The 47,707-nt window shown below is 64.0% G+C and carries 44 protein-coding genes; 23 read left to right on the top strand and 21 right to left on the bottom strand.

Going from position 1 to position 47,707, the window contains the following annotated elements; translation table 11 throughout:
• From VNW74_RS16235 to VNW74_RS16255, 5 genes are all read left to right on the top strand, one after another.
• The coding region (locus tag VNW74_RS16235) for an SDR family NAD(P)-dependent oxidoreductase (protein WP_325678552.1) at positions 1-2,923 on the top strand (2,923 nt) is incomplete at its 5' end.
• A gap of 24 nt (positions 2,924-2,947) precedes the next feature.
• Positions 2,948-5,593, top strand: a complete 2,646-nt coding sequence (locus VNW74_RS16240) for a PEP-utilizing enzyme (protein ID WP_325678554.1) — start codon at positions 2,948-2,950, stop codon at positions 5,591-5,593.
• A 69-nt stretch (positions 5,594-5,662) separates the two neighbouring features.
• The gene (locus VNW74_RS16245; RefSeq protein WP_325678556.1) at positions 5,663-7,168 is read left to right on the top strand and encodes a carboxylesterase/lipase family protein; all 1,506 of its coding nucleotides are present in this window, start codon (positions 5,663-5,665) and stop codon (positions 7,166-7,168) included.
• Between the two features lie 27 nt (positions 7,169-7,195).
• Positions 7,196-9,199: a DUF7065 domain-containing protein gene (locus VNW74_RS16250; protein WP_325678557.1), complete on the top strand. Its 2,004-nt coding sequence runs from the start codon at positions 7,196-7,198 to the stop codon at positions 9,197-9,199.
• 31 nt (positions 9,200-9,230) lie between these two features.
• Positions 9,231-9,701, top strand: coding sequence for a gluconokinase (locus tag VNW74_RS16255; protein ID WP_325678559.1), 471 nt, complete (start codon positions 9,231-9,233; stop codon positions 9,699-9,701).
• Here VNW74_RS16255 and VNW74_RS16260 read toward each other — a convergent pair.
• A complete protein-coding gene (locus VNW74_RS16260) occupies positions 9,691-10,188 on the bottom strand; it encodes an RDD family protein (RefSeq protein WP_325678561.1) in 498 nt (165 codons plus the stop codon). The genes VNW74_RS16255 and VNW74_RS16260 overlap by 11 nt on opposite strands.
• 347 nt (positions 10,189-10,535) lie before the next feature.
• On the opposite strand from VNW74_RS16260, the gene VNW74_RS16265 reads away from it, so the two are divergent.
• Positions 10,536-10,925: a DUF2784 domain-containing protein gene (locus tag VNW74_RS16265; RefSeq protein ID WP_325678563.1), complete on the top strand. Its 390-nt coding sequence runs from the start codon at positions 10,536-10,538 to the stop codon at positions 10,923-10,925.
• Here VNW74_RS16265 and VNW74_RS16270 read toward each other — a convergent pair.
• Genes VNW74_RS16270 through VNW74_RS16280 form a run of 3 tightly spaced genes read right to left on the bottom strand, consistent with a single transcriptional unit; the run spans position 10,903 to position 13,035 of the window.
• Positions 10,903-11,787, bottom strand: a complete 885-nt coding sequence (locus VNW74_RS16270; protein WP_325678565.1) for a DoxX family membrane protein — start codon at positions 11,785-11,787, stop codon at positions 10,903-10,905. The genes VNW74_RS16265 and VNW74_RS16270 overlap by 23 nt on opposite strands.
• Before the next feature lie 54 nt (positions 11,788-11,841).
• Positions 11,842-12,357, bottom strand: coding sequence for a DUF6328 family protein (locus tag VNW74_RS16275; protein ID WP_325678567.1), 516 nt, complete (start codon positions 12,355-12,357; stop codon positions 11,842-11,844).
• A 48-nt stretch (positions 12,358-12,405) separates the two neighbouring features.
• Positions 12,406-13,035, bottom strand: coding sequence for a TetR/AcrR family transcriptional regulator (locus VNW74_RS16280; protein WP_414686699.1), 630 nt, complete (start codon positions 13,033-13,035; stop codon positions 12,406-12,408).
• Between the two features lie 48 nt (positions 13,036-13,083).
• Here VNW74_RS16280 and VNW74_RS16285 point away from each other — a divergent pair, with 48 nt between their 5' ends.
• On the top strand, positions 13,084-13,791 hold the full coding sequence (locus VNW74_RS16285; RefSeq protein WP_325678628.1) for a class I SAM-dependent methyltransferase: 708 nt from the start codon (positions 13,084-13,086) through the stop codon (positions 13,789-13,791).
• 17 nt (positions 13,792-13,808) lie between these two features.
• Here the strand turns inward: VNW74_RS16285 and VNW74_RS16290 are convergent, their stop codons facing one another.
• From VNW74_RS16290 to VNW74_RS16300, 3 genes are read right to left on the bottom strand one after another with little or no spacing between them, the layout of a single operon-like run.
• Entirely contained in the window at positions 13,809-14,885 is a 1,077-nt protein-coding gene (locus VNW74_RS16290) for a prenyltransferase (protein ID WP_325678569.1), read from the bottom strand.
• Entirely contained in the window at positions 14,872-15,603 is a 732-nt protein-coding gene (locus tag VNW74_RS16295) for a class I SAM-dependent methyltransferase (protein ID WP_325678572.1), read from the bottom strand. The genes VNW74_RS16290 and VNW74_RS16295 overlap by 14 nt, the downstream gene beginning before the upstream one ends.
• A complete protein-coding gene (locus VNW74_RS16300) occupies positions 15,597-16,868 on the bottom strand; it encodes a glycosyltransferase family 4 protein (protein WP_325678630.1) in 1,272 nt (423 codons plus the stop codon). The genes VNW74_RS16295 and VNW74_RS16300 overlap by 7 nt, the downstream gene beginning before the upstream one ends.
• Before the next feature lie 296 nt (positions 16,869-17,164).
• On the opposite strand from VNW74_RS16300, the gene VNW74_RS16305 reads away from it, so the two are divergent.
• Genes VNW74_RS16305 through VNW74_RS16320 form a run of 4 tightly spaced genes read left to right on the top strand, consistent with a single transcriptional unit; the run spans position 17,165 to position 19,014 of the window.
• Complete coding sequence (locus VNW74_RS16305; protein ID WP_325678574.1) at positions 17,165-17,407, top strand: DUF6400 family protein; 243 nt, start codon at positions 17,165-17,167, stop codon at positions 17,405-17,407.
• Positions 17,394-17,627, top strand: coding sequence for a hypothetical protein (locus VNW74_RS16310; protein ID WP_325678575.1), 234 nt, complete (start codon positions 17,394-17,396; stop codon positions 17,625-17,627). Before VNW74_RS16305 ends, VNW74_RS16310 begins: the two co-directional genes overlap by 14 nt.
• Positions 17,628-17,659: 32 nt before the next feature.
• Complete coding sequence (locus VNW74_RS16315; RefSeq protein ID WP_325678577.1) at positions 17,660-18,220, top strand: nicotinamidase; 561 nt, start codon at positions 17,660-17,662, stop codon at positions 18,218-18,220.
• A complete protein-coding gene (locus VNW74_RS16320; RefSeq protein ID WP_325678579.1) occupies positions 18,217-19,014 on the top strand; it encodes a nuclear transport factor 2 family protein in 798 nt (265 codons plus the stop codon). Before VNW74_RS16315 ends, VNW74_RS16320 begins: the two co-directional genes overlap by 4 nt.
• A 10-nt stretch (positions 19,015-19,024) precedes the next feature.
• On the opposite strand, the gene VNW74_RS16325 is transcribed toward VNW74_RS16320, so the two are convergent.
• Together VNW74_RS16325 and VNW74_RS16330 are read right to left on the bottom strand one after the other, a co-directional pair.
• Positions 19,025-19,909: a cyclopropane mycolic acid synthase family methyltransferase gene (locus VNW74_RS16325; protein ID WP_325678581.1), complete on the bottom strand. Its 885-nt coding sequence runs from the start codon at positions 19,907-19,909 to the stop codon at positions 19,025-19,027.
• 136 nt (positions 19,910-20,045) lie between these two features.
• The gene (locus tag VNW74_RS16330; protein WP_325678583.1) at positions 20,046-20,390 is read right to left on the bottom strand and encodes a DoxX family protein; all 345 of its coding nucleotides are present in this window, start codon (positions 20,388-20,390) and stop codon (positions 20,046-20,048) included.
• An 80-nt stretch (positions 20,391-20,470) separates the two neighbouring features.
• Here VNW74_RS16330 and VNW74_RS16335 point away from each other — a divergent pair, with 80 nt between their 5' ends.
• The 6 genes from VNW74_RS16335 to VNW74_RS16360 all read left to right on the top strand — a co-directional run bounded on the left by VNW74_RS16335 (position 20,471) and on the right by VNW74_RS16360 (position 26,432).
• Entirely contained in the window at positions 20,471-21,352 is an 882-nt protein-coding gene (locus tag VNW74_RS16335) for a sigma-70 family RNA polymerase sigma factor (protein ID WP_325678585.1), read from the top strand.
• Positions 21,353-21,437: 85 nt separating this feature from the next.
• A complete protein-coding gene (locus tag VNW74_RS16340) occupies positions 21,438-22,742 on the top strand; it encodes a sugar ABC transporter substrate-binding protein (RefSeq protein ID WP_325678587.1) in 1,305 nt (434 codons plus the stop codon).
• Positions 22,743-22,768: 26 nt separating this feature from the next.
• Positions 22,769-23,680 carry a sugar ABC transporter permease gene (locus VNW74_RS16345; RefSeq protein ID WP_325678632.1) on the top strand — a complete coding sequence of 304 codons (912 nt, stop codon included), beginning with the start codon at positions 22,769-22,771 and terminating at the stop codon, positions 23,678-23,680.
• Complete coding sequence (locus VNW74_RS16350; protein WP_325678589.1) at positions 23,671-24,513, top strand: carbohydrate ABC transporter permease; 843 nt, start codon at positions 23,671-23,673, stop codon at positions 24,511-24,513. Before VNW74_RS16345 ends, VNW74_RS16350 begins: the two co-directional genes overlap by 10 nt.
• 7 nt (positions 24,514-24,520) lie before the next feature.
• The gene (locus tag VNW74_RS16355; RefSeq protein WP_325678590.1) at positions 24,521-25,591 is read left to right on the top strand and encodes a sn-glycerol-3-phosphate ABC transporter ATP-binding protein UgpC; all 1,071 of its coding nucleotides are present in this window, start codon (positions 24,521-24,523) and stop codon (positions 25,589-25,591) included.
• A 34-nt stretch (positions 25,592-25,625) separates the two neighbouring features.
• Complete coding sequence (locus VNW74_RS16360; protein WP_325678592.1) at positions 25,626-26,432, top strand: acyl-CoA thioesterase domain-containing protein; 807 nt, start codon at positions 25,626-25,628, stop codon at positions 26,430-26,432.
• Positions 26,433-26,435: 3 nt separating this feature from the next.
• Here the strand turns inward: VNW74_RS16360 and VNW74_RS16365 are convergent, their stop codons facing one another.
• Positions 26,436-27,701, bottom strand: coding sequence for a cytochrome P450 (locus VNW74_RS16365; protein WP_325678594.1), 1,266 nt, complete (start codon positions 27,699-27,701; stop codon positions 26,436-26,438).
• Between the two features lie 135 nt (positions 27,702-27,836).
• Here VNW74_RS16365 and VNW74_RS16370 point away from each other — a divergent pair, with 135 nt between their 5' ends.
• Positions 27,837-28,301 carry a VOC family protein gene (locus tag VNW74_RS16370; protein WP_325678596.1) on the top strand — a complete coding sequence of 155 codons (465 nt, stop codon included), beginning with the start codon at positions 27,837-27,839 and terminating at the stop codon, positions 28,299-28,301.
• Between the two features lie 33 nt (positions 28,302-28,334).
• On the top strand, positions 28,335-29,456 hold the full coding sequence (locus VNW74_RS16375) for a hypothetical protein (RefSeq protein WP_325678597.1): 1,122 nt from the start codon (positions 28,335-28,337) through the stop codon (positions 29,454-29,456).
• Here the strand turns inward: VNW74_RS16375 and VNW74_RS16380 are convergent, their stop codons facing one another.
• From VNW74_RS16380 to VNW74_RS16390, 3 genes are all read right to left on the bottom strand, one after another.
• The gene (locus VNW74_RS16380; protein WP_325678598.1) at positions 29,457-29,858 is read right to left on the bottom strand and encodes a DUF1801 domain-containing protein; all 402 of its coding nucleotides are present in this window, start codon (positions 29,856-29,858) and stop codon (positions 29,457-29,459) included.
• Positions 29,859-29,971: 113 nt separating this feature from the next.
• Positions 29,972-32,620: a helix-turn-helix transcriptional regulator gene (locus VNW74_RS16385; protein WP_325678599.1), complete on the bottom strand. Its 2,649-nt coding sequence runs from the start codon at positions 32,618-32,620 to the stop codon at positions 29,972-29,974.
• 60 nt (positions 32,621-32,680) lie between these two features.
• Positions 32,681-32,878: a hypothetical protein gene (locus tag VNW74_RS16390; RefSeq protein ID WP_325678601.1), complete on the bottom strand. Its 198-nt coding sequence runs from the start codon at positions 32,876-32,878 to the stop codon at positions 32,681-32,683.
• Positions 32,879-33,317: 439 nt separating this feature from the next.
• Between VNW74_RS16390 and VNW74_RS16395 the strand changes: the two genes are divergently transcribed.
• The gene (locus VNW74_RS16395) at positions 33,318-34,109 is read left to right on the top strand and encodes an IclR family transcriptional regulator (RefSeq protein WP_325678603.1); all 792 of its coding nucleotides are present in this window, start codon (positions 33,318-33,320) and stop codon (positions 34,107-34,109) included.
• A 114-nt stretch (positions 34,110-34,223) separates the two neighbouring features.
• Positions 34,224-35,075, top strand: coding sequence for a lipase family protein (locus VNW74_RS16400; RefSeq protein WP_325678605.1), 852 nt, complete (start codon positions 34,224-34,226; stop codon positions 35,073-35,075).
• Positions 35,076-35,489: 414 nt separating this feature from the next.
• Here VNW74_RS16400 and VNW74_RS16405 read toward each other — a convergent pair whose 3' ends face one another.
• From VNW74_RS16405 to VNW74_RS16425, 5 genes are all read right to left on the bottom strand, one after another.
• A complete protein-coding gene (locus VNW74_RS16405) occupies positions 35,490-36,980 on the bottom strand; it encodes an alkaline phosphatase family protein (protein ID WP_325678607.1) in 1,491 nt (496 codons plus the stop codon).
• 4 nt (positions 36,981-36,984) lie between these two features.
• Positions 36,985-37,581, bottom strand: a complete 597-nt coding sequence (locus VNW74_RS16410) for a hypothetical protein (protein ID WP_325678609.1) — start codon at positions 37,579-37,581, stop codon at positions 36,985-36,987.
• Between the two features lie 413 nt (positions 37,582-37,994).
• Entirely contained in the window at positions 37,995-39,317 is a 1,323-nt protein-coding gene (locus tag VNW74_RS16415) for a cytochrome P450 (RefSeq protein WP_325678610.1), read from the bottom strand.
• Between the two features lie 37 nt (positions 39,318-39,354).
• Positions 39,355-39,861: a hypothetical protein gene (locus VNW74_RS16420; RefSeq protein WP_325678612.1), complete on the bottom strand. Its 507-nt coding sequence runs from the start codon at positions 39,859-39,861 to the stop codon at positions 39,355-39,357.
• A 184-nt stretch (positions 39,862-40,045) separates the two neighbouring features.
• Positions 40,046-40,246: a hypothetical protein gene (locus VNW74_RS16425; RefSeq protein WP_325678614.1), complete on the bottom strand. Its 201-nt coding sequence runs from the start codon at positions 40,244-40,246 to the stop codon at positions 40,046-40,048.
• 261 nt (positions 40,247-40,507) lie between these two features.
• On the opposite strand from VNW74_RS16425, the gene VNW74_RS16430 reads away from it, so the two are divergent.
• On the top strand, positions 40,508-41,863 hold the full coding sequence (locus VNW74_RS16430) for a HAMP domain-containing sensor histidine kinase (RefSeq protein WP_325678616.1): 1,356 nt from the start codon (positions 40,508-40,510) through the stop codon (positions 41,861-41,863).
• A 907-nt stretch (positions 41,864-42,770) separates the two neighbouring features.
• Positions 42,771-44,456 carry a GMC family oxidoreductase gene (locus tag VNW74_RS16435; protein ID WP_325678618.1) on the top strand — a complete coding sequence of 562 codons (1,686 nt, stop codon included), beginning with the start codon at positions 42,771-42,773 and terminating at the stop codon, positions 44,454-44,456.
• A gap of 302 nt (positions 44,457-44,758) precedes the next feature.
• Here VNW74_RS16435 and VNW74_RS16440 read toward each other — a convergent pair whose 3' ends face one another.
• From VNW74_RS16440 to VNW74_RS16450, 3 genes are all read right to left on the bottom strand, one after another.
• Entirely contained in the window at positions 44,759-45,655 is an 897-nt protein-coding gene (locus tag VNW74_RS16440; protein ID WP_325678620.1) for a lytic transglycosylase domain-containing protein, read from the bottom strand.
• Between the two features lie 722 nt (positions 45,656-46,377).
• Positions 46,378-46,836, bottom strand: a complete 459-nt coding sequence (locus VNW74_RS16445) for a DUF5709 domain-containing protein (RefSeq protein ID WP_325678622.1) — start codon at positions 46,834-46,836, stop codon at positions 46,378-46,380.
• 453 nt (positions 46,837-47,289) lie between these two features.
• Complete coding sequence (locus tag VNW74_RS16450) at positions 47,290-47,661, bottom strand: EthD domain-containing protein (protein ID WP_325678624.1); 372 nt, start codon at positions 47,659-47,661, stop codon at positions 47,290-47,292.
• Positions 47,662-47,707 lie beyond the last annotated feature (46 nt).

Genomic DNA, 47,707 nt, shown 5'->3' on the forward strand with positions numbered 1-47,707 from the left:
CGTGTCGTTGCATGCGGCGGGGGCGTCGGCGGTGCGGGCGCGGATTGCGCCGTCGGGTCCGTCGTCGGTGTCGGTGGAGTTGGCCGACGGGTTGGGGTTGCCGGTGTTGTCGGTGGCGTCGATGGTGGCTCGTCCGGTGTCCCAGCAGCAGTTGATGGCGGCGGTGTCCGGCTCGGGGCCGGATCGGATCTTCGAGGTGATCTGGTCACCCGTTTCGCCGGTGTCCGATGCCGAAGCACCGTCGCACGACGTCTTCGAATCCGCGGCCGCCGAAGAGGATCCGCTGGCCGCGACATACCGGCGCACGCACGAAGCGCTGGCGGCGTTGCAGTCCTGGCTTGCTGAACACGACGCGGGAATGCTCATCGTGGCGACTGGCGGTGCGGTTGCGCTGCCGGGGGAGGCCGTCACCGATCTGGCGGGTGCCGCCGTGTGGGGGCTGGTACGTTCGGCGCAGACCGAGCACCCCGGCCGGATTGTTTTGGTGGATTCCGATGCGCCCCTTGATGATACGACGATCGCAGAAGTGTTGGCGGCCGGTGAGCCGCAGGTGCTGGTGCGGGGTGGAATAGTTCACAACGCCCGGGTGCACGGCAGTCGCGCGGTGGACGCACTCCTGGCGCCGCCGGGCGACAAGCCATGGCGGATTGGCATGTCCAGTAAGGGCACGTTCGAAAACCTGTTGCTGGAACCGATCCCGAACGCTGATGCGCCGTTGGAGCCCGGCCAGGTCAGGGTCGCAGTTCGCACGATGGCCGCCAACTTCCGCGACGTCATGATCGCTCTCGGGCTCTACCCCGACGACGACGCGGTGATGGGCGTGGAGGCCTCCGGGATCGTCATCGAAACCGCTTCGGGTGATTGCCGTTTCGCCGTCGGGGATCGGGTTACCGGCCTCTTCCCGGAAGGCACCGGCACCGTGGCAACCACCGACGCCCGCCTGCTGATGGAAGTCCCGACGGGATGGTCCTACGCCGATGCCGCAACGGCGCCGGTGGTCTTCGCGACGGCGTACTACGCGCTGTCGACGTTGGCGGATGTCCGGCCGGGGCAGCGGGTGTTGGTGCATGCTGCGGCCGGTGGGGTGGGGATGGCTGCGGTGCAGTTGGCCCGGCATTTGGGGTTGGAGGTGTTCGCCACTGCCAGTCGTGGGAAGTGGGACACGTTGCGGGCGACGGGCTTTGATGAGGATCATATTGCCGATTCGCGCAGTCTGGAGTTTGAGGACAAGTTCCGTACGGTGACCGGTGGTCGCGGCATGGATGTGGTGCTGGATTCGTTGGCCGGTGACTTCGTGGATGCCTCACTGCGTTTGGTCGCCCCCGGCGGGGTGTTTTTGGAGATGGGCAAGACCGACATCCGCGACCCGGGCGTGATCGCCCAAGAACACCCCGGTGTGCGCTACCGCGCCTTCGACCTCTTCGAAGCCGGGGGAGACCACATCGAGCGAATGCTCACCGACCTGGCCAAGTTGTTCGACGACGATGCGCTTCGGCCGTTGCCGGTGACGGCGTTTGATGTGCGGCGGGCGCCGGCGGCGTTGCGGTATCTGAGTCAGGCTCGCCACACCGGCAAGGTCGTCTTGACGATGCCCGATGCATGGGCTGCGGGCACCGTGGTCATCACCGGTGGTACCGGCATGGCAGGTTCGGCGTTGGCGCGCCATGTGGTGGTCAATCACGGTGTGCGCCAGTTGATGCTGTTGAGCCGACGCGGCGCCGAAGCGCCGGGGGCCGCGAAGCTGGTGGACGAGCTCAGTGCGGCTGGTGCGCAAGTGTCGGTGATCGGCTGTGATGCCGCTGATCGCGAGGCATTGGCCAAAGTGCTTGCCGATATTCCGGTGCACTACCCGGTGTCGGGGGTGATTCACGCCGCCGGTGTTCTCGATGACGCGGTGGTGACGTCGTTGACGCCGGAGCGGGTGGATGCGGTGTTGCGGGCCAAGGTGGATGCGGCGTGGAATCTGCATGAGCTGACCCGGGATCTGGGTGTGTCGGCGTTTGTGATGTTTTCGTCGATGGCCGGGTTGGTGGGGTCGTCGGGGCAGGCCAACTACGCGGCGGCCAACTCCTTCCTCGACGCACTCGCTGTGCATCGGCGTGGTCACGGCCTGCCGGCGATTTCGCTGGCCTGGGGCCTGTGGGATCAAGCCAGCAATATGACCGGCGGGCTGGAGTCTGTCGATTTCGCACGGTTTGCCCGTGACGGGATTGTGGCGATGTCCTCGGCCGAAGCGATGCAACTGCTTGACACCGCGATGGTGGTCGACGAGCCGTTCCTGCTGCCCGCCCGCATCGACACCACGGCGCTACGGGCCAAGTACGACGCCGGCACCCTGCCGCCGATGTTCGTCGAGCTGATCAACGCCCGGGCGAGGCGACAGGTCGATGATTCGCTGGCCGCCGCCAAGTCGAAGTCCGCGCTGCTGCAACGCCTGGAGGGGCTGCCCGAAGATGACCAGCAGGCGGTGCTGCTGGATCTGGTGCGTTCGCATATCGCGACCGTGTTGGGCAACACTACTGCCGAAGCCATCGACCCGGACAAGGCGTTCCAGGAGCTGGGCTTTGACTCGTTGACCGCGGTTGAGATGCGTAACCGGCTCAAAGCCGCCACCGGGCTGGCGCTTTCACCTACCCTCATCTTCGACTACCCGAACTCCGCAGCACTGGCCGGTTACTTCCGGCAAGAGCTTGTCGGCACTTCCACCGAGTCGACGCCGCAGCTTGCACCTGGGGAGGCGGAGATCCAGCGCGTCGTGGCGTCGATTCCGGTCAAGCGCCTTCGGCAGGCCGGAGTATTGGACGTGCTGCTGAGCCTGGCGAACGAGGGGGGAGCCGATGCGGCAGAGACCAGGGAAGAAGATATCGCAACAATGGATCTCGACGATCTGGTCAATGCTGCCTTCCTCGACGACGACGACTAGCCAGATGGGGTTTGAGGTTAGCCAGTGAGAATCGCCGTCACCGGGGCGAGCGGGGTGATCGGTCGCGGCGTGTTCGCCCGACTGCTCAGCCAGGGGCACGATGTCGTCGGTTTGGCCCGTCACCGACCCCAACGCTGGCCAAGTGCGGCCGGCTTCGTCCAGAGCGATATGTGCGATGTGGCCGGGCTAAGGCGCGCGGTCGCGGGCACCGACGTCGTCGTGCACTGTGCCTGGGCGGCCGATAGCCAGACGAATATCGGCGGGACCGCCAATCTGCTTGACGCCATGGCTGAAAGCGGAACCCGTCGAATCGTGTTCGCCTCCTCGGCGCATGTCTACGGAGTAGATCACGGCGACACACCGCCGCGGTCGGAATCCGACCGGCTGAACCCGGTTTCGGCAGAAGGACGCGACAAAGCCGGTGTCGAGGAGATGCTGGCCGCTTCAGGAGCGGAATGGGTGGCGATCCGGTCGGCGGCCATCCTCGGCCGAGGTGTCGACAACTGGGTGCGCACGGTGTTGGCTGCCGCGGTTTTTCCCGACATCGACGGGTCCGCCGGTCGCAGGATCCAGGTCGTGCACGAAGACGACGTGCACCGGGTTTTCCTCCGCGCGATCCTCGATAGCGGCATCGGCAGTGGGCCGGTGAACGTTGCTGCGCAAGGGAATCCGACTTTGGGTGAGATAGCCGGTGTACTCGGTAGACCGATGGTGCCTGCGGGCCGGCTGCTTCGACGGCTGGGCCCAGCCGAACTGTGTCGCTTACTGAACGTCCCATCGATGGATACTGCCCTGCTGCACAACAAATGGAACTTCACGCCGGCCTGGAACGCCCAGGAGTGTGTCGAAGACGTCGCGTTGGCGGTGCGTGGCCGGGTCAGCGTCGGCAAGTGGTCGACGTCGCTGCCCTGGCGGCTGACTCACGTTCACGACGTCCCAGCGGTCGACGCTCCGGCCGCTGACGGAGTTATGCCGGTCTTGGCTGGTCCGCACGGCGGCAACGGTGAGTTCGACACGCCGATCGACCCACGCTTCCCGACCTACCTCGCCACCAATTTGTCGGAGGCGCTGCCCGGACCGTTCTCGCCGTCATCGGCGTCGGTGACCGTGCTGGGGCTGCGGACAGCCGGCGCGATCATCGCCGCACGGCTGCGGCCCGGCGGTGTGATCCAACGCGAAATCGCAACCCGAATGATCGGTGTCTTCGCACACCGCCTGTACGGGGCCATCACCACCGCGCACTTCATGGCCGAAGCCGCGCCGTTCGTGAAGCCTGCGACGGTGATTCAGCAGAGTCAGTTCTTCGGCCCGAGTGTGGCCGCGATGCCGATCTACGGTGAGCAACCTCTGCCGCGCGAATCCGGCCTGGCGATGCGGCCATTGCGTACCATTCGCAACCTCGGGGTGTTCGCGGTCAATCTGGCGGGCCTGGCCACCGGCGCGGCCCGAGACACCCGCGACTTCGTCGACGACATCGACCGCTTGGAAGATCTTGCTGCTGAGGATCTTTCGCAGCTTGCCGACGGGCGACTGCACAGTCTGATCTTGCTGGCGCGGGATCACGTTGTCCACGGTTGGGTGCTGGCGTCGGGGTCGTTCATGTCGTTCGCCGCTCTCAGTGTGGTCCTGCGCGGCCTGAGCGGACGTGACATAGTGCTACCGCTCGGTCAGGAGCTGGCCAGCGCACACCCGCTGAACGCCGTGTACCGATTGGCGGAAGCGGCGCAACGCGACCCCAACGTGAGTCGGATTCTGACCGCCTCCGGCGATCATCTCGACGAGTTGTCCACCCAGGCCCCGGAATTCCACGCGGCGGTGCTTGGCGAGCTGAAAGTGATGGGGCACCGCGGCCCCGCCGAAGTCGAGATGCGCTCCGCCAGCTACGCCGACGACCCCGAGTTGCTGATCCGCATGGTGGCCAAATCGCTGAACATTCCGACCCGGCCGGAGACGCATCGTCCGGTCATCCCGCTACAGGCGCGGCCGGTGGCGCGCCTTGCGGCGCACCTGCTTCGCGACCGCGAAGTCCGTCGCGACCGAATGGTCCGGGCAATCTGGTTGCTGCGCAACCTGCTCCGTGAGCTGGGACGCCGACTGGTGAACTCGAGTGTTTTCGGCGCCGCCGACGACGTGTTCTATCTGTTGGTCGACGAGCTCGATGCGCTGCCCGCCGACGCTTCCGGACTGGTCGCGCGCCGTCGAGCAGAACAACGCAGGCTGGCCGGCTTGGTCCCACCCGCGGTCTTCAGTGGCAGTTGGCAAGCCGCTGCCGCCCTGGCGACCGTCCTCGCCCCGGGTGACACCCTGACCGGCGTCGGCGTCTGTTGCGGACGAGTCCGCGGCCGGGTGCGGATCATCAGGCCCGAAACCATCGACGACCTGCAACCCGGAGAGGTCTTGGTCGCTGAGGCCACCGATGTCGGCTATACCGCCGCCTTCTCCTACGCGGCCGCGGTGGTGACGGAGCTCGGCGGACCCATGTCGCATGCCGCCGTGGTAGCACGCGAATTCGGTATCCCGTGTGTCGTGGATGCTGAGGACGCCACGGGACGGCTCCCACCGGGTGCACTCGTCGAGGTCGACGGCGACAGCGGCGAGATCCGGGTGCTCGAACTCGCCCGTGGAGACGCCTCGGCGGCGCGGGCGATCGATCAGGGCCGAAACGTCTAACGGGAACGCTACGACGCGATTCTGTGCACCTGCCCAGCGTGATTCGCTCAGGTTCGCTACCGTCAGGTTATGCACGAGCACACCGTCCGGGTGACCACGGCCTCCGGCGTCGTCGAAGGCTTTACTCGCGACGGCGTGCACCGCTGGCGATCCATCCCGTACGGCCGGCCGCCCGTTGGTGCGCTGCGCTTTCGGGCGCCGCAGCCTGCTCAGCCGTGGCGGGGTGTGCGTTATTGCCACGGCTTCACCAAGTGCGCGCCGCAAGAACGGCGCTACACGATCGTCGGCGTCGGGAAGTACCAACCGATGGGCGAGGACTGCCTCACCCTCAACGTGGTCACCCCAGAAGCGCCGGAAAGTGAATCGTTGCCCGTCATGGTCTTCGTGCACGGTGGCGGATACATCCTGGGTAGCTCGGCCACTCCGATATACGACGGTGTGGGCCTGGCCCGCCGTGGGTGTGTCTACGTATCGGTCAACTACCGACTCGGCGCGCTGGGTTGTCTGGATTTGTCGTCGCTGTCGACGGCGGACGTCACCCTCGAAAGCAATCTGTTCTTGCGCGATCTGGTGTCGGCGTTGCGCTGGGTTCAGCAGAACATCGCGGCGTTCGGCGGTGATCCAGACAACGTCACGGTGTTCGGCGAAAGCGCCGGCGCGCACGCAGTCGCTACGTTGTTGGCGGTGCCGGAGGCAGAAGGCCTTTTTGCCCAGGCTATTTCGGAAAGCCCGGCGACTGGGATGATGCGTTCGCGCGAGGTCGCGGCAGAGTTCGCCGGACGATTCGCGACGTTGCTGGGCGTCCGTAAGCAGGATGCGGCCCACGCGTTGATGCAGGCTTCTCCCGCCGATTTGGTGGCGGCACAAAATCGCCTGATCGACCAGGGCGTGCGAGACATGCTGGGCGCCTTTCCGATCGGCCCGGTTTCCGGTGACGACGTTCTGCCATTGGACCCCGTTGAGGCGATGCGGCGCGGTAAGGCGCACCGGGTGCCGCTGATCGTAGGGACCAATGCCGACGAGGGACGCTTGTTCACCCGCTTTTTGCCGCTGTTGCCGACCACGGAGCCGATGGTCGAAGCGCTACTGGCTGAGGTGGAACCGGCTGCGCGGGAGCGCATTACCGCCGCTTACCCGGATTATCCCGAACGGTCTGCGTGCGTGCGGCTCGGCGGCGACTTCGCCTTCAGCTCGGCTGCTTGGGAGATCGGAGAAGCCCACGGCAGACACGCGCCCACCTACCTGTACCGATACGACTACGCACCGCGGGTGCTGCGCTGGTCAGGGCTGGGCGCCACGCACGCCACCGAACTGCTAGCGGTTTTCGGGATCTATCGCACCAGGTTGGGGGCGATGCTGAGCGCCGCCGCGGATCGCCGATCTGCCTTGCGGGTCACCAACGAAGTGCAAAGGCGTTGGCGGTTATTCAGCCGTGGCGGGGTGCCCGGTGACGACTGGCCGGCCTACACCGATACCGACCGCGCGGTGATGGTCTTCGACCGCAAGTCACATCTCGAATTCGATCCGCACCCGCAGCGCCGGATGGCGTGGGAGGGCTTCACTCTGGCGCGATGACGGCCAATGTGGTTTCGTGGACGAGCCATGACACCGCACACCGACAATGTCGTCGAGCGCCCCGCCGACCTCACCGCCGACTGGCTGACCGCGGCGATCGGCGCCGGGACTATCACCGAATTCCGCGTCGAACGTATCGGCACGGGCCAGATGAGCGAGTGCTACCGGGTTCAGCTGACCTACGCCGATCGCGGGTCCGGCAGCGGCGGACCGGACTCCGTGGTGCTGAAGGTCGCGGCCACCGACCCGATGAGCCGGCAAACCGGCGGGAGTCTGGGCCTTTACGAGCGTGAGGTTTCCTTCTACCGCGATATCGCCCCGCGCCTGCGTGGACCGGTTGCGCCCTGCTATCACGCCGCTTTCGACGCGGGGGCCGGCATCTTCGATGTCCTGCTAGGCGATGCGAATCCGGCGGTCGTCGGCGATGAAATCCGCGGTGCCACAGTCGCACAGGCCAGGCTGGCCGTCACCGAACTGGCCCGGCTGCAGGGACCGCTGCTCGGCGACACCACGCTCGCTGACGCGCCGTGGTTACACCGCGATACGCCGGTCAACCAGGGGCTGATCACGGCTCTGCACGCCGCCTTCGTCGATCGCTACGGCGACCGGATCGCACCGCAGCACCGCATGGTGTGCGAACGGTTGGTCGGCGGATTCGACGCCTACCTGGCCGAGGAGGCCGGCGAAGGTCGCATCCAGGGCCTGGTGCACGGCGACTATCGGTTGGACAACATGCTGTTCGGCGCCGTCGGTGCCGATCGCGCGCTGACGGTGGTCGATTGGCAGACGGTCACATGGGGCCCCGCGATGACCGACCTGGCCTACTTTCTCGGTTGCGCCCTCCCGGTGGCGGAGCGGCGTACGCATTACGACGAGCTGCTGCAGGCCTACCATGCAGCCCTTGGGCCGGACGCGATGATCAGCCTCGCCGATGTCCGCGAGGGCGTGCGCAGGCAGAGCTTCTTCGGGGTGATGATGGCCATCGTCTCGTCGATGCTGGTGGAGCGCACCGAACGGGGTGACGCGATGTTCATGACGATGCTGCAACGGCATTGTGAGCACGTGCTCGACGTTGACGCGCTGGCGACACTGACCGCCCCGACGGTCGCGGAGCCGTTGCGTCCGTCGCAAGACGACGAGTCGGCCCATAACGCGACCGACGAGCCGCTGTGGAGCGAGAGCTGGTACGCCGACTTCGCCGATACCGCAAAGGGATTCGGTGGCTGGGTCCGCATCGGCCTGATCCCTAACCAGCAGACGGCGTGGCTGCACGCCTTGCTGTGCGGCCCCGAGCTGCCCACCGTCGCAGTCGTCGACTTCGAGGTCCCGTTGCCCGCCGATCCGTGGGCGCTGCAAACGGGCGCCGTCGATTTCACGCACTCCGTCGGCGATCCACTGCAAAGCTATCGCATCGGCCTGCGCGGGCGCGGCGAGTCCTTCCTCGACCCGGCCGCGCTGTTGCGGGGAGAACAGGGAGCGCCGCTCGACGTGGCGATTGATCTGGTGTGGAGCACTGACGGCACGCCGTACCAGTATCGGCTGACCACGCGCTACGAGATACCGTGCACCGTCTCGGGAACCGTCACCGTCGATGGACGTCGATACACCATCGACTCGGTACCCGGCCAACGCGACCATTCGTGGGGGGTCCGGGATTGGTGGGGTATGGACTGGATTTGGAGCGCGCTGCACCTCGACGATGGGACACACGTGCACGCGGTGGACATCCGGATTCCAGGCGTCCCGGCGATCGGTATCGGCTATGTCCAAGACCGCGGCGGCACGGTCACTGAGCTGCAAACCATCACGGCCCGTCAAACATTCGACGCCGACGGATTACCAGCCACCGCAACGCTAGCGGTCGATCCCGGTGGCATCACCGCGACCGTCGACGTGCACGGACACGCACCGCTGCGCCTGGTCGCCGCCGACGGGCGGATAAGCGAATTTCCCCGGGTGTGGGCCACTGTCAGCACCGCCGACGGGCGCCGCGGCGTCGGCTGGCTGGAGTGGAACCGAAATCTGCGCTGAAAACCCTTGCCGGTCAGGCGCGATCGTGGTTATGGGCGTCTCAGGGTCGGGCAAATCGACGGTGGGTGCCGCATTAGCACAGCGCCTCGGAGTGCCATTTGCCGACGCCGACGACTTCCACCCGGAAGCCAACATTGCCAAGATGGCCGCGGGCAAGCCGCTCACCGACGACGACCGCTATCCGTGGCTGGAAGCGGTCGGGCGGTGGCTGGCGGACCATGAGGACGGCGGCGTGATGAGCTGCTCGGCGCTCAAGCGCAAATACCGCGACCGATTGCGCTCACATTGCCCCGGGATCGAGTTCTTGCATTTGACGGGTTCACCGGAACTGATCGCTCGCCGGCAGGCCGGCAGGCCAGGCCACTTCATGCCGGCGGCATTGGTGAAATCACAGTTCGACGCGTTGGAACCGCTGGCGCCCGACGAGCATGGCGTCGCTTGTGACGTCGGGCCGAGCGTCGACAGCATCGTCGAGAGATTGTTGGCATACCTCAGTTCTTGACGACCTGGGTGCCACCGGCCAGCTCGTCGTGCTTGCCCTGCTTGGTGGGGCTGCCGCTGATCGTCACCGCGATAATGATGTAGGCGATGAACGCCAGCAGACCGCCGAGGTAGGGCACCACCGCGAGCAAGGTGAACGAGTTGCGGATGGCGGACTGCTTCGCATCCGGCTTCGGCGCCCCGCCCGGGCCGTGCACCGCCAAGCCGAGGAGCTTTTTGCCCGGGCTGGTGCCCTGCGTGACTTCGAAGAGCACGAAGTACCCGAACATCAGCACGCCCGAGAAAAGCCCTGTCACCAGCCACCAGTAATCCTGGTCGAACAGGAACATCGACAGAAAAAAGGCCACGATGTTCACCAGGATGCCGTCGATGACCCGAGCGAAAAATCTCCGACCGAGCCCTCCGGGCTGGGCATGCGACCATTGCGGCGAACCGGCCGGCGGGTAGCCGTACTGGGGCGAGTTGGGATCGAAGTCAGCTGATGTCATGGGATTCGCTCCTGACCACGTCGGTGGTGCCAATCTACTCCGCCCCGAAGGCAAAGAGCCTGCGTCGCACCCAGGGATTTACCCGCGCCGCGCAGCCGGAGCTTTAGTGGTCGAACACGACGACCTGTCCCGTATCGTCCGAGGCATGTCAGATGTGGCTGGGCCCGGGTCGGTAAGCGAGAAAAGTCCGGTGCCAGGAACCGGTAATCCCTTTGGTAGCTAGGATAGTGGCGTACTCGGCTACGCCGAGCCACATCGGCACACGCCAGTTGGACGGTCATGAGCGACTCGAAAAGCGCTGTGTTCGTATCGCATTGTTGCGGTAGCTAGCGATGTATCACGTCGTTGTGGCGCTTGCGGTTGTCGCACACTTTGCTTTCCTTTGCTACCTGATCGTCGGCGGGTTCGTCGCGTTGCGTTGGCGCCGGACCATCTGGTTGCACGTACCGGCGGCGCTGTGGGGGATCGCGATCACCACCGCACACCTCGAGTGTCCGTTGACGTGGCTCGAGCGTTGGAGCCGGGCGAAAGGCAGGATGGCGCCGCTACCGCCGGACGGCTTCATCGCCCACTACATCGCTGGCGTGCTTTACCCTGCCGGCTGGGCCGGCATCGTGCCGGTTGCGGCGTTTGCGCTGATAGCAGTGTCCTGGGCGCTGTATCTGTGGCGTGGTTGGCGCCGCGGCGAAGCGACACATCCGGTCGAGCGACCAATCAGCGCCAGCGACGAGCTTTGACCCGTCCGCGTTCGGCCAGTTCGGTACCGCGTTCGCGGGCCGTTTCGGCCAGTTCGGTACCCCGTTCGCGGGCCGTTTCGGCCAGTTCGGTACCCCGTTCCCGCGCGGTCTCGGCCAGCTCAGTGCCGCGTTCCCGCACCGTGTCCGCCAGCTGAGTCCCGCGTTTGCGTGCCCGCTTGCGTGCGGCGTCCACGTAGGGTGCGCTCTTTTCGCCGGCGGTGCTGGCGAGTTCGACGCCGCGTTTGCGGGCGGCCTCGACCAGCGGTTCGCTCTTTTCCACGGCCGTGCCGGCCAGTTCGCGGCCGCGCTCGGCTCCCACCTGCAGGCCGTGTGCGATTCTTTCCGCGAACTCAGAGTCGAGCACGGAGCCGTCGGACCCGTCCAGCGGCAGTGCATGGGAGACCGCCTCCGAGATCCGGCCTGCCGCTTGACGGCCACGCCATCCCAATGACGGCTTGCCGGCTGTGTCAGCCGACGCAATGATCAGCCCGCCCAGCAAGCTCAGGTCGGTGAGTAGATCGCGACGTTTCTGCGCTTTACGTTCCGGGTCGTCCTCATTCCAAAACAGGTGTGCGCCAAGGCTGCCCGGTACCACGGTGAAAGCCAGCGCCGCTGAGGCGATCCGCGGCAACCTTCCGGTGGCGAGCAAGAGGCCACCCCCGACTTGGACAGCGGCGTTTATCCGTGCCGCGGTTTCGGGATTCGACGGAATCTTGCCGCCGATAGGTTCTGGCAGGGTCCGTAGCGCCGCCATGGTGGGCTCCGCCGCATCGGCGGTGACCTTGGGGTTTCGCAATGTCTCGACACCCTGGCCGATGAATGCCGCGGACAACAAAGGACGAGCGATTCTGCGGATCAACATGACAGCTGTGTTCCCGGGTTGACAGGAGTGCAAACCGGGCCTGCAAACCGGCGGTCACTGGGTCGGTGGTGGTGCTGAACGGCGCACCCAGAGCGGAAACGCCACCCAGAAAAAGAGCTGAGCCGTCACCGCGCAAACCCCGGCAATGGCGCCTGCCGTCGCGCCGGCCACCGTGCCGAAAATGACCACGGTTACCCCGGTAAGAGCCACACCCATCAGCAATAGCCCGGCGTAAGCGAACCGATCCGCTGCGGAGACCAAGAACTGGATGCGATGCCGACGAAACAACAAGCGGTGCATTCCGACTGGAGCTTCCAACAGCACCGTGCTGCCGATCGACGACCCAACCGTAATTAAATAGACCACCCGCATCGTCGTGTCCAGCACGTCAAACCGCTGCTGGAACGGCAGCGTCAACAAGAAGCCGGTCAGCAGTTGGACACCGGTCTGAACCACACGCAACTCTTGCAGCAGGCTGATCCAGTTGCGGTCTAATCGTTGGGCTTCGGTCTCGGAGCGCGCCGCGGTATCCCAGCCTTGGTCGCGTTCAGGGTGATCGACGGCGTCCATGGGCGTGATCATGCCAGCCGACAGCCCCCGGGGCCTTGTGACCGCCAATTATTGCATCGGCCGCGCTAACAGCAGTCGCGCCGAGGCTTCGAGCCGGTCGGCGATCTGCCTATAGGAGGCATACCCCATACCCGCGCGGACCAGGGCTCCCGCGTAAAGGAGCTCCAGCGATTCGACGATATCGGGAGCACGGTCCGGGCTCAGGGCCGTGACCAGACGTTCATGGATTTCGCGGCCAATGCGCAGCCGAAGATGCTCGACCTCAGGATCCCTACCCAGCAACGCGTTGGTCACCGCGCCGGCGAGTTCGGGCTCATCGGCCACCAACAGGGCGATGTGGCGCAGGACCGCGATCACGCGGACGGTCGGGTCCGGCGAATCGGTTGCGGGAATCGGGCTGGATGCCAACCGCCGCCAGAAAACCTCGGCAACGAGGTGTTCCTTCGAGGAGAAGTAGGTGTACGCTGTCGCTGCGCCGACGCCAGCCTCGGCGGCGACCATCCGAATCGTCAAGCCGGAGAAGCCTTCTCGGCTAAGTACTTCCATCGCGGCACGGCCCAGCCGGTCAACGGTGTCGGCTTGCTTGGCAGTCAACCGCCGTCTGGTCGATTCCCGAGCCACCGGGTTGGACACGTGTCCGGACACTACTACAACGTGGTGTGTGCGGCAACCCTGCATGTGCTGTGCGCGGAACTGCCTAACGCGGCGGCTGTTACGGTTCACGTGATGACGTTCTCCCCGGATCCTACGGCTGCCGACGAGCGGACCAGTCATCTATTCGAACTGGCCGATCGGGTCACCGGATTCATGCCCGCCGACGAGGGCAGGGCGCTGTATGACGCGGCGCTGAGCTACTTCGATCACGGTGTGGGCGTAGAGATTGGCACGTATTGCGGCAAGTCCACCGTGCTGTTGGGGGCGGCGGCGCTTGCCCGCGGCAGCGTTCTGTACACCGTCGACCATCACCACGGTTCCGAAGAACACCAGCCTGGGTGGGAGTACCACGACACATCGCTGGTCGATGAAGCCACCGGACGCTTCGACACCTTGCCGGCCTTGCGGCGCACGCTCGACGACGCCGGCCTCGACGATAACGTCGTGGCGGTGGTGGGCAAATCGACCGTGGTGGCCAGCGGTTGGCGTACGCCGTTGCAGTTGTTGTTCATCGACGGTGGCCACAGCGAAGCCGCGGCCCATCAAGACTTCGACGGATGGGCAAAATGGGTGAGTCCGGGAGGCGCACTGATCATCCACGACGTCTTCCCCGACCCGCGTGACGGCGGCCAGGCGCCCTATCAGATCTATTGCCGCGCCGTGCAAAGCGGCGCGTTCGTGGAGCGATCCGTCACCGGGTCAATGCGCCAGCTGGAGCGGGTATCCGGAGAGGCCGGGGTCGTTGCGGCCGGCGACGATGCGGGCCAAGACGCCCGCTGAGGAGCCGGCAATCAGCTCTAGCGGTCCGACGGGCTGGCCACACACTCGCAATCGTAATCGCCTTCCAGCCCGCGCGGCAGATCGGTGCCACGGAAGATGCCGTTGCCGGCGGTAGTGCACGACAGCGCGTCGGCGGCGAGAATCGCGGCGGCGCCGGTCCAGGTTGTTCGCTCGACGGGCCAGCGCTTTCCGTCGCTGAACACCAATCCGGTCCAATAGGAGCCGTCGTCCTCGCGCAAGTGCTGCATGGCCGCAAACTGCCGCAGCGCCGCCTGCCGATTGCCCATGGCATCGAGTGCCAGCACCAACTCGCATGTCTCCGCGCCGGTCACCCACGGGCGGTCGTCGACGCACCGGATGCCCAGGCCGTCGACGACGAAATCGCCCCACCGGTCAGCGATTCGGCCGATCGCGGCGTGACCACGAAGCGCACCACCGAGGATCGGGTAGTACCAGTCCATCGAGTGGTGCGGCTTCTCGGTGAACGCCGACGGGTGTGCAGTGATCGCATGACCCAGCCGGCCGAGCGCGAGCTCCCATTCCGGTTGCGGCTCCTCGACATAACTGGCCAGGGCCAGCGCACAGCGAATGCTGTGGAAGATACTGGCGCACCCGGTCAGCAGCGCCTCCGTGACCGGTCCTGAAGGACCACGCGCCCAACAAATTTCGCCGCCTTCGAGCTGCAACTCCAGGACGAAGTCGATTGCGGCCCGCACCGTCGGCCACATCACGACGGCAAAGGATTGATCACCGGTGATCAGTACGTGGTGCCAGACTCCGACCGCGACATAAGCGCAGAAGTTGCTGTCGCTGTTGGCATCCTCGATGACTCCGGCGCGAAGTTGGATCGGCCAGGAGCCATCCGCACGCTGCTGGCGCCGACACCAGTCGAAAGCATGCCGTGCCGGGTCAATGAGGCCCGCAGCGGTGAGTGCCATCGCGCATTCCACATGGTCCCAAGGATCGGTGTGCCCACCATCCGACCACGGGATCGCCCCGGATGGCTCTTGCAACGCGGCAATCGATTCCGCCGTCTGTCGGCATTGTGCGGCGGAGAAGACGCCAGCGACGCCCGGTGCCCTATACCAGTTCAACGGCCGGTACCGGTTTCTCGAAATACAACGCGACACTTTTGCCGATCAGCGGGTTGAGTGTTGATTCGGCCAGCCGGGTAAACCGGGGCCGCTGCATCATGTCCCAGACCAACATCTTGTGATAGGCGACGACCGCGGGATGCTCTGAATTGTTCACGCCCACTAAGCATTTCAGCCACCAAAATGGCGCGTGCAAAGCATGTGCGTGATGGGCGTGAGTAAAGGTCATTCCGCGCCCGGCGATGTTGGCGCGCAGCCGGTTTGCCCGATAGATGCGGATGTGGCCGCCCTCGTTGGTGTGGTAGTCGTCGGAGAGTAGCCAGCACAGTCGTTCGGGTAACCATCTGGGTACCGTGACGGCCAGCCTGCCGCCGACCTTGAGCACGCGAATCAGCTCGTCGATTGCCTTGGTGTCGGCAGGGACGTGCTCCAAGATCTCCGAAGCGATCACGCAATCGAAGGTTCGATCGGGGTAGGGCAATGCCAGCGCGTCACCGACGACGGTCTCGGCTCGAGCTGCAGGCGGCACCTCACCAGAATCGGCCATGGCGCGAAACATGGTGTCGACGCCTGCCAGCTCGGTCGCGTCCTGATCGAACGCGACCACATCGGCACCCCGGCGATAAGCCTCGAAGCTGTGCCGGCCCGCTCCGCATCCCACGTCGATGACCTTGGTGCCCTGATCGATACCGAGGTGGTCGAAGTCGACCGTCAGCACGGCTCGCCCACTATTTGTGCCGAATCCCGAACCGACGGCTGCCGGCTGATCGCGCGCTCGTAGACCTGGGCGGTCTGGGCGGCGACCGATTCCCAGCTGTATACCTCGACGGCCCGACGGCGACCGGCGATGCCGAGTCGGTGTAATTGGTCGGGGGAGACCAGCAGCTCGGCCAACACCCGGATCAGCTCGGCGACGTCGCCCGGCCGCACCAGCCTGGCGCACTCGTCGTCGGGTCCGAGCACCTCGGGTAGTGCGCCGGCACGGCTGGCGACAATTGGTGTGCCGCTGGCCATCGCCTCGACTGCGGGAAGTGAAAATCCTTCGTAAAGCGAAGGGATACAGGCGATTTCAGCGGAGGCAAACAATTGCGCCAACGCGGCGTCGGAGAGTCCGCTGGAGATGTGGACGATATCGGAGATGCCGAGTTCGGCGATCAGCTTTTCGGTGGGACCATTGGGTTCGAGCTTGGCCACAAGCTGCAGCTCCAGGTCATGTTCGGTCCGGAGCTTGGCCACCGCTTGCAACAGATGCCCGACGCCCTTGAGCGGCCGGTCGGCGCTGGCGATCGCGATGATGCGACCAGGAACTCGCGGCTGCGTCGATGGTGCGAACAAATCTGTGTCGACACCCAGCGGCACCACGTGAAGCTGGTCTGGGTGGACGCCGAAGTCCGCGGTGATGTCGGTGGCCGATGACGACGAGACGGTCAGCAAATCCGGAATGCTGCGGGCAACCCGTTCTTGCATCTCCAAAAAGCCATACCACCTGCGTACCAGCGGTTTCCGCCACCATCGTGCCGCAGCGAGGTCCAGTACCCGGTCACGTGTGATCGGATGGTGAACGGTCGCGACCACCGGCAGGCCGGTCGCCGCGATTTTGAGCAGGCCTACGCCCAGGCTCTGATTGTCGTGCACCACGTCGAAATCGCGCCGCCGTCCGGCGAGCAGGCGGGCGGCACGCAGACTGAAGGTCCGCGGCTCCGGGAAGCCCGCGGTCCATACGGCGGCCAGTTCGCGCAGATCGATGCGGTCGCGGATTTCACGGGGGTGCGGGATGCGGAAGGGGTCGGGTTCCCGATACATGTCGAGGCTGGGTACCTCGGTCAGCACCACCCGGGGGTCGAGACCTTCGGGGTAGGGCTGGCCAGAGAACACCTCGACGTGGTGTCCCAGTTCGACGAGGCCGCGGCTGAGGTGGCGGACGTAAACCCCTTGGCCGCCGCAGTGCGGCTTGCTGCGATAGGACAGCAGCGCAATCCGCATAGTCACGCCCATTCCGGTCTGGTGGTGCCGACAGGTGTCACGGGAAGGCGTTCGAACGGGACGTCAGCGAACTGCCTGGACACGTGTCTGGACTATAGTTTGACTATCTAGGTGATGCAACGCACACCGGCTTGACGTTGATTGTGCCGATCCTACCGACGCGAACGGCTGCGCTGACTCGGGCGCTGGGCTGTGACGCAGATCAACCGCGATTTGTGACGCACGTCATTGCGGAAATCGCCCATGTTAGGGCAGCCTAACCTCCCAACTGTAGTCTGAAGCAGCTGGAGTGGCCGATGCCCGACAACTCAACTGGCCTGGAATTCGCCTACGACCTGACCCTCGACGAAGTGCGGCGGCGCACCGCCGTGCTGGAGGCCATCGGTGCGGACTGGGATCCGATTCGCGCGCTGGCCGAAGAGGAGCAGGCATACGCCATGCTCTACTCGAATCTGGATGCCGACCAGCAGCGTGTCTACGACAACCTGGTCAGCGCAGGGGTGTTGCCGGAGCGGGTGGCGGATCATGCTTCCGATTGACCCGGACGCCGACAAGAGCCGTCGCGCCTGGCTGGCCTGCCCGAGCTGTGATCACGGCGCCGCGTGTGGCGATTGCCGCAGCGGCCGCAATTGCCATACCCATTGGCAATACCTGCTGAGCAACAGTGCGGCGGTTGTGCATCTGCAGTGCCCAACCTGCGCGCACCTGTGGTCACTGGACACCACCGCAGCGCGTCTCGGCCAGCACCACGCCGCATAAGGTTCGCACCCACCGGCGATACGGTGGGTGTCATGCGCGCGTTGATCGTCGTCGACGTACAGAACGACTTTTGCGAGGGCGGCGCGCTGCCCGTGACCGGCGGCGCCGCCCTGGCGGGCGCAATCAGTGATTATCTGACTGCCGGCGCCGACTATGGCCACGTGGTGGCCACCCAGGATTTCCACATCGATCCTGGTGCTCATTTCTCCGACCGGCCGGATTACTCGTCGTCCTGGCCGCCGCATTGCCTGGCCGGCAGCACCGGCGCACAATTCCATCCCGATCTCGAGACCGACCGGTTCGACGCCGTCTTTCGCAAGGGCGCCTACGACGCGGGTTACAGCGGTTTTGGCGGAGTCGACGAGTCCGGCACGCCGCTGGCCGATTGGCTGGCCGAACACCATGTGGACCAGGTTGACCTGGTGGGCATCGCCACCGACCACTGTGTGCGTCGGACCGCGGAGGACGCCGCGCAGGCGGGCTTGGCCACTCGGGTGCTGCTGGATCTGACAGCAGGCGTGGGGGAGGAGTCCACCGCCGCGGCGATCAAAGCCTTGCAAGCCTCGGGTGTCGCGATAGTGCCCAGCGCGTGACCGGCCGAGCGGAGTCGGCGCTGCTGGCGGCGGTGGAACGATCGCCCGAGGCGGCGGCGGCGCATGACCGCGCGGGTTGGGTGGGGCTGTTCACGGCGGACGGTCGTATCGAAGACCCGGTGGGCTCATGGCCGCACGTGGGGCCGGCGGAGATCGGCCGCTTCTACGACACCTTTATCGGGCCGCGTGACATTGCCTTTCATCGTGATCTCGACGTCGTCCGCGGCCCGACCGTCGTCCGCGATCTTGATCTCGAGGTGGTGATGGGTTCGGCGGTCACCATGACCATCCCGGCGTTTCTTCGATACGACCTGCGCGAGGTCAATGGTGAATGGATGATCGCGATGCTTCGCGCTTACTGGGAGCTGCCAAGCATGATGCTGCAGTTTCTGCGTAACGGTGCATCCGCCGTGCCGGCCACCGTTCAACTGTCGCAAGGGCTCATCCGCAATCAGCGGTTGCGCGGCACTGCCGGTTTCGCGGCCGGCTTTCGTCGCGTGGGCTCCCGCCGCAAGCAGTTGGTGGACAGCTTCGTGAACGCGGTTGGCAGCGGAGATCGGCTTGCCGCGCAGCGAGCGCTCTCACCCGATGCCACGATGACTTTCGGCGACGACGAGGTCGCAGACATCGCAGGCCTTGTGGCGCTGTGCCCCGGCGCCCGCGCGCCCAAGCTCATCGCCGCGGGCTCCACCGTCGCCGCTTCGATCACGTCGACGCAGGGACGCGGCGTCATGTTCGCCGACGTTGCCCGGCGCCGCAATGAAATCCGTCGGATCCGCTACTTTCCGGGCTGACCGAACCGGGCTATGCCTTCGTAACGGTGAACTGGCCCACTTGGCTGATGCCGCGCCGGAAAAAGTCCGAGCACCCGGTCAAATAGCGCATGTAGCGCTCGTACACCTCGACCGACGTCGCGGCGACAGCCTCGTCGCGATGGGCCTGCAATTCGAGTGCCCACGTGTCGAGAGTCCGGACGTAGTGCTCGTCCAAGTATTGAGTGTCGGTGACCGACAACCCTGCGCTCGCGGACAAATTGACGATGTCTTCGTCGCTCGGCACCCCACCGCCCGGGAAGATCTCCTTGGCGATGAACCGCATGAACTTCATGTCGGTGATGGTGATCGGTATGCCCATCTCCGGCCAGCGCTTCAAGGGATGACCGCAGATCGTCTGCAATACCATCCGGCCGCCGCTGGGCAGCGAGCGAAACACCGTCTCGAAAAATGCGGCGTACCGCTCCTTCGGGAACGCCTCGAACGCCTCGATGCTGACGATGCGGTCGACGGGCTCGTCGAATTGCTCCCAGCCGCGCAGGAACACTTTGCGCGAACGATCGGTGTCGATGTCTTCGAAGAGGCGCTGGCAATAGACGGCCTGGTTCTTGCTGAGCGTCAGGCCGATGACGTTGACGTCGTAGTTCTCGATCCCGCGTTTCATCAACGCGCCCCAACCGCAACCTACGTCGAGCAGGGTCATGCCGGGTTGCAGGTCGAGCTTGCCCAGCGCGAGATCGATCTTGGCTATCTGCGCTTCTTCAAGCGTCATGTCGTCGCGCTGATAGAACGCGCAGCTGTACGTCCGCGACGGATCCTGGAAGACACCGAAGAAATCATCGGAGAGGTCGTAGTGCGCCTGAACTTCCTCGAAAAGGGGCCGCATCGCTGCCGAGCCGCCGTTGCCATCACCCATCGCAATTGCCCCCTTTCTATCGACATTGCTCAGCGATATTTGACCATAGTCCAACGTCTCAGGTCATCTCGGCGAAGGCGCGCGGCGTCATATTCGCCGACTTGAACAGGCGTTGCAACAAAATCCGCCGCATCCGCTACTTTCCGGCCAGCAGCACCAGTGACGCCGCCGAAAACCCTAAATAGGCGCCCGGGAAGGCGATGTTGTACCAAACACGCGCCCGGAGATGTGCGATCACCGCGCCGATGAAATACAACACCAGGCCGGTGGCGGCTGCGATCCCGATCACCGGCAAGCCAAGACCGACCAGAAGCCCGAGAGCTCCGGCGAGTTTCAGGGTGCCCAGCATCGGTAGCCACGAACGCGGCACGTGCACCTTGGCCGAGTTCGCCAGCACGAAGCCGGCCGGGATGAAGTCAGCTATCCCAACTGCTGCGGTGATGACCGCGGTGATCACGGTGATGACAACGTATAGGCTCATGACGTTGGTCTCCTTCTTTACCGGAAGCGTTCGTCGGACGTGGTCATCTCCTTGACGGTTTTCGCCTGGAAAAGGTGACCATGAGAACGATCGAAGATCTCGCCCGGCGGTTCGACAGCGATCGGCGGCACCTCAAGTCGGTGGCGTTCCACTTGCTCGGCTCGGTGGCTGACGCCGAGGACGCGGTGCAGTCCGCCTGGCTGAAAGCCAGTCACGCGGATCACGACATGATCGAGAACCTGACGGCCTGGTTCACGACGATCACCGCGCGCGAGGCCGTCGACCAGTTACGGGCTCGCAAACGGCGAGCCGAGCAGCCGCTCGCCGGCCTCGATCAGCGCGCACCCGCCGCTGTGGCCACACCCGCGGGTGCGGACGAAGATGCCCTGCTCACCGATTCGGTCAGCCAGGCACTGCTGGTGGTCCTCGACCGGCTGTCGCCGGCACAACGTGTCGCCTTTGTCCTGCACGACGTCTTCGCGCTGCCCTTCGACAGGATCGGCGAGTTGTTGAGTCGATCGCCGGAGGCCGCCAAGAAGCTGGCAAGCCGGGCCCGCCGTCGGCTCCACGCCGGTGGATCTGCGGAACCCGCGCGGACCACTGAACACCTCAAAATCGTCGAAGCATTCCTCGACGCGTCGCGCGGTGGTGATATTCGGATGCTGCTGGATCTGCTGGCTCCCGACGTGGTGCGCAGGGTGGACCGCGAGCTGGTGCCAGACGATGTGCCGACCGAGCTTCGCGGCGCCAAGAAGGTCGCCGAGGAAACCCGACGGTTCGCGCTGCGCGCACGGGCCGGAGTCGTAGTGCTCGTCAACGGCGTCCCGGGTATTGCCATCGCGCCGACGGGCCACGTGGAGGCGTTGCTGCAGATCGGCATTGACGACGGCCGCATACACACCGTCGACATCGTCGGCGATGCCGATCGATTGAAAAGCGCGGTCCTCACGCTGCCACCGTGACGACACCAGGAACACTACGAAAGAACCCCCAACGCTCACTAGCCGGAGATACGCCACGAAGAACAGCCTCATCTGCGATAAGTCCATGAGTCGGCGGACGCTGTTACGGGCCGCCGGCGCGCTTGGCGCTGCGTCACTGGCACTGTGGCCCACCGGCTGTGGTTCTGACGACGATGCGCTGACGTTCTTCTTCGCCGCCAACCCCGAAGAAGCGGATGCCCGGCTGCGGGTTGTCGACGCCTTTCAGCGCAGGCATCCCGACATCAAGGTTCGGGCGCTGTTGTCCGGACCGGACCCCCTGCAGCACATGTCGATCTATTGCGCGGGCGGGAAATGTCCCGACGTGCTGATGGCCTGGGACTTGACCTACGCGGGATTGGCCCAACGGGGTGTGTTGATGGACCTCAACACGCTGTTGGCCCACGATAAGGCTTTCGCGGCCGAGTTGAGGACTAACAGCATCTCACCGCTATACGAGACGTTCACGTTCGACGGCGGGCAGTATGCCTTCCCCGAGCAGTGGTCCGGAAACTTCTTGTTCTACAACAAGCAGTTGTTCGACGACGCGGGGGTGCGCCCGCCGCCCGGGCGATGGGAACAGCCATGGAGTTTCGGTGAGTTCCTCGACGCTGCCAAAGCGCTCACCAAACGCGGCCGATCGGGGAGAGTCAGCCAATGGGGATACGTCGACAGCTGGGTCGCGTCGTACTCCGCCGGCTTATTCGGCATGAACAACGGAGTTCCATGGTCGAGCCCCCGGATGAACCCGACGCATTTCAATTTCGACAACGCCGCGTTCCTGGAAGGGGTCCAGTTCTACGCCGACCTGGCCAACAAACACAAGGTCGCTCCCACCGCATCGGAGACGCAGTCGATGTCCACGATGGATCTGTTCTCCTCGGGCCAGGCCGCGATGGCGCAAGGCGGACATTGGCGATATCAAACGGTTGACCGGGCCAAAGGCCTCGATTTCGATGTAACCGTGCTGCCGACCGGTCCGAAGGGGCGCGCCGCCCGCTCCAACATCGGCACAACGGGGCTCGCGATCGCTGCGAGCAGTCGCCGCAAGCAGCAGGCATGGGAGTTCGTGAAGTTCGCCACCGGCCCGGTCGGACAGGAAGTGATTGGTGAGACGGGACTGTTCGTTCCGGCGCTGCGGTCCGCGATCGAGTCGGCCGGATTCGCCAAGGCGCACAGCAGGATCGGCAATCTCGCCGTGCTGACGGGCGGGCCTGCCCATTCCGAGGGTATGCCTGTCACCCCGGAGTGGCCAAAGGTCGTCGCTTTGATGGACCGCAACATCGGCTCCGTTCTGCGTGGCTCACGGCCGGCGACATCGTTGGCGGGCGGATTGTCACACGCGGTCGACGAGGTGCTTCGTAACCAATGACCCCGATCGATGAATCTGGCGCCGCGTTGACCCGGCGTCGCCGGTTTTCCAAAGGACGCGCCAGAGCCGGGCGGATGTTCGTCGCACCCAACATGGCAGCGGTAACCGTATTCATGCTGTTCCCGCTCGGATTTTCGCTTTACATGAGCTTGCAGAAGTGGGATCTGTTCAGGCCGGCCAAGTTTGTCGGTCTAGCCAACTACCGCGGTCTCTTCGGCGGCGATCCACTGTTCGTCATCGCGTTGCGCAACACGGTGGTTTACACCGTTGGGACCGTTGTCCCCACGATCCTCATCAGTCTCGCCGTCGCCGGTGTACTCAATCGGAAAATCAAGGGAATCAGCATCTTCAGGACGATTGTCTTTCTGCCCCTCGCCGTATCGTCGGTGGTGATGGCCGTCGTCTGGCAGTTCGTCTTCAACACAAACAACGGTCTGCTCAACATCATGCTGGGCTGGATCGGTGTCGGTCCGATTCCATGGCTGGTTGACCCTAAATGGGCCATGAGCGCGTTGTGCATGGTCAGCGTGTGGCGAAGCGTGCCATTCGCGACGGTGATCCTGCTCGCTGCCATGCAGGGTGTACCGGACAACCTCTACGAGGCGGCCCGACTCGACGGTGCAGGAGAACTACGGCAGTTTGTCTCGATCACCGTACCGTTGATTCGCGGCGCTGTTTCTTTCGTGGTGGTCATCTCGATCATCCACGCATTTCAGGCGTTTGACCTCGTCTACGTGCTCACTGGACGCAGCGGTGGACCGGAGACCGCGACGTACGTCCTTGGCATCATGCTGTTCCAACACGCCTTTGCCTTCTTGGAGTTCGGGTATGCGTCCGCTTTAGCGTGGGTGATGTTCGCCATCCTGTTGGTATTGACCGTGCTGCAGTTACGGCTAGGGCGACGTCGGGCCGCCTTGGAGGAACGATCGTGGGCCTAGCCGGGCGAGTGATCAAGCCCAGCATTGTCCGTGCCGTCGTGGTGTACACCGCGCTGACCGGTATCGCCTGGTGCGCACTTTTCCCGATCCTTTGGGCAGTATCGGGATCCTTAAAAGATGAGGGTGAGGTGACCACGCCGACGCTGTTTCCGTCGCATCCACAGTGGTCGAACTACCGTGAAGTGTTCGCTGTGATGCCCTATTGGCGAATGTTTTTCAACTCTGTGTTGTATGCCGGGTGCGTCAGCGTCGGCCAAGTGTTCTTTTGCTCACTCGCCGGATATGCGTTTGCCCGGCTGCGGTTTCGGGGCCGTGACACGTTGTTCGTCCTATACCTTGCCACGCTGATGGTTCCGCTGACGGTTACCGTGATCCCGCAGTTCATTCTGATGCGCATCGCCGGGCTGACCGACACGCCGTGGGCGATGATCGTGCCCGGATTGTTCGGCAGTGCGTTCGGCACCTACCTCATGCGCCAGTTTTTCCGGACCCTGCCGGCAGAACTCGAGGAAGCGGCGATCCTCGACGGCTGCTCACCCTGGCAGATCTATTGGCGCATCCTGCTTCCGCATGCCAAGCCGGCGGTGATGGTGCTGGCGGTCCTCACTTGGGTGAACGTGTGGAACGATTTCCTTTGGCCGCTGTTGATGATTCAGCGTCGAAGCATCGCTACGCTCACCCTGGGTTTGGTACGGATGCAGGGCGAGTACGTTGCCAGATGGCCTGTGCTGATGGCCGCATCCATTCTCATCCTGGTGCCACTGCTTCTGGTCTACGTAGTTGCGCAACGCGCTTTCATCCGTGGCATCGCGGTCACCGGGCTTGGCGGGTGAAACTTTCATGGCATCAGTAATTTTCGAGCAAGCCACCCGGCACTATCACGGCACAGCGCGACCCGCAGTCGACCATCTGGATCTGAGCGTCGATGACGGCGAATTCGTGGTGCTGGTCGGTCCGTCCGGATGCGGCAAAACCACGTCGCTGCGGATGATCGCCGGATTGGAGATGGTGGATTCCGGCAGTATCCGCATCGGCACGCGAGACGTCACCTACGACGACCCCAAAGACCGGGACGTGGCCATGGTCTTCCAGAACTATGCCTTGTACCCGCATATGACGGTGGCGCAGAACATGGGGTTCGCGTTGAAGATCGGTCGAGTCACGAAAGCCGAGATCCGCGAACGGATTTTGGACGCGGCGCGGCTGCTCGACTTGGAGCCGTACCTGGGTCGCAAGCCCAAGGATCTGTCCGGCGGGCAGCGCCAACGGGTGGCGATGGGGCGCGCGATTGTGCGGCGACCGCAAGTGTTTTTGATGGACGAACCGCTGTCCAACCTGGACGCGAAATTGCGGGTTCAGACCCGTAATCAGATCGCCGGATTGCAGCGGCGACTGGGCACCACAACCGTCTACGTCACCCACGACCAGGTCGAGGCGATGACGATGGGCGACCGCGTCGCGGTCTTGCGTGATGGTGTGTTGCAACAGTGCGCAGCGCCCAGGGAGCTCTACCGAAATCCGGTCAACATGTTTGTCGCGGAGTTCATCGGCTCGCCCGCGATGAACCTTTTCACCCTTCCCGTTGTCAACAACTGCGTTTCATTGGGTGATTGGCCGATCCAACTGCAGCGCGAGATCACCGATACCGCAGGAGAAATCGTCGTCGGCATCCGGCCTGAACATTTCGAAATCGGCTCCAGCGGGGTCGAAATGCAGATCGATGTAGTCGAAGAACTCGGCGCGGACGCCTACTTGTATGGCCGAGTCGCAAGGCCCGACAACACATTCGGCCAGGCAATCGTCGCGCGCACCGACGGCCACGCCCCACCGCCGCGCGGCAGTCGAGTGCGCCTGCATCCACAACCGGGACATCTGCATTTCTTCGGCGTCGACGGTCTCCGGTTGCCCTAACTGGTCGAAAGCAAGGCGCGATGAAGGAAGGCATATGAAACCTGCGCATTTCACGGTGACCGAAAGCGGCGAATTTGCGCCGACGCCGTTCGCTCAGAGTCACTGGGGCGACGACCATCTCAGCGGTCCGGCCGTCGTCGGGTTGGCCGCGCGGACACTCGAACGTGAGTGCGGATCAACCGATTTCATGCCGACGCGGTTGACGGTGGACCTGTTTCGTGCGGCGCGGGGTGTTCCTGCGGCGGTGGCCGTGCGCGTCGTGCGGGACGGCCGACGAATACGCAGTGCGGAGTGCGATGTGGCCCAAGAGGGTCGGCTGATGGCGCGGGCCACGCTGCTGCAGTATCGCCGCTCGGCCGCGCCGCCGGGTCGATTATGGGCTGCGCCGATGACCTTCCCGCCGCTGCCATCCGTCGACGAAGCGGCACTTACCCAGGTAGGGAGTGACGGCGGAGCGCGGAGCCAATCGCCGGGAGAACATCAGAACGAGTTCCGTAAGCAGTTCTACAACCGCGCTCTTGACGTGGTCGCAGGTGAAGAGAATTCACACTTCGTGCGGGCGGTAATGGTCGCCGAGGCGACCAGCCTGGTGACGAACATGGGCACACAGGGGATCGGTTACATCAACGGCGATCTGACAGTGGGATTGGCGCGGTTGCCGGTCGGTGAATGGATCGGCGTGCAGGGCGACTCACATTGGGCCTCAGACGGAGTCGCCGTCGGCACGGCCACGCTTTTCGACGAGGCCGGGGCGTTCGGAACTGGCATGACAACCGCCGTCAGCAATCCGGCGGCTCAAATCGACTTCACCAACGACCCGTTCCCACTGCGGATCGCGTAGTCCTTAAGGCTGCGAGGTGCCTCGCGAGACGCCCGGAGTGAACGTCACCGGGAGCTCGCCCAGCCCGGTCATGCTCGGGTTGCCGAGGTATGCGTGGACACCGTCGAGGTCGACCTGGTAATCGGGAATTCGGTCGAGAACCGCCCTCACCATCACCTCGGACATCAGGCGGGCGAGATGAGATCCGATACAACGATGCGGTCCGAGCCCGAATGCGACGTGGCGGTTGGGCGCACGGTCCAGCACGATTTGCTCGGGTCGCTCGAATTCCTGTTCGTCGTGATTGGCGGCCAGCCAGCTGACGATCACCCGGTCGTTGCGCCGAAGGTGCTGCCCGCCAAGGACGACGTCGCGAGTCACAGTCCGGCTCAGTTGCTGGTTGACCGAGAAGTAGCGCAGAAATTCATCGGTCGCTGTGCGGTGCAGTTCGGGGCGCTCGATGAGCTGTCGCCGCAACTCGGGATGGGTGCCCAGATGCAGCAGGGTCAGCGCGGTCTGTGAAGTCGTGGTGTCGACACCGCCGGCGATGAGGTTCCACAGGATGTTGAGCAGCTGCTCGTCGTCGAGCCGCTTGCCGTCGAATTCGAACTGAATGAGGAAGCTGGTCAGGTCGTCGCGGGCGTCGGCGCGACGGGTCGCCGCGAATTCCACTACGGCCCCCATCATCGCGGGTACTTCGGCGATGGCTTTGGCGTACTCCGGGCTGTCCTGCGGGACGGCCATCACAGAGTGGAACAGCTTGGCGTAAAGGTGCCAGTTCTCGTAGGGCAGGCCCATCAACTTCATGGTGAGGATCGCCGGAACCGGACTGGCGTAGTCCAGCACGAGGTCCATCTGCCCGTCGACGATCCGTTGGTCGAGGAACCAATGCGCCGATTGCTCCATGAAAGGGCGCAGCTTCTGCACAGCGCCCGGCGAGAAGAATGGCGCCAGGGCGTGCCTTAACGCTTGGTGATAAGGACCGTCGACTTCGCCGATGCCCAGAGCCGGTTGGCCTTCGGGACGTGGCACACCCATCTCGCCCTGGTAGTCAACGCCGTCGGCGGCGTCTGGCTCGTATTTGTGCGCGAAGGTGTCGCCGTCCCGCGCGGTTTGGCTCACCGCGCGGTAGCTGGTGAGGAACCAGAATCCGCCGTAATTCTCATTCCACGCGACCGGACACTGTTGGCGCAGCTCGGCGTTGATCGCCAATTCGTTGAGGTTGAACTCGTCGGAATGGTGATCGAAATCCACCACCGCGTCGGCGTCGACGTCGGGACGCATACCCATCCAACCCTCCAACTCGAGTCTGGGAAAATCAGTCTGCGCTATCTTTGCAAGTTTAGTCGTTTCGATATAAGACCGTTCACTGCCGGTGATACAGGCCGGCGCCGGAGGACGCTCGACGGGCTGCAGGAGGCTGTAATGGTCAGTCACCGAATCGTTTTCAACCACGTGGGGCTGTGTGTCACGGATACCACGCGGTCGCGCACCTTCTACGAAGGCCTGCTCGGATTCGAGTTTTGGTGGGAACTCGATCCGCCTGATGAGGGCACCGGCCAGCTTCTGCAGCTGAACAAGCCGATCGGATTGCATGCGACATATCTCGTCCGGGACGGCTTGGTGCTCGAGCTTCTCGACTATTCGCAGCGCACTGTCCACCTGAGGCCGCGTCGTGTCATGGACGAAGCGGGGCTCACCCATCTGTCGCTGTCGGTTTCCGATCTCGGCGAGGTCTTGGCGACGGTGCACAGTTTTGGCGGATCGGTGGTCGAGGGCACGGTCTCCGAGCAATCGGCGATGATCCGCGACCCGGACGGCCAGTTGCTGGAGCTGCTCTCGGATTCCTGGCTCGCGGTGCTGCCGCCGCGCCTTTCGTCCGATGGGTGAGCACCGCAACTGTGGGGATGTGACGATCTACCCATGACGCCCGCGGTTGAGCCAGTCGACGACGACTCCGATCCACATATTGTGCTCGGTCTCGTCGGCGACCCGGGCGCGGCTTATTCGCTGGCCCGCGAGCTCGCCGACACGGACTTGCACTGCGAACTCGACCAGCGGTTACCTGGAGCCCGCTGGTGCATCGAGGTGATGGAGGGCCGGTTAGTGCAGCCACCGGCCACCGACGCCCAGATCGTGAAAGCGGCGCGGAGAACACTGCTCGAGAAAGGATGGGACGTCGTGATTTGTCTGACGGACCTTCCGTTGCACGTCGAACAACGACCGGTGGTGGCTCACGCCAATCCGGTGCGCAACGTGGCGATTGTGTCGGTGCCGGCGCTGGGCGCGATGGGGGCACGGCATCGGATTCGCGAGACGATCGTGCGCCTGCTGGTGCGGCTGATCGCCGGATCTACTGAGCTGCACGGCGACCACGCTCACGGCATGGCCGGACCGTCCCGGAGGGTGACTATGCAGCGCGTGCGTGAGCTGGGCAGCGACCCGGCCGAAGAAGCGTTCTTCTACACCGCGCGGGTGCTGACCGGCAATCTGACGTTGATCAGCGGGATGGTGGCCGCCAACCGGCCGTGGCGGCTGTCGTTGCGGTTGACGCGCGCACTGACCGGCGCGGTGGCCGCCGGAGTTTTTGGCTTGGTGACCGCGGATATCTGGCGGCTCTCCGACGCCTATGGGTGGCAGCGGCTTTCCGGTACCGCGCTGGTCTCGATCGTCGCAACCGTCGCGACCCTGATTATCGGAGCCGATCTTTGGGAGCCCCTGGTCGCGCGCGCAGTGCGCAAGCAGGTGATTCTGTTCAACATCGTGACTACGGTCACCGTCTTGATCGGCGTTAGCGTGCTGTATGCCGCGCTGTTCGTATTGGCGCTGGCCGCTGCTTTCTGGTTCGTGATGCCGCAGATCTACCAAGGCCAGGTCGGTCATTCGGCTTCGCTCCGCGATTACTTCGAATTGGCTTGGCTGATCTCATCCTTGGCGATGATCGGCGGCGCCTTGGGCGCGGCGCTCGAATCCGACGAGGCGGTGCGGGAAGCGGCGTATACCCAGCACATCGCCGAGGAAGCGGCTAGCGAAGAAACGCCCTGACTAGGCCGTGTTCAGCGCGACGGCGGCGCGGATGAGCGCCTTCAAGGCCTTTTCGTCGATCTTGTCGCCCTCATGGATATCGATGGCACGCCTGGTGTTGCCGTCCAGGCTGGAGTTGAAAAGGTTCGACGGGTCATTCAACGAGGCACCTTTGGCGAAGGTGATCTTGACGACGTTCTTGTACGTTTCACCGGTGCAGATCATTCCTGCGTGATACCACACCGGGACGCCTCTCCACTTCCACTCCTCGACCACATCGGGGTCGGCCTGCTTGATCAGCTTTCTGATGTGGGCGAGCGTCTCGCCTCGCCAGTCGTCCAGCTCTTTGATTCGCGCATCGATCAGCCGCGAGGGGGAGTCTCCACCGTTTTGTTCCTTCGAGCCGCTCTTTGCCTTCGTCATGTTTGGGATCGCCTCCGTGCATGGTCCGTGGTCACCCGAGTATCCCCACAGAGCTGATGACGCCTCGGGGTGGCCGCCGCGCCGACAGACAGTGACGCTCGTGCTGCGCGGGTTCAACGTTCGTTGTGACCTGCTGGTCGAGAGGAGACGCGTACCGGTGCGAACTCCGTGATGAGCTGAGCGAGTTCGGTTCTGGTGGCCGCACCCACCCGCGTACACGCCCGGTAAATGTGGCCTTCTACGGTGCGGACCGACAGGGTGAGGGCTTGGGCGATGTCGATGTTGGACAGGCCTTGAGAGATCAGAATCGCGATCTCACGTTCGCGGTCGGTCAGCGGAAGTGACATGGCCGCGGCCTGAGTGGCCGGGGTGATGGCCCCGCAGCTATTGGTCAGTCGGTTGGCGCGGCCGCTGCCGGTCAAGGCCGGGCCGCGCCGATTCTGTTGGTTGAACTCTCGCGAGGCGTGAGCGGCGGCGTCGGCTGCGGCGATGCGATCACCCATTGCCTCGAGTTCGTGTGACACGGCGAGCAGGGCGTCGCCGTCGTGGTCGGCCAGCGCGGCCGCCCAGCGGGCTACCAACCCGGCTCGGGGGCCGTCTACCAGTTCGGCGAGTTCGGCGAGCCGGGCTGCGGTGTGCCGGTCGCCGAACTGAATCGCGGCCTGCAGACATACCACCTCGCGGGCGTGCTGACCGTGCGTGCGCGCGAACTCAGCCGCCTCCCGAGCCAGGGCCCGTGCTTGCGAAGTCCGTCCGCGCGCTGCTGCCACCCATGCGGCGGCCAGCAGGCTTGCAGATTCCATATGACGGTGGCCTGGATGGCAATTGCGCCTCATCTCGGCAAGCGCTTGCTCGGCTGCATCGACGTCGCCAGCGTGGGCGAGCGCTTCGGCATAGGAGATGCCGAAGTGATACAAACCGCCGTCGGTCCTGTTCGGGAATTCGGTGACCGCGCCGCGAAGACGCGCTACAGCGGTGTGTAGCTCTCCGTTGCCAAGGGCCGCCGCGCCGCTGACCGCGGCGGCGAACGATTGGGCAACGCCGGGCACGTCGGCGGCCTGCTCGAACGTCCGGGCGGCGACAGCCAGGGCGTCGGCTAGGTATCCACCGAGAATCAGGGCCTCGGTGTGATAGACGACGAGAAGGACCGATTGAAGGGCGGCCTCTGGTGACGCGGCGGCCAACCGGACAGCTTCCTCGGAGATCGCCGCAGCCTTCAACGGATGGCCGAGTTCGCCCAGCGCGATGATCTGCGCCCATGCCAGTATCAGTGCCGGTAATGCGACCAATTGGCCGCGGTCGATGGACTCACACGTCCTCAGCACGTCGCCGGGTCGTGCCTCAACGGCCAATTGCAGCGCACGGCAGGCTAACAACGGGTGCGATTCCGACCCCGAAATGGCGGCCAGCGCATCGTCGATGACCTTCCGAGACGTCGCGGGTTGCCCCATCGGCCACAACAGATTGATCGCGCGCAGATTGACCGCAGCCGACCAAACCGGCTCGTGCAATGTGCGAGCGGTCAGCGACTCCAGGAGCTCTTCGGCCTCAGCGCTCCGGTTCAACACGGACAGCGTGTGGGCCAACAGCAGTTCAGCATCCACACCGGCGCCGGCGCCCACGGCCGCGGCGGAGAGTCGTTGGGCCAGGGCCACATCCAGCCGGCAAAACGCCGCCTGGGCGGCCCGGGTGAAGACGTCGGGAACCGGTTCCAGATCAGACTGTAGCCACAGTAAGGCCAGCCGCACAGGGTCAGGCGCGCCGACGGCGCTGTTGGGCGCGAGCATGGCCCGGGCGATGCGCCCTCGCAACCGCTCCAAGCGCAGCTGGCCCGCTTGTGCTAGCCGCACTTCTCCGTAGAGCGGATGACCCAGGCGCGCAACGCTATTTGGCGTGGTGCGCGAAACGATGATGAGGCCGCGACGCTCGGCGTCTTCGACCGCCGTCGCATCGGCCAATGCGATCAGATGCGCCAACTCTAGTGGTTCTGCGACTGCTACTAGGTCGACGACCTCCAGCACCGGCTCGGACGCCGCGCCGATGGACAAGTCCACCAGGTCGACTAGCGACTGCGACATCTCCATGGTGCCCACCCACCGCCACTGGCCATCGCGGTTGATCAGGCGTCCTGCGTGCGCTTCCTGGTTGACCAGTTGGCGCAAGAACAAAACGTTGCCACGGGTCAGGCGCCACATCCGCTCCGCGCAAGCCGTGCCCACCGGTCCACCCAATGCGGATTGCAGCAAGGTGTCGGATTCCGTGTGTGAGAGCGGCTGCAGATCCAGCCGCTCCAGGTGTCCGTCTTTCCACAGTGCGGTCACCGCATCCGGTGCCGGCGCGCCAGTGCGGAGGGTCGCGATGACGGTGGCTGCTCGTCGCAGCACCAACTGGTGCAGCACAAATGCCGACAAGTCGTCGAGCAGACGTGCGTCGTCGACCACCACCAACACCGGGGCACCGTTTGGCGACGCAGTGACCTTGGCGATCACGCTGCCCACCAGCAGCAGGGGATTGCCTTCAAGCCGATCGGCCCATTGCGCGAATGCCCCCAGCGGGATCGACTGAGCCGCAACGGTTCCCGCAATCCAATGCACCGCCCAGCCTCGCTTCGCTGCGAGGGCCATCGCTTCACGAGCCAGCCGCGTTTTGCCCACGCCTGCAGAACCGGCGATCACCACACCCGCGTACGGCTTGTCCGGGCAGAACGCATCGGCGATAACTTCGAGTTCTTCGGCGCGACCCGTCAGTGGCCAGGCCTGCATCTGGCAAATGCTAAATCAAGATCGCTATGCGCGTGTCCATTATCTTCACCGGCGAGTCGGTCATCGCTTCCGCAACTCGGCGTTGAGTTTGTACTCGGCCACACGTAACAAGGTGTCCAGTCCTTCAGGCTCGATGTGCAGGTAGGCACATACGACCTCGTCGGCGACGCCGGCAGCCTTCAATCGCAGCGCCAGCGAATGCGCCTCGGGCAGTCGACGCAACGCTGCTTCGTAAGCATCGATGTCGCCGCGCGTCATGGACTCATTCTCGGCCGGGGTCGACGCGCCGGATTAGGTAATCGATTACTCGCATCGCCCGCTTCTCGGTGGTAGAGCCACCTTCTGCCGACCATCTCTTGGTCTTGCGAGTCGCGGGGCGGGGGAGCACCGCCGTATGCCGACAGCCGCGGCGCCAAACGGGTCCTCTCTGACGAAGTCGAGTAATGCACTACTCGATTCCTCCTGCTGTTGGCGATTTATGGTCGTGTCTGACCCCATCATTCGAGTCGTGAAGAAAGTCGCTATGTCCCGATATACAGCGGATGCAGCTTTCTGCGCCCGTTCGACGTGGACAGGCCGCATACGTCGGGCGGGCCTGACCTACGGCCCCTCGCGCACAGATCTGCGCATTATCTCCGATGTTTTTGCGCCGACGCGAAGCGCGTCGTGAAGACCGCTCCAGAACCCGGGAGACAGCATGCAGGTTCACACGATCGGCAGCGAGACCGCTCGGTCAGACAGTGACCGGTGCATTAACACAACATTGATCCCGCCAGCCGAGGCGGGGCGCGGGGTCCTCGACGGCGCATTCGCCGTCTTGGACGCTCTTGCTCACGCTGAAGGGGGACTCGGACTGACCGCACTGGCACAAGCGGCCGGGCTAGCTAAAACATCGGCGCACCGACTCGCCGAACAACTCGTGACGCTCGGCGCTGTAGAGCGCTTCGACCACCGCTACTATGTCGGGCCGCAGATGATGCGCATCGGACAGCGCTGGCAACCAGAGCCGCTGTTGCGGCGGTGCGCGCAAGGGCCGGTCCACGCACTTGCCGTGCAATCGCGCGCCATGGCGTCGCTGCGGATCCTGCATGAACATCGACTCCGCTTTATCTGCGCCGCAGTACCTCACGGGCACGCTTACATGACAGCCCATGTCGACCCCGAATCCATCGCCCGCACCGCCACCGGACGTGTCCTCTACGCGGCCGAGCCCCCCGGCGAGGTTGCGCTCCCTGACTGCTGGACCCAACGTGAATGGCGCAACCTGCGTGAGTCCCTTCGGAATCCGCGAGCGACAGTGGTCGACCATCAGGACGCGGTTGCCGGCATGTGTTGCGTGTCGGCGCCCGTCTGGTTGGCGAGTGGGGCCTGCGCTGGCGCAGTCACCATCACAGTCCAGGCAGACGATCTACCCGTTGGCCTAGCCGGCCTGGTCTCCTACACCGCGGGCCGCATCGGCGCCGCCCTTCAGCAATTGAAGGAAACGTAACCCTGTTGTCGAAATACCGGGCTCCGGTCCGCTGAGCGGACCGCGCTATTGCATAACTCCATCGATCATCAGAAACCGATAGAGAAAACCCAATTCGCAGAAGGGAGCACCAAGATGGCAACGCCGACGATGGATGTAATGACGGCAATAAAAGTGGCCCAACTTCTGAACACAACCTATGACACCTCGCCCAGCGACTTGACGAATGCCGCCGGTACGGCGGTCAGCGCCGGCGGCGCGAACTACACGGTGGTCACGACGATCTATGCCAACGATCTTGCGACCGACATGAACCCGAGCCGAGGTGACGACGAAGTCTCCATCGGGCTGATCTGCCAGGCGGCTCAGACCGGCGATGTGGTGATCGCGATCCGGGGTACCGAAGGGACTCTGGAGTGGATTCACGATGCCGAATTCCTCCAGGTGCCATGCCCGTTCCTGTCTGGCGCCGGCCACACCGATGACGGTTTCACCGCGATGTATGAGTCGCTAAAGACTGGTGCCGCGCCGAATTCGCCGAGTGTGGTCAGCGCATTGGCCACGCTCTCGTATCCCCGGCCCGTCAGCTCTGTGACGATTTGCGGGCACAGCCTCGGGGGATCCCTGGCGACGCTGCTTGCCCTCGACGTGGCGGCGAATACGAAATTCACCAACCCGGCCGTCTACACCTATGGCAGTCCGCGCACAGGGGATTCGCTGTTTGCCAGCACCTTTGACCAGGTGGTCAAGAACTCGTACCGGGTCGCAAATCGCGTTGACATCGTGCCGACGTTGCCTCCTCCGGTGGACTACGAGCACGTGCTCAATCCAGAGGAGCTAAACCCGGTTCGGTTATTGCCGCTTCCGCCAAAGGTCCTGGTGAAGTTCAATCCCGGGTGCGAACATTCAATCATCACATACATGTATCTCTTATCCCTTCAATCCGGCGGACCCGTCATTCCGCTCGACTCCACCTGTCAGCCCTGAAAACAAGCGGGGTCTGCCGGGCCAATGACGATCAGTCGTCGCTAATTGTCAACAGAGGAGCCCGCAACTGTTTCGCCGAAATCTTCTGCGGGACCGCCGTGTTGCGCGATCTAGAAGAAAAGCGTCACAGTGACGAATAGTCGTCCGTCCGGGGGCAAGGGCTCGGGGGACGAGCGAGCTTGGGCAGTCCGATAGGCACTGCGCTTCTTAGTGCGCTGGGTGCCGCGGCGCCGCCTGCATCGGCGGCAATCGGCAACGGCGCGAAGAAGAAACGCGCCGGAAAGACCGCTACCGGCCGTCGCAGGACTGCTTCAGTCAAGACCCTAGCCACCAAGGCGTGACCCGTCCCGGCGAACTATCCGGCGCCCTCGAGGCGCGCTGCGCACCGTTTGGCGAGCCTCAGCGTGACCTCGGCTAACTGGCCGGGCCTCGCGCTGGTGCGTGGCCGGAATCGCGGGCCGATTTCCACGTGTCGGTGCGGGCGGCGATGTAGCTCGCATACTGCCCGGGCGTGTTCTGGTCGGGCAGCACCGGGGCGCCGACGAGATGCTCATCGGGCACCGGCAGGTCGGAGATCATCTGGGCGTGCAGCTGCTGTAGGTGCGAAACCTCCCCGGTGGCCGGATTCTGACCGGTCGACGTCGGTGCCGTCACGCCGGCCAGCGGGTCGTCGGTCCGCGGGGTGGTCAGCGTCAGCACGCCACCGAGGTCGGGCGCGGCCGCATCCCGCGCGGTCAGGGCTGGCAGTCCCCAGCGCAGCTCGATGGTCTTGAGCACCGAGGTGTGGTCGATCGGCGTGCTGCCGGCCGGCACCCCGTAAATGGTGCCCGCCGGGATCAACGGCGAGACCAGGACGGCGGGCACCCGTACACCGAATCTGGTGAAGTCGAAGCCGTATTCGCCCGCCGATGTGTCCGGGGGCACGGCCCCGCCGGGCGGCGCGACGTGGTCGTAACAGCCGCCGTGCTCGTCATAGGTGATGATCAGCAGCGTCTGATTCCAGCCGGGGCCGCTGCGCAGGGCTTGGTAAACGTGCTGGATCAGCACTTCGCCGAGCGCCACGTCGTAGTTGGGGTGTTGGCTGTTGCCCGCGGAGCCCCAGCTCGGCTCGAGGAACGAGTAGGCGGGCAGGTTTCCGGCCGCGGCGTCGGCCTGGAAATCGGCGAACTTACCGAAGCAGGTGTCCGGTGCCTGCACAGTGTCCGGGTAGTTGCCGCGGGTCAACGGTTCGTCGTCGTAGCCGTAGATCTTCCAGCTCACGGCGTGTGCGGTCATCAGACCGAAGATGCTCTGCACGGTATAAGACGATGCGCTGTCGTTCATGTGTCCCTGGCTTGTCGCCGCGCAGGCGAACGCCCTGTTCGGGAACGTCTCGGTGGGCACTGAGCTGTACCAGTGGTCACAGACCGCGAAGCCGGCGGCCAGCCCTGACAAGACCGGCAGCCCGGCCGGTGTGAAAACACCCATGATGTTGGAGGCGACGGTGCCTGGTAGCGGCGTGCGGTGCATCCGCTGGTCGTAGGTGATCGCCGCGGCGTAGTTGGTGACGAAGCCGCCGTTGGTGGCTATCGCAGGTGTCGGCGGGTTGCCGGTGCCGAATAACTGCGAGTTGGTGTTGGCGTAGCCTTCGCCGGGGTCCGCGCCGGGCATGAAATATGCGTCGGCGGTGCCCGGATTGATTTGGAACACCGGGACCGGATTGCCATTGGCGTCGTTGTTGGCCTCGGTGCCGAGCAGGCCTTCGAATGGCTGCCCATTGGGCCCGGTTTTATTTGGGTAAAGAAACCCCAGCATATGGTCGAAGGACCGGTTCTCCAGCATCAGCTGCACGATGTGCTGAATTGCGGAAAGCTGGGAGGGCTGACTGGGCGGCGACGGCGGGGCCGGCTGATTGGGAGTGGTCATCGGATCAGGCGGGCGCGTCGCCCGATAGCAGCAACTCGGGGAGGGCGGTGAAGTTATAAGCGGTACCGCCATCGGCGGCCAAGGTGAAGCACCAGATGATGTCGAAGCGGTCGCCGGGCCACACGGTCGGGACGACAACGCCGGTCACCGCGGGGATGTTGGCCGCTATGTCGGGAATGTGGTCGTGTTCCCAAGCGACCAGGCTGATCCCGGCATCGTTGGCGACGATCGCGTTGGCTAGTTGGGCCTCCTGACCCTCCTGGTAGTTGTTGTTGATAGTCAGACTGAGGCGCAGGCTCAGGGGCAGGATCGTTTCGTAGGTGCGGTGGTTGACCGTCTTCGCCGGGTTGGAGTACGCCGGCGAGTAGAGGTGTCCGGGCACCGCCAGATCGGTGCGCGTGGTGCCTGCCGCGGTGTCGAACAGCGTTGCCAGCCCGCCTGCTCGTTGCCATCCCTGGGGGATGAGGCAGTCAGGATTCGGCGTCCCGGTGACGTCGATTCCGGTGTAGGTCGTTCCGTTGGTCACGATCGGCTTTTCGGCGTGGCGGATCAGGTATATGACCTGGGGCGGCGGTCCCTGTGCGGGGCTTGCATTCGTCATTTGCCACCTCCTAGAGGTAGTTGGGGGGAAGCGATCAGGGTCTCGGAGATGTCGATTGCGTCGACAGGGGAGACGTGGCTAACGTCGTCGACGCGCCGCGCGGTAATAGCACATTGTGCGATGGCGCCTCCGCCTGCTTGGTGGGACCAATCACCGTCGGGACGTTCCTTGCGATAAACCATTTCGCGCCGATCGCGATGGCTTAAGCAAGAGCCCGGTCCGCTGAGCGGACCGAACAGGTGCCATCATGCAAAATCCCGCCGCAGGAGGCGTATGAAAGGTCACCCGGGCGGCCTGAATTGATTTGAGGACCGAGCTAATTCCAGGGAATCTACTGAATTCGGTTCTCATTTCACGTCCACAACATCGTGGACGACGTTGAGCTGGTCCTACGGGCACTAAGGTAGCCCCCGCTAGGATGCGCTGCCGGTGTTGACCCGTGCGGGTCCGAGGTTGACGGGCAGCTGTTTTATCCCGTGCAGCAGGGTGCTGTCGTTGGGGGTCGGTTCGGCGGCGAGAGCTAGATGGGGGAAGCGTTCGAAGAGTGCTTGTAAGCCGATGTGCAGTTCCATGCGGGCAAGAGGTGCGCCGAGGCAGACGTGGATACCGGTGCCGAAGCCGATGTGATCACGGGCATTGGCGCGGGTGGTGTCGAATTCGTCGGGACGTTCGAAGATGGCCGGATCGTGGTTGGCTCCCGCAACCAGAAGGAAGACAGCCGAGCCTTCCCGCACGGTGTGCCCGTCGATTTGAAGCGTTTCGGTGGCCACCCTGACACCGATTTGAGCGACGGAGTCGTAGCGCAGCGTCTCCTCGACCGCGTTGGGCCAGCCTTCGGGATGTGCCACGAGGTGAGCCAGTTGATCGGGGTGACGGACAAGTGCCACGACTGCGTTACCGAATGCATGGGCGGTGGTGATAAACCCTGCACCAAGAAGCAGCCCCGCGAACATCCTGACCTCGACGTCGGTGAGATCACTGTCGTTGAGGACGGCCGACAAGATGCTGTCGTCGGCGCGGCCACGACGGAGCCGCTCGATATGTGCAGCGATATAGTCTTCGAACTCGCGCAACGCCGCCGTAGCGGTCTGGAAGTCCCGCCAGGAGGGGGCCGTGGTGGTGAGCAGCTTGGCGCCGGGTTCGGCGTATGCGTAGAGGCGGGGTATCTCGTCATGAGGAATGCCCAGCATCTCGGCGATGACCTCGATGGGGATTTGGGAAGCGTAGTTGGACACCAAATCACAGGACGTCTCATCGCTGAGATCGTCAAGCAGGGCGCTGGCGATTTCCTGGATGCGGTGACGAAGTCCGTCGATCGCCCGCGGGGTAAATGCCCGCGACACCAGGCGTCGCAATCGTGCGTGCTCGGGTGGATCAACGACGAGCAGTGACGGGGGTTCCAGGCCATTGAGCACGCCGGGATTGGTTCTCGCGAGCATCCGCTGAACGATACGAAATGGTGAGCGGTCCGGCGGTTTGGCGGTCCGGAATCTGTCGTCCCGCAACACGTCACGGACAATCTGCGCATCAGCGGTGACCCACCCGTTGCTGAATCCTGCTGATATACGTCCCCGTTGGCGTATCTGCTGAACAAGGTGATGCGCGTTGTTGGGCTGGTTGCTATCGATCAACAGCTGGGGAAAGGGATCACCCCGGCGGGCGAGCAGCTTGAGCGTCGCACGCGGCAGCCCGTATCCCATCAGCCAATGCGACCGGGTCTTTATGTCGGCATTCATATTGTTCGCCCTTAGCTGTTTGCGCGGTCAGGATCGGTCAGTCGGTGCGGACGCTTTGGTTGAACCATTCGCCGTCGTCGGACCGCCAATCAACTCGGACGACGACTTCAGTTCGATCTGGACAAACGGTTTTGTTCCGCGCGGTTCGCGGAGCCTCTTCTGCACCCAGGGAAATCGGCCGGTTGAGTCGTTCGTCAACGCAGAAATTTATGTAGCACGGGAGCTCCGATGTTGAAGACAGCGCATCGGCGCGATACGGCGGAACCCGCTGCGCGGTGCCCACAACTCGCTCACACGCCGTCACTCTTACCTCGTAGGCGGTGTCGTCTCCGACGTTTGCGACGTAGGCGTGGCGGGGGTCGGCGTCCCAGCGGCCGGCCTGCCAGCTCACCGCTGGCCGGCGCAGCCGAGCGGCAGCAGTGCTACCACGACGCGATTGCTGCTCGAGCCACCGTTTGCGGGCGATTACGACGACCAGCGGGATGGCACACACGATGCTTACCACCGCTGTGAACAGTGGAAGGACCACTATCGGATCGGCCACGAGGCGGATCGTAAATCGCTGTTGACCAATTTGGGAAGCACGCCGGACGCGGGTCGGTGAATTGCGCCCGGCCGCCACTAGTGAGGGACGACGGCTGCTCCGCTAGCTGCACGGCATTCGATCAGACGTGACCATGAGACTCAGACCAGCGACGGGTCAGAGACATCGCCGTGAAATCGAGGGATCAGCCGCGGACCAAGACGGGCTTTAGCTCGTTGTACCTGTAGGCATAGATTTTCGTCGCGGATTCATCGAAGGTGACGGAGACATCGAATTCACCTGCATTATAAAGGGTTTGAACAACTCGACGTTCTCCGCAGGCGACCGCGCCGCGCATCACCGGCGAGAACATCAGGAACACGCTTGCGGTTGCCGCAAGCCCCACAACGATGAAAGCGACCCGCTTGGCGACTGTAGCGACGCGCGACGGCGCTCCGAGCGGGCGGACATCTCGGCCAGAAACTCACGGTAGACGCGACACGGATATTATGCCGCTCCTGGTTAAGGTGAAGGCGTCAACGTGCCGTGTCCGCAGCTAATCGAGGCTCGAGGCGGGTGATGTGCCGCAACTGGTATTAGGCAACTGGTGCGCCGAAACTCCTGCATGTCGAGCTGGGCGCGACCTTCTTGGTGGGGCCCGGTATAGATGATTACCGGACATCTTCACCGCCTGTTGCGCCTGCTGACGCCGGTGGCCTCGCTGCGCACGATCGTCATCGTCGCTGCGCTGTCGGTAGTCGGGGTCGTGCTATTCCTGGGCGCCTGGGTCTGGGTCGGCATTACCAGTAACCAGTACGGCCAGCTGGATCGGCAGCTGGACTCAGTGAGCACTCTGGGCGATGTCAGCGCGTTGGGCCGCGGACCTAGCGCGGGCGCCGATCAGCCTATGCCCGACGGCATGGTGCGCACCGTACGTATCAGCGGCAGCACTGTATCGAAGCCTCGCAATATCACCTTGCCGGAATTAGCCAACGGCTACACCACAGCCACCGTGGACGGCGTTCAATACCGAATTCACACCTTCACCGCCGGCCGGGCATCTATCGCGATCGGCGCCCCAATTACCGAAGCCCGCCGGTCGATCAAACAACTGCACCTGCGGGTGCTCTTGATCTGCGGCGGCTTCATCATCGGCACCTTCATCGTCGGCTCATTTATGTGGTCGGTCATGATCAACCCCTTCCGGCTGCTGGCCCAGCATGCTCGCGCGATCAATGCTCAGTCCAACCCTGAAGAGGTGCAGGTGCACGGCGTTTGGGAGGCCGTCGAAATCGCCGAAGCGGTCGAAGGAATGCTCGCCCGGATCGGCACCGAGCAGCAACGCACCAAAGCCGCACTGGAATCCGCCCGCGACTTCGCTGCCGTCGCCTCTCACGAGCTGCGTACCCCGCTCACGGCGATGCGCACCAATTTGGAAGTGCTACACACACTCGACTTGAATGCCGAGCAACGCCAGGAGTTGACGGAAGACACCCTCCGCACGCAGAGCCGGATCGAAGCCACCCTCGCCGCCCTGGAACGGCTCGCGCAGGGTGAACTAAGCACCGCAGACGACCACGTACCCCTCGACATCACCGAACTTCTCGACCGCGCCGCTCATGACGCCATGCGGATCTATCCCGACCTCAACGTGACGTTGGTACCGTCACCCGCCGTATTGATGTTGGGCCTACCGACTGGGCTGCGGCTGGTGGTCGACAACGCCATCGGCAACGCTGTCAAACACGGCCAAGCCACCCTAGTCAAACTGTCGGCGGTCACCTCCCAGGCTGGCGTCGAGATCGTCGTGGACGACAACGGGACCGGTATACCCACGGAGGAACGTGCCGCGATGTTCGAACGATTCACCCGAGGATCGAAAGCATCGCAATCAGGCTCGGGGCTCGGGCTGGCACTCGTCGCGCAGCAAGCCGAATTACACGGTGGCACAGCCTCACTGGAGGACAGCCCCTTAGGCGGCACCCGACTACTGCTGAGACTCCCCGGCCCCGGCCGGGCCTAAGTCGGCTGTCGGGCAACCCCTTAACGTTTTCAACCAAAAAGATGGATAATCAGTCATATCCACCAGTTAGGTAGAAACCGCTGGGCGACAGTGACTTTCCCGGGATCCGAACGAGGGGAGAAGCGTCACAGTGACGAAAGTGTCTGCTGCGACGATCTGACGGACTCGCGGAAATAGACCGATGGTATGACTGGCGCAACCGCCGAGGCGACCAGATCGACATCTCCGAACGCCTGGATCGGAGCGACTTGTCGGCCGCCGATGAACCTGACGGGCGTACAACGCATTGGTCAACAGCATGATCGAAGGCTGGACACCTGATCGTCAGTACAGCGGACGGCTTGCATAGCTGTCGGAGGCGGAAATGTCCGTTATCAACCTAATCTGGGGCATTCTTACTGGGACTAACCTCATGCCGCCAGATTCATTGAGAATGCTCGAGATTCGGCGATAAGACGTTCCAGCCCCACAACCCGTTAACGTCACAGTGACGTATCGCATGCCGCGAGCCACATGTCAGACGGGCACGGCGAATCCGGTGCTGTCAGGTATTTTCGGACGGGCGCCACCGTAAGGCGAAACCGGATCGATGCCAAGTCTTCGCGGATTACTTCCAACATGTCCGGATCGGACAACGATGAAGAACATGCGAGCCGGACAACGATGAAGAACATGCGAGCCCTGCATCTGATGCGACTAGCTCACTCGTTGTGCCGATAAGCGACATTATGTCAAGTAAAGTACTCCGTTTTCACGTGTGCCACAACAATTTTCAGACCTCGAAGACAACGCGCAGTGCTTGGTCCATGGTCTGTATCTGTTCGGGGCCTATCCATTCCCTGACGAGATGAGGCGGTCATCGCGCACACTAGGACAGGCATCTGACGCCTGGAGGGCCGATACCGGAATGAGCTCGGTCGCCGAATTCGACTTCATCATCGTGGGAGCAGGCAGCGCAGGCTGCCTGCTAGCCAATCGGCTCAGCGCCAACCCTGATCGCAGTGTGCTCCTGATTGAGGCCGGCGGCAGAGATGATTGGTTCTGGATCAAGGTGCCGGTGGGCTATCTGTACACAATCGCCAACCCCCGCACCGATTGGTGCTTCACGACCGAGGCCGACCCCGGCCTGGCCGGCCGCAGCATTCACTACGCGCGGGGCCGTGTGATCGGCGGCTGCTCGTCGATCAACGCAATGATCCACATGCGCGGTCAGGCGAGCGACTACGACCTGTGGGCGCAAGCTACCGGTGACGAGAGATGGCTTTGGGGTGGTCCGGACTGTCCTGGCGAGACGCTGGCGATCTATAGAAAGTTGGAAGACTACTTCGGTGGCGCCGACGACTGGCACGGCGTCGGAGGTGAGATCCGTGTCGAGCGACCTCGTGTGCGCTGGAAGATCTTGAATGCCTGGCAGGCCGCAGCTGCCCAAGTGGGCATTGCCCCAATCGATGAGTTCAACCGGGGCGACAACGCCGGCAGTGCGTACTTTCATGTCAACCAACGGCGTGGCCGTCGCTGGTCGATGGCTGATGCTTTCTTGCATCCCATCGCCCACCGACCCAATCTCACCGTCTACACACAGACGCAGGCCTTGCGGCTTCTGATGGACGACCAGGTCCACGAGGATCAGCGTCGTGGTGCCTGGACCACGGCGCAGCTACGCGTCACCGGCCTGCGGTTTCTCAGAGGTGGCCAAATCGTCGACGTCCGAGCCCGCCGGGAGGTGATCCTGAGCGCCGGAGCTATTGGCTCGCCGCATCTGATGCAAGTCTCGGGTCTGGGCCCGGCTGGTCTGCTTGCCCAGCATCAAGTGCCGGTGGCCGTCGATCTGCCAGGAGTGGGCGAAAACCTTCAGGACCACCTGCAGCTTCGAACGGTCTACCGGGTCCGGGGTGCCCCGACCGTCAACACGCTGTACCGGAATTGGATCAGCCGTTCGGGCATGGGACTTCAGTACCTGCTGTTGCGATCGGGGCCCATGACCATGCCGCCTTCCACCCTGGGGGCTTTCACCAAGAGCGACCCCGCGCTAGGAAGTCCCGATTTGGAGTGGCATGTGCAGCCCTTGTCTTTGCCGAAGTTCGGCGAACCCCTGCACCCCTTCGGAGCGATTACTCCTTCGGTCTGCAATTTGCGACCCAGCTCGCGTGGCCATGTGCGCATGGCCAGCGCAGATCCACTGACCAACCCGAAGATTTTCTGCAATTACCTGTCGACTGACGCCGATCGTCAAACCGCCGTGAAGGGCCTCCGGATGACCCGGCAGATCATGGCGGCGCCAGCTCTGGCCCGCTACGGCCCGCAAGAGTTGCTTCCGGGCCCGCAACTTGTGAGCGACGAAGAGCTGCAGAAGGCGGCCGGTGAACTCGGTACGACTATTTTCCACCCGGTGGGCACCTGCGCGATGGGAACCTTTGACGCCCGCGGTCGGCCCCGGTCGGCCGCGACGGTACTCGACACCGACTGCCGCGTGTATCGCGTCGCCGGCCTTCGAGTGGTCGATGCGTCGGCTATGCCCACCATCATTTCCGGCAACACCAACGCGCCGGTCATGCTCATCGCAGAGCGCGCAGCGCGGGCGATTGTCGGATAAATCGGTTAACACCGAGACATCAATCCGCTTGCGCGGGGCGGCGACGCCTAAGCCGCTCCCCCGCGTCGCGCGACCGCGCCTCCTTGAGGAGGAATACGGCGGGATCGAATATGGAGGGTTACCGGTAAACTACTCTGTATTCGCGATCAGGGTGTGCCACAGCCTGTTTCGCGGATAGTAAGCGGTTCGCGCCCGTGGCGCCTCACCACGTCGTTGACCACTTGTCGCCTGCGCCTGTCGTTCAGCGCGGCCCCGACGAACTCAGAGAAGGTGTCGCCGTCTGGTAGTGGACTGGCCGATTTTCACTGCGGGTGGGTCGCCAAATAGTCGGTGACGGGGATCGGTGAGGTCGCCACGTAACCGATGGGCAGGAGCACGTCACCAGCAGTCGTGCGGTAGTAGATATCCCACCGGTAGTAGCCGGCGAACCTGGCGAGATCGGCGGCGAGCACGGCGGCGTAGTCGTTGACCGCCCGGACGTACCGGTCCCAGTTGTTGTACCGAAACAGGGCGCCGTCGTGGTCGTCGGCGAAGCCGTTGGCGGCGAGGTAGCGACCGGCCGCCATGATGCTGTCGTGCGGTGAGAGGATGTCGCCGCCGTCGCCGTAGTCGGCGAACGTCGAGGGCAAAAACTGCATGGGGCCGTGCGCGCCGGCGGGGCTCACGCCGACGATGCGGCCCAGGCCGGTTTCGATTAGGTTGATCGCCGCAAGGTAGTTCCAGCCGACGCCGGTCGCCGCCTGCGCTTCGCGGTAGTAGCGGAGCAGCACGTTGGCCGGCAACGGCGGGTCGATGCGCCACGCGGGCAGCGTGTCCTGCGGCTGGCTCGCGGCCGCCCCGGAGAGTTGCCGTTGCGCGTCGACGTTGCGGTCGTAAACGTCGAGCAGCCACGGCGGGATCCGCGGGCGGGTGATCGCGTCCCACTCGGGATGCCAACCGAGGGCGCGGTAGGCCGCTTGCTGGCGGTGCGCCGCCCCCGTTAGCAGGGCCTCCGACGACGTCGGGTCGCGCAGCGCCTGCTCGTCGACAACGAGGTCGTCCGCGAGTTGCACGGGGTCGGATGCCAGCCGCCGCGGCGCGGGCGGGAGCGCGGTCGCTGCCGTGGGCGGCGTCGCGGTCGCCGTCGGTGCGGTCGACGCGCTGGTCGATCCTGAGCAGGCGGCGAGCGCGAACGTTATCGTGACGAAGAGCAGCGTCATGCGGCAACGCATCACGCGGTCATGCGTCAACCGAGAGCGCGTAGAGTTCGCCGCACACATCCTTTCTCCTTCGTTTGCGATCCACTGTCTCCGCATCCACTACCCTGGGTGCTGTTGCTTCCGCTTTCGGCGTCTCACAGAATCACGAATCGCGTCATCAGACAAACCGAACCTTCTGCCCAGCCGAACATAGCCTTTGTTTCGGCGTCAGGGCGTTGGACACTCCACTCCCCCCTGCGTTGGGACGATGGTCTTAAACGCTCGTACATCTGGTCAGTCTCGCTGCGGCGGGAGACCGCGACGCGCGGTTAGTAGGGAATGTCGGGGGTACACCCAGTCGCGCGGCTGCGTCGCGCTGAGGTTGTCCGGCCATCGGGCGCCACGCCGTACGACGACGAGCGCCTATCTTGTTTTGCCTGCGCGCGTGTGGCGCCTCGCCGTATGAGTGGCTCGCTTTCGCCGCGACGGTGCCCGGGCCGAATACCATGGATAACCGTGATGATTGCATCAGATGCAGGATTGAGTCCTTTGGCTGTCGGAGTGGACGTGCTGCCGAATAAGCCTATGACCAGGAGTTTCCCGGTTGGATCCGCCCTACTTTGAGAATCAGCGAGAATCAACGATTGCCAGCCAACAGATAAGGTGCCGAATCCTGTTGTCCTGCAACACCAGGCGCTATCTTGGGGCAATGTTCTCCAGCTGAATTCACGTGTGAGGCCCAACTACTCTTCATCGCCGATGACGTGAACCGCTGCCTCCTCGGCGGAGGCAGCGCCTCCGTCCATACCGACGTCATTAGCCAACAGGTCTGCGTCTACGTCTTCGCCAAACCCCTGGTCCGGCGCGACAAGTCGACCTGCCCGCGCGCCTCCAACCTCATTTCGCTGCGGAAATTCGGTCTCACGCTCGGACTCGTCGGAGCGTTGCTGCTCGTCCTTGTCGAACGGGTCATATATCTGCATTGCCGGATCCGGCTCTTCCTCTGCAAGCAGCTGGTCCAAGCTCGCAGGCGTCGAGCCGAAGAAGCCACGTCCGTACGGACGCTCGGGTGGTGAGTAGCCCTCGTCGAGTACGTCGTCAACGCCGCGGTCAATGAGGGTGTCTTCTGGCTGAAGTTGGTCGTCCTCATCCACGCTGTACTCGCCTGCCGACGGTTCCATAGCGCCATCCGGAGTAATCATGACTCAACAATGTCACTACACCCCGAAAGCGTCATGGTCGCGGTCAAAGACCGCAGCCGTCGACTCCAGACTTCGATCGAAACCCCCCGGACTGGAGGCGCGCTCCAGCAATCAGCGGTCCAATGTCGACCGCTTCGTCATCCGAGCATGTGGACTCGCTCAGATGAGGCCCAGGGGGCACGGTGCGGCTGGTAAGCGTTGGCCCCCGCGCTTCAACCACTCCCCTGGAGGGACGATCAATACCACGGGATCGAATATGCAGGGTTACCAGTAAACCTCGCCGTTTTCATCAGATGAGAGGTGCGTGTGCTGCTATTCACCGGCGGCGAGTTTGTCGACCAGCGCGCCCAGCTCGCGCCAGGCCACGCGAGCAAGTTCAGGGTGGCTGCAGGGCCGCCACCCGCTCGTCACGCAGCGCGCGCAACCAATGAAACCGCCAATGTCCTCTAGGACCTAGTCGCCGAAGATCACGTGCTCTTCGGTCATGAAGACGCACGAGCGCGCGAAATCAATGAACTTCGACTCGTCCTCCATGAGGCGTTGCTGGGCCTCGAGGCTCCCCGGCGCGCCCATTCCGGCCTGAACCGCCTCGAGCGACTCCCACCACACCTCGGTGATCCCGTCGTACGGCTCGGCGCTGCCGCGGCTCTGCCTCAGAAACGCGTTCAGCTCCGGCGAGACCGTGTGGCTCTGGACGTAGCGGACCGCGCCGATCGCGTCGGCGACGCTCCGCACGAGCGGCCCGTGCTCGTCGAGCCAGTAGCGGTGGAACTCGTCTTCCGGCACGTCCTCGCGACGGCGGATGCAGTACACGAGCTTGATCATCCCGGCGACTCTACGCCGGTGGGTCGGTGTGGTCGGTACTCCGGTC

Origin of the sequence: Mycobacterium sp. (assembly GCF_035570115.1) — a bacterium.
Classification (GTDB): domain Bacteria; phylum Actinomycetota; class Actinomycetes; order Mycobacteriales; family Mycobacteriaceae; genus Mycobacterium.

Excerpts from the sequence above, each read along its gene's own strand:
- VNW74_RS16300 (WP_325678630.1), bottom strand. The coding sequence starts at position 16,868 with ATGCGGATTGCGCTGCTGTCCTATCGCAGCAAGCCGCACTGCGGCGGC.
- VNW74_RS16315 (WP_325678577.1), top strand. The coding sequence starts at position 17,660 with ATGCGCGCGTTGATCGTCGTCGACGTACAGAACGACTTTTGCGAGGGC.
- VNW74_RS16280 (WP_414686699.1), bottom strand. The coding sequence starts at position 13,035 with ATGCAGGGTTGCCGCACACACCACGTTGTAGTAGTGTCCGGACACGTG.
- VNW74_RS16245 (WP_325678556.1), top strand. The coding sequence starts at position 5,663 with ATGCACGAGCACACCGTCCGGGTGACCACGGCCTCCGGCGTCGTCGAA.
- VNW74_RS16385 (WP_325678599.1), bottom strand. The coding sequence starts at position 32,620 with ATGCAGGCCTGGCCACTGACGGGTCGCGCCGAAGAACTCGAAGTTATC.
- VNW74_RS16310 (WP_325678575.1), top strand. The coding sequence starts at position 17,394 with ATGCTTCCGATTGACCCGGACGCCGACAAGAGCCGTCGCGCCTGGCTG.
- VNW74_RS16335 (WP_325678585.1), top strand. The coding sequence starts at position 20,471 with ATGAGAACGATCGAAGATCTCGCCCGGCGGTTCGACAGCGATCGGCGG.
- VNW74_RS16405 (WP_325678607.1), bottom strand. The coding sequence starts at position 36,980 with ATGACCACTCCCAATCAGCCGGCCCCGCCGTCGCCGCCCAGTCAGCCC.
- VNW74_RS16305 (WP_325678574.1), top strand. The coding sequence starts at position 17,165 with ATGCCCGACAACTCAACTGGCCTGGAATTCGCCTACGACCTGACCCTC.
- VNW74_RS16260 (WP_325678561.1), bottom strand. The coding sequence starts at position 10,188 with ATGACATCAGCTGACTTCGATCCCAACTCGCCCCAGTACGGCTACCCG.
- VNW74_RS16340 (WP_325678587.1), top strand. The coding sequence starts at position 21,438 with ATGAGTCGGCGGACGCTGTTACGGGCCGCCGGCGCGCTTGGCGCTGCG.
- VNW74_RS16270 (WP_325678565.1), bottom strand. The coding sequence starts at position 11,787 with ATGTTGATCCGCAGAATCGCTCGTCCTTTGTTGTCCGCGGCATTCATC.
- VNW74_RS16375 (WP_325678597.1), top strand. The coding sequence starts at position 28,335 with ATGACGCCCGCGGTTGAGCCAGTCGACGACGACTCCGATCCACATATT.
- VNW74_RS16325 (WP_325678581.1), bottom strand. The coding sequence starts at position 19,909 with ATGGGTGATGGCAACGGCGGCTCGGCAGCGATGCGGCCCCTTTTCGAG.
- VNW74_RS16330 (WP_325678583.1), bottom strand. The coding sequence starts at position 20,390 with ATGAGCCTATACGTTGTCATCACCGTGATCACCGCGGTCATCACCGCA.
- VNW74_RS16410 (WP_325678609.1), bottom strand. The coding sequence starts at position 37,581 with ATGACGAATGCAAGCCCCGCACAGGGACCGCCGCCCCAGGTCATATAC.
- VNW74_RS16250 (WP_325678557.1), top strand. The coding sequence starts at position 7,196 with ATGACACCGCACACCGACAATGTCGTCGAGCGCCCCGCCGACCTCACC.
- VNW74_RS16430 (WP_325678616.1), top strand. The coding sequence starts at position 40,508 with ATGATTACCGGACATCTTCACCGCCTGTTGCGCCTGCTGACGCCGGTG.
- VNW74_RS16355 (WP_325678590.1), top strand. The coding sequence starts at position 24,521 with ATGGCATCAGTAATTTTCGAGCAAGCCACCCGGCACTATCACGGCACA.
- VNW74_RS16395 (WP_325678603.1), top strand. The coding sequence starts at position 33,318 with ATGCAGGTTCACACGATCGGCAGCGAGACCGCTCGGTCAGACAGTGAC.
- VNW74_RS16400 (WP_325678605.1), top strand. The coding sequence starts at position 34,224 with ATGGCAACGCCGACGATGGATGTAATGACGGCAATAAAAGTGGCCCAA.
- VNW74_RS16435 (WP_325678618.1), top strand. The coding sequence starts at position 42,771 with ATGAGCTCGGTCGCCGAATTCGACTTCATCATCGTGGGAGCAGGCAGC.
- VNW74_RS16445 (WP_325678622.1), bottom strand. The coding sequence starts at position 46,836 with ATGATTACTCCGGATGGCGCTATGGAACCGTCGGCAGGCGAGTACAGC.
- VNW74_RS16365 (WP_325678594.1), bottom strand. The coding sequence starts at position 27,701 with ATGGGTATGCGTCCCGACGTCGACGCCGACGCGGTGGTGGATTTCGAT.
- VNW74_RS16390 (WP_325678601.1), bottom strand. The coding sequence starts at position 32,878 with ATGACGCGCGGCGACATCGATGCTTACGAAGCAGCGTTGCGTCGACTG.
- VNW74_RS16285 (WP_325678628.1), top strand. The coding sequence starts at position 13,084 with ATGACGTTCTCCCCGGATCCTACGGCTGCCGACGAGCGGACCAGTCAT.
- VNW74_RS16380 (WP_325678598.1), bottom strand. The coding sequence starts at position 29,858 with ATGACGAAGGCAAAGAGCGGCTCGAAGGAACAAAACGGTGGAGACTCC.
- VNW74_RS16255 (WP_325678559.1), top strand. The coding sequence starts at position 9,231 with ATGGGCGTCTCAGGGTCGGGCAAATCGACGGTGGGTGCCGCATTAGCA.
- VNW74_RS16370 (WP_325678596.1), top strand. The coding sequence starts at position 27,837 with ATGGTCAGTCACCGAATCGTTTTCAACCACGTGGGGCTGTGTGTCACG.
- VNW74_RS16360 (WP_325678592.1), top strand. The coding sequence starts at position 25,626 with ATGAAACCTGCGCATTTCACGGTGACCGAAAGCGGCGAATTTGCGCCG.
- VNW74_RS16275 (WP_325678567.1), bottom strand. The coding sequence starts at position 12,357 with ATGGACGCCGTCGATCACCCTGAACGCGACCAAGGCTGGGATACCGCG.
- VNW74_RS16440 (WP_325678620.1), bottom strand. The coding sequence starts at position 45,655 with ATGACGCTGCTCTTCGTCACGATAACGTTCGCGCTCGCCGCCTGCTCA.
- VNW74_RS16450 (WP_325678624.1), bottom strand. The coding sequence starts at position 47,661 with ATGATCAAGCTCGTGTACTGCATCCGCCGTCGCGAGGACGTGCCGGAA.
- VNW74_RS16415 (WP_325678610.1), bottom strand. The coding sequence starts at position 39,317 with ATGAATGCCGACATAAAGACCCGGTCGCATTGGCTGATGGGATACGGG.